The sequence below is a fragment of the Prosthecobacter sp. genome (assembly GCF_020439865.1).
GTDB lineage: Bacteria > Verrucomicrobiota > Verrucomicrobiia > Verrucomicrobiales > Verrucomicrobiaceae > Prosthecobacter.
Map to the genome: position 1 here is coordinate 1 of NZ_JAGRPF010000113.1, position 56,285 is coordinate 56,285.

Genomic DNA, 56,285 nt, shown 5'->3' on the forward strand with positions numbered 1-56,285 from the left:
ATTCGCATGCAATGAACCTCCGCACTGAACTTCAGGCCGAATACGCCCGCTACCGCACCCGCCGCTGGTTTTTCAAAGACTGCGGCGTGGGCCTGGCGAGCATTGCGGCGATGGATCTGATGCGTGGCAACGCCGCCGCGGCACCGGCCCGTCCGCTGGCGGTCAAGAAGCCGCATTACGGCGCGAAGGCGAAGCGTGTCATCTACCTCTTCATGGGCGGTGCGCCGAGCCATCTGGAGCTGTTCGACAACAAGCCGGAGCTCTCGAAATGGGACGGCAAGCTGCCGCCGCCCAACCTGCTCGAAGGCTATCGTGCCGCGTTCATCAATCCGAACAGCAAGCTGCTCGGACCGAAGTTCAAATTCGCACGGCATGGTCAGAGCGGCGCGGAATTGAGCGAACTGCTGCCGCACCTCTCGAAGATCGCCGACGATCTCACGATCGTGCGCTCGATGAAGACGGACGCGTTTAATCATGCGCCCGGTCAAATTTTGATGAGCACCGGTTCGCAGATCTTCGGTCGTCCAAGCTTCGGCGCGTGGACGCTCTATGGCCTCGGCACGGAGAACGAAGACCTGCCCGGCTACGTCGTGATGCAAAGCGGGCAGAAAGGTCCGAGCGGCGGCTTGAGCAACTTCGGCTGCGGTTTCCTGCCCACCGTGTATCAAGGCGTACCTTTCCGCAGCAGCGGCGAGCCTGTGCTGTTCCTCAACAATCCCGAAGGCGTCGACGACGCGACGCAGCGTGACACGCTCGACGTGCTGAAGCAGCTCAACGAGGAGCGGCTCAACGTCGTGGGCGATCCGGAGATCGCCAGCCGCATCAACAGCTTCGAGCTGGCCTATCGCATGCAGCAGACCGCGCCGGAGCTGATGGACATCTCGAAGGAGCCGAAGCACATCCTCGACATGTATGGCGCGAAACCCGGCGAGGCGTCCTTCGCGAACAACTGCCTGCTCGCGCGTCGTCTCATCGAAAGCGGCGTGCGTTTCGTGCAGCTCTTCCACGAGGCGTGGGATCATCACGGTGGCTTGGTGAAGGGTTTGAAGGATCAATGCGGTCTCACCGACCAGCCATGCGCCGCGCTGGTGCTCGACTTGAAGCAACGCGGACTGCTCGACGACACGCTCGTCATCTGGGGCGGTGAATTCGGTCGCACCCCGATGGTGCAGGGCGGCAACGACGGTCGCGATCATCATCCGAACTGCTTCAGCATGTGGTTCGCCGGCGGCGGCATGAAGCCGGGCCTCACGCTCGGCCAGAGCGACGAGTTCGGCTTCAATACGACCGAAGATCCCGTGCACGTGCACGATCTGCATGCCACACTGCTGCATCTGCTCGGTTTCGAACACACGAAGCTCAGCCAGCGCTTCCAGGGCCTCGACATGAGGCTCACGGGCGTCGCGGGCGAGCTGGTGACGAAGCTGTTGGCGTGATGATGCGGGTGCCTGGAGTCAGTCCACTCGCGTCATCCTCCTGAAAAAGCGCCGCAGCCAGGATGCGCGTTCAGTTTCGATCGCAAGCCCCTCATAATCCGCAGCAGCAATGACCGCCTGTAATCTGGTGGCGAAACACCAAGGTCGAAAACGCATGACTCGTCCTTTTGACAACTGTGTTCGCTCGATCATTCTTGGATCATCAAGATCGCACAAGATGTAATCGGGTTGTTCGCTGACTGCCGAGAACTTGATTAGCTGCCCTGCGGGGAGGGTTCCCATTTCTGAGTCGTAATAATCGTCAAGGATAGCAGTCGTGTCGTAGGCCCATACATAAGTGACTGAAAGGTTGGCAAGGACTCGTCTCCAATGAGACGGTGTTTCGGAATCGCTTATGGCAAGGTCTTGCATGCTTGATGAGCACGGCTGAAATCTGCTTCAGATGCCGTATCCCGCGCGATAGGCCTTGTGGATGATCGCATCCGCCTCGGGCGTGTTTGGCGACTTGAGCGCGTTCGTGTCCCACTCAACGCGTTTGCCAAAGCGAACAGCGAGAAGACCGACGAGCAGTGTTTCGGTGAAGGGCGCGGAATACCAGAAGCCGCTCTTCGCGTCCTGCGGGTTGCCGGTTTTACAGGCTTCGAGGAATTCGGCGCGGTGGCCGTTTTTGCAGCGTGGGATCGTCTTCGCGGGAATGACGAACTGCTGCATCTTGGATTCCGGAACGATGCGCGGCGTGCCGCTCCAACCGCCGGCGAGGATGCAGCCTTTGTCACCGACGAAATAGATGCCGTTGTCGCCGAGGTTGCGCGTTTCTTCGAGGCCTTCGGGACGGGGCGGAAGCTTGCCACCGTCATACCAGACCATCTTCACCGGTCCGCGATCGCCTTTGGCGGGGAAGTGGTAGGTAATGATGCTCCACACGGGATACGATTCGTTGTTGTTCGGGCCGTTCTCGGCCTCCACCCAGTTGGGCGCGTCGAGATCGAGCGCATAGAAGGCGGGATCGGCGTTGTGCACGGCCATGTCTCCCAGAGCACCGCAGCCGAAGTCCCACCAGCCGCGCCATTTGCGCGGACAGAAGTCAGGATGATACGGACGTTCCTTCGCAGGGCCGAGCCACAGGTTCCAATCGAGGTTCTTCGGCACGGGCGGTGTGTCGGTGGGATAGGCCTTGCCCTGCGTGTCCCAGAATTTGCCCGGACGATCCGACCACACATGCACCTCCGTCACCTTTCCGATGGCCCCGGCTTGAATCCACTCACGCGTGAGGCGGATGCCTTCGTCGGCATGGCCTTGGTTGCCCATCTGCGTGACGCGGTTCGTCTCCTTCGCGACATCTCGCATCGCGCGAGCCTCGGCGATGGTGTGAGCGAGCGGTTTCTCGACATAGACATGACGCCCGGCGCGCATGGCCATGATGCTCGCAGGCGCATGCACATGATCGGGCGTGGCGACGAGCACGGCGTCGATGTCCTTCTGTTTGTCCAACAGCTCGCGGTAGTCGCGGTAGAGCTTCGCATTCGGATATTTCTTGATCGATCCTGCGGCGCGATCGAGATCGACATCGCACAGCGCGACGAAATTGGCGATGCCCGAGGCGTCGAGATCGCGGATGTCACCACCGCCTTGTCCACCAATGCCGATACAGCCGAGATTCACCTTCTCACTCGGCGGCGTGAAGCCCGGGCCGCCAATCACATGGCGCTCAACGATTTGAAATCCGAAAGCCGTGGCAGCAGCGGTTTTGACGAACTGACGGCGGGAGGTGGCTGGGGTGCTCATGCGTTGAGCAAACGGGTTGCCTTCCGCGGGTCTTGCGCCTTGGTTCGTCCCTGTCACCCCTCTTTCACCATGAAACGTCCTTGGAAAGATGTGTCCGTGCCGATACGCGACGGCATGGTGCACTGGCCCGGCGATCCCGAGTGCCACATCAAGCGCGTGAACCGCATGGAAGACGGTGCGGTGTGCAATCTCACCCACATCTCCATGAGCGCCCACACGGGCACGCACATGGATGCGCCGCGGCATTTCATCGCCGATGGCATGACGATGGAACAAATGCCGCTGGAGGCCGTGATCGGCCGATGTCGCGTGTTTGAACTCGACTGCGAAGATCAAATCACCGCCGATGACCTGAAAAAACTCAAGCTCATGCCCGGCCAGCGCGTGCTCTTCAAAACGCGCAACTCAGCGCGAAGCTGGAACTCGGACGAGTTCGACAAGGACTTCGTCTCCATCCGTCAGGACGCGGCGCAATATCTCGTCGAGCAGGAGGTCATGACCGTCGGCGTCGATTATTTGAGCATCGGCGGCTTCAACAAGGACGGCGTCGAGACGCATCAGATCATGCTCGGCGCCGGCATCTGGGTGATCGAGGGCCTCAACCTCTCCGAAATCAAAGATGGCTACTACGAGCTGATCTGCCTGCCGCTGAAGATCGTGGGCGCGGACGGTGCGCCGTGCCGCGTGGTGTTGCGCTAGCCTGTCTCAAAGTGGCCCCAGCCTTGAAGGTGCACGATGCGCCTCGTGGTGAACTCGGATTCGAGTGCCCACGCGGCAAAGTTCCCAGCACTTCTTTTGTGGTTCCTCAGGGCAACGGATGCAGCCATGACTGGTGCATTGACCACGCTCAAAGCCGCCCACATGCATGCCCACGCCGTGATCGGTCAATCGCAGCCAGAACGGCATGGCAATGCCGAGATACTCGGTGCCTGCGGGCTTCGGCCCCTCGTGTTCCCAGGTGCGTGCGACCACGACTTCGCCGGTCTTTGGCTTCACATACTGGCCGTATAGGTTCGAGCGCTTGAGCGGAAGTTTTTCCCGCACGTTGAACTCGCCCGCCGGCGTCTCGTGTCCGGGCAGCCCAGGAGACACATCCATCTCCACAAGAACATTGCCGCCTTCGTCGAGCAACTGAGCCGTCTGGCTCGCCAGCGAGACATCCACATTCACTTTTCCAGGCTTCGCTGCAGCGCAACGTTCCTCATCGATATGCCAACGCGGATAGGCGAAAGACTGCGTGGGAGGTTGTTTCCGCCATCCCTGACACGAGATGAGACAAAGTGCGATCAGCAGGCAGAAGAGCTGTTGGAGTGACATCAGAGCGAAAGATCAATGTTTGGCAGATGAACGCCTGTCTCGTTCAAAGGATTCTGTCTCCTCCTTGGTCATGCCAAAGAGACGGAGCCTTTCGATGCCGTGCCAGCCTTTCGGTTCGACCCAGCGAACGGCCCAGCCTGCGAGATCCAGCGAGTTGCGCGAGGTGGTGACAAACAAGTCATCGCCTTTGATGAACTCGAAGTCCTCCCAGTGGTAGCGTTCATTGCGGCACATGCCGTTGCCCAGCATGCGCTGGGAGAAAATCTGCTTGTTGAGATAGTCCAGGATGATGAGCTGGGCATGGCGGCCAGGAAGTGTGCGCTCGATCCACGCCACCGTGCTGGTTTTTTCTGAGGCAAACTCTGGCATCATGGGGCTGAAGCCGCCTGCTCTGTTGATGAGTTCTGACAGCGGCTCACGCAAAGTTCGCGATACCCGATATTTGCCTCCATTCTTCACGTGACCCGTGATGTGGATCTCGACCTCGGGTGATTTTCCAGCACCGCCTTGTGGGTATGCCACCTTACGACCGGGCAGGATGGAACAACTGGCGATGAAAAGCAGACTGACGATGGTGGGAAAATGGTGGTGCATAAAGTGTCAACCCGCGCGCCTCTTCATCTCATCGCTGGCCTTGTCGAGAATGCGGCGTTCGTCGGCGGTGAGGCTCTGCATGCCATGATGGCTGATCTTGTCGAGGATGTCATCGACGCTGGGTGTTTTGCTGGCCGCAGGCTTGGTCGGTCGTGTTTTTGAGCTCGTAGTGAAGACAACTTTGGGCAGCCTGGGTAGCTTCAGCTCGCCTTTCTCAAAGCGGATGAAGGCGTAGGCGGTGCCGACGTTGGCGGCGAGGAGGAACAAAGAGGCCCAGTCGCGGCCGGCGAGGCTGCCAAGGGCGTTCACGCCGACGAGAATCGCAGCGAGCACCCAGGCATCCAGCGTCAGGATGATGATGCAGATTTTCGCGCGCGGGTAGAGCGTGGCGAACGCGATGAAGACGCCGAATTCAAGCTGCGTGATTCCGGCACAGGCAAAACCGTGAATGCCGACGAGTCCAAACAGTGTGATGAGCAGCGGCGACACCAGCAACAGCAGCAGGAGCAGCCGCACAAAAGCACGGCGGCCCAGATGACGTTCGACCGCTTCGCCGAAGTTCCAGAGCAGGTAGCAGCCAAGGAGAATCCAGAGACTCGGTGGATTGACGAGCACGTAGGTCAGCGGCGTCCAGAGATGCCATTGACGGAAGGCGCTGTCGAAAGTGAAAACGAAATGTCCCATTACCTCGTAGCCGAGCAGGGCGGTGACGATCATGCTCGCCGCGCCGGCGAGCGCGATGATCGCGGCGAGATAGATGGGCTGCTGCTTCCACCATGTCAGCGGCAGATGGTCTTTGGATTCGGGGAGCCAGGAGTTGAGCATGGGCGAAGGTGGTTCATTTCCGCAATCGGTCCACCAACACGGCGCCGAGAATGACGAGACCGAGGACGATTTTTTGCGTATTGCTTTCGACGTTGGTGAGGTTCATGCCGTTTTGAATCACGGCAATGATGAAGGCGCCGATCAAGGTGCCGGACATGGTGCCTTTGCCACCGCTGAGACTCGTGCCGCCGACCACGACCGCGGCGATGACATACAGCTCATACATCTGGCCGTAGGTGGGCGAGCCGCTTTTCAACAATGAAGCCGTCACCACACCTCCGAGCCCGGCGAGCAGACCGCAGAGGATGTAGGCAATGAGGATGACACGTTTGACAGGCACCCCGGAGACAAACGCGGCCTCGGTGTTGCCCCCGACGGCGTAGAGATGCCGACCGAAACTTGTCTGGGTCATCACGATGTGTGCAACAGCATAAAGCAGCAGCATGAGCACGACGGCGTTGGGAAGGCCGAACAAGTCGGATCCACGTCCGAGCCAGACGAACGAATCGGGCACCTGATAGACGGACTGGTTTTCCGACAGCCGCCCGGCAAGACCACTGCACACCAGCATCATCGCCAGCGTGACAATGAACGGCGGCATGCGCAATCGTGTGACAAATGCGCCGGAGATCAAACCACAAGCACCGCACAGAACGATGCCGCCGATTCCTGCGGCGAGCATTCCAACCGTTCCGGCACTCGTTCCGCCGCAGAAATCGCGCACGATCATTGCCGTGACGACGGCGGAGAGAGCGATGAGGCTGCCAACGCTCAAGTCGATGCCACCTGTGATGATGACGATCGTCATACCAATGGCGAGAATGGCGATGACCGCGATCTGGTTGGCGATGTTAAGCAGATTGTCGGCCTTGAGAAAAACCGGCCAGGACTGCGAACGCGGTTTGAGCACGCGCGTGTTTTTGAGCGCAGGGAAGTCGGTGGCGAGATCGCTGAAGACTAGCCACGACGCGGTAATTTGATTGCAGGCGATGACATCGAGGCCTCCGGAGTCTGCCGCGCGCAAGAGGGCGGCGCGGGCGTCTTTGGGTTCACCGCGAACGATTTCGGCACGGGAGCCGAGTGCGGTGTTCAACGCTTCGGCGAAAGCGATGTCTTCCGCCTGCGGACGCACGACGATGAGCACTTTCTCATCTGGTTTGATGCGCGAGGCCAGTTCCTGAGCCGTCGCTGTGTCCTGCGGCTGCTGCTCGGTCCAGGTGACGATGCTGAAGAAGGCGCAGAGCAGCGCCAGTGCGGCGAACATGCCTGAGCCGGCGAGGTGATGGCGGATGAAGGCAGGAAGGCGGCTCATGCGGAAGCAATGATCATGCGGGGCAGACACGGGCAGTTCAAGGCCGGAGACGTTCGCGATTGACCACCGGGGAGGTGGTCGGTTACCGTCCGGACATCATGAAAACGCTCGCCCGCTCGGTTGTTGCCCTTCTTTTTGCCGCCACGCTTGCCAGGGCCGACTGGGTGCTCGTTCAAAAGTCCGTCACGGACGGCAAGGAAAAGGAGGTGACGACCAAAATCAAAGGAGAGCAGGCGCGCGTGGACATGGGAACGCAGATGAGCGTGATCGTGGGAGAGCAGGGCATGGTGATGCTCATGCATGCTCAGAAGGTGATGATGAAGATGGATCTGGCGACGATGAAGACCGCGATGGAGATGGCGGGCAAGGCCTCCGCCGTGCTCGACAAGCAGCCCGCCGCCAAACCAGTGGCGACCGGAGAGAAGGATAAGGTCGGCCAATGGGATACGGAGATTTTCACGTGGGAAGGACAGATGGGGAAAGGCCGCTTCTGGGTGGCGAAAGATTTTCCGAAGCATGCCGAAATCAGCGCCATCAGTGACAAGCTTGGCCAGGTGGTGGGCAAGTCGATGGCGGGACTGGCACCGCAGGCGTCTGATTTCGACGGCATGGTGGTGAAGTCCGAAGTGACGATGATGGGCAAGAAAGTCTCGTCGAGCCTGGTCTCTGCGAAGGAGGAGGATGTGGATCCGAAGGAGTTCGCCCCGCCAGACGGCTACAACGAGATGAAGATGCCCATGCTGCAGGGTGCAGGGAAGCCGTGATTCACGGCGTCAGCACGCATGCGTAGGCGGCGGTGTTGGTTCCGGGCATGGAGATGACCACAGGCTGCTGTGTTTCGCGCGCAGCAAGCGTTCCGAGCACGAGCTGCAGGGCGGATGCGGCTCCCATGCTCTCGCCCAAAACTTTTTTGGGGCTGAGCACGGCATTCCAAGACACTCCGGACCATGCGGCGGTTTCTGCGCGATCGAGTCGCACGATGCCACTGCGGTCGTCGATGAGCGTGGCGTTGCCGTTGAATTTCACGCGAGTTTCTGCCGCGAGTTCGGCGAGCAACGTGCCGCGTTCACTCCATGAGAGGTAGGACATCGGGCCGAGGATCTCGCTCATAAGCATTCCGTCACCAGTGGCGGATAGCAGGAGGGCTCCGGCGCCTTCTGACGCGATATGTTTGGGATGGTAGTAGGTAAGCGCTTCGGCGCTGAGCCAGTCACATTCTTCGGCGGCGATGACGAGGCATTCTTCTACAACGCCGCTGCTAATCCAGAATGCGGCGGTGTCGAGGGCCTCCATGATCGAGTTCGGACTGCCCACCAGTGTGCTGACAGCACCGTCGATTCCGAGAAACGAGGCAATGTGCGAGGCCGGCGCATTAAAGACGGTCTCGGGGAAGATGAGCGGGCTGGCCTGGGCGGGGTTTTGCAGCACTTCGTGATAAAAACGGCCCGTGTAGTTCACGCAGCCGTTCATCATGACAAAGAGAATGCCCAGTCCTCGCGGCGGGGCCGCCGGATTGTGTCCGGCATCGGCCAGTGCTTCCAAAGCTGCGGACACGGAGTAGCGGGTGATCGCACTGGAGCGGCGCAGACGTGGATGGCGGGTGATTTTTTCGGGCGGCACGGCGGGGACAAGGCGCGTTTCGCAGGGCCAGGTGCGGTCGTCGCCAGGACGCGTACATTTCGCGGAGGGCAGCGGTTTTCCAGCACGCACTGCCTGTTGCATGGCTGCAGCGCTCCATCCGGCGGCGCTCACGGCGCCGACGCCGCGGATGCGGATGTTCTGCGCGTTCATGCGGCCCTCCTTTCCATCACGAGCGTGGCGTTCGTGCCGCCAAAGCCGAATGAGTTGGTCAGCGCATATTGGAGACTGGCGCGTCGAAACTGCCGCACGAGATCAAAGTGCACGGCGGGATCCACCTCGCGCACGTTAAGGCTCGCCGGCAGCCACTGACCCTGCAGAGCCATCAGGCAGATCACGGCTTCGACGGCGCCCGCACCGCCGAGCAGGTGACCCATGGCAGACTTGGTGGAGCTGACCGGGATGTGTTTCACGGCATCTCCCGCCCATGCGGCTATGGCGGCGGCTTCGGCCACATCATTGAAAGGCGTGCCAGTACCGTGGGAGTTGATATAGCCGATTTGGTCCGGTGAAACTCCCGCCTGGGCACAGGCGGCGGTCATGGTGCGAATGGCGGCCTTTCCTTCGGGATCGGGCTGCGTGAGATGATGGAGGTCGGTGGCGGTCGAGTAACCGGCCACGTCTCCCAGCGCATCGCTTCGACGCACGTCTTCCGCCTCGAGAAGCATGACGGCAGCTCCTTCACCGAGCGCCAGTCCGTCGCGCTGCGCGTCAAAGGGACGCGGGATGCCGCTGGGGGCGAGGGCATGCAGACTGTCGAACCCGGCGAACACGAGACGTGCGAGCGCATCGTAACCGCCGGCGAGCACGCGTTTGGCGCGTCCCGAACGGATCATGTCAGCCGCCCAGCCGATGGCGTTGGCACCGGAGGCGCAGGCGTTTGAAACGATGACCACCGGTCCACGCCAGTCGAACTCGGTGGCGATGCTGGTCATCTGCCGCTGCTGCTGATAGTACTCCGCCCGCGAAAGCTGCGACGGTATGCGGCTCGTGCCGTGGCGTGCCTTTTCAAAGTAGGCTTCGCCCAGAGGCATCGCTCCGGCCGAGGTGCCGATGACCATGGCATCGATCCCCTGCATGTCATGACGACCCGCCTGGGCCAAAGCCTCACGGATCGCGATGAGGAGCATCTGTGTGCCGCGGTCGATGAAAGGCTGCTTGTGCGCAGGGACACGAAGAAATGGAGTTTCCTCCGGGAGATCGACCACGCCGGCGGTCTTGGCAATGAGGGCGCTCGTGTCAAACAGATCGACCGGCCTGAATGCGATGCGGTCCGCCGCCAGCGACTGCTCGTTCGCCTGCCAGCCGATGCCCAGCGGCGAGACGATCCCGGCTCCGGTGATGGCGATGCGCTGGCGAGAAGGGGAAGGCACTGGGGAAACAGGATGAGATTCGTCGTGTGTAGGGTTGAACTGCCAACTCAAACGTTCATTCTACGACACGGCGCGGCGCATGGTTTACGCTTCGTCGCCAGGACTGCAAATGTTTGGTGAACGCTGGGATCGTATTGTGGCTGAGCGCGGCGCGCAGGCCGCCCTGTATCTGGCTGACGGCAGCGCCACGACCTTCCGCGAACTTGACGCCGAGGCGCGTGCGGCGAAGCCTGTGGGCGATCACGTTTTGGTTCAAGGTGATGCGCCGGCGATCATGCGTTCGCTGCTGGCCGGACTGCTTCACGGTGTGCCGGTGCAGCTGGTGGAAAAGGACCGTCAACGCCGGGTTCCCGTCATTCCTCCGCCTGCAGGCACAGCTTTGATCAAGCAAACCGTCGGCGGTTCAGGACTGCGCCGCTGCCAGTTTTTCACCCTCGATCAAGTCGCCGCCGATGTGGACCGCCTGCATGCAGCACTGGATCTCGGCACACTTGGTGTGGGCGTGGCGGCGATTTCATGCGCGCATTCATTTGGTCTGACGATGACCGTGCTGCAGACGCTGTTCAACGGCGTGCCGACCTGCTTTGCGCCGCAGCCATTCGCTCAGCCGCTGATGGAGGCGATGAGACATCACACACGCGTTTTTCTGCCCGGAGTTCCGGCTTTGTGGAAAGCCTGGCTTATGGGCGAGGTGCAGTTTGGGAACGTCAGCCTCGCGATCTCGGCGGGATCTCCGCTCACGCTCAAACTGGAGCAAATGGCGATGGAGAAACACGGCCTGAAGATTCACAACCTGTATGGGACGAGCGAGTGCGGGGCCGTTTCGTGGGATGCCTCGGATTCGCTGCGCACCGACGCGCGCGATTTGGGCGCACTGCTGCCGGGGGTGGAGACACAGATCGATGGCTCCGGACGTCTCATCGTCTCCAGCAGTTCGGTCGGGCTCGGCTACGACGAGATGATTCCGGGGGAACGCTATGGAGAGGGTGTGTTCGTCACGAGTGATCAGATCGACTCGAGCGGAGAACGTTTGATGTTCGAGCAGTGCATCGGAGGTGGCATCAATGTGGCCGGTCGCAAGTTGAGCCCGGCTGAGATTGGTGAAAAGATTCGACGTGCCGCAGGACTGACGGCAGTGACGATTCGCGGTGCGACGAGCCGCGATCCCGAGCGTTGCCAGGACATCGTGGCGGAGCTGGAGATGCCCAGGGCGGAAATTGACGCGGCTTTTAAAGTCAGGGCCTGTTCTCTGCTGGCGCCATGGGAAGTGCCGCGTAGATGGACGGGCAAGCCATGACTATGCCGTTGTCCGCAGCCATTCTGAAGCGCATCGCCTTTCTCTGTCCGAAGCGCTGGGATCGCTGTTACACGCTGATGAAGCTGGCGACGGACCCGGTCTATGCGGCCGTGGGGAAAGAACTCGGTGGATCAACGCTGCCGGTGCTCGACGTCGGCTGCGGGATCGGTCTGCTGGCGTTTTACCTGCGTGAATCAGGATTCACGCAGGACATTTCAGGCTTCGACTATGACGAAAAAAAAATCTCCAGCGCGCGAGCGATGGCTGTGTCAGGCGGTTATGAAGGCCTGAGTTTTATGGCGGGTGACGCGCGCAGCGGGCTGCCGGAATTCAGCGGTCATGTGGTGATCCTCGACATCCTGCAGTTTTTCAAACGCGAGGAGCAGGCGGCGTTGCTGAAAGCGGCGGCGGCCCGGGTGGCGGAAGGGGGGCGGCTCATCATTCGCACCGGCTTGCAGGATGATTCGACACGTTTCCACGTCACCGTGATCGGAGACTGGGTCGCCAGGCTGACGCTTTGGATGAAGGAGGCGCCGGTCTGCTATCCTGATGGCGAATTGTTCAGGTCCGTGCTCGGGAACGCCGGCCTGAAGGTTTGCGTGAAGCCGTTATGGGGCGGCACGCCGTTCAACAACCATCTCGTCGTCGCTGAACGATAGATCAGCAGGCGGGGTGGAGCACTCGAGGCCGCTTTCGGCCATCATGGTGGCCACGGACCGGGCCACTTCGACGGCAACGGGAGTGCCTTCGTGGATCAGGACGATGGAATCCGCCTTTAACCGGCGGCGGATACGACGCGTGATCAAATCCACGTTTTGAGCTACGCCGTCGAAGCCCCGTGCACTCCAAATCAGCATCCGCAGGCCCAAAGCCTGCACGATGAGGGAGGTGAACATGTTGTGATGACCTGCCGGCGGACGGAAAAACCGCGGCGGATGTTCCGGGCAGATCGACATCAGCGTTTCCTGACAGCCTGAAATCTCGCGCCATAACTGCGGTGCCTGGAGCGACCAGAACATCGCGGCCGGATGCGTCTGCGTGTGATTGCCGATCTCATGACCACGGGCTACGATTTCACGCACGAGGTATGGGTGCTTTGCCGCGCGCTCGCCGACGAGAAAAAACACGGCTTTGAGACGATGCTCGTCAAGGATGTCCAAAATGGCCGGAGTGTGCTGCGGATGAGGGCCGTCATCGATGGTCAGCAGCGTGCAGTTTCCACCGGACCGCAGTTGTTTGATCATCGGACCAAACAGCGCACAACGTGGCACCAGCGTGCCGATCATGACCGTGGCCATGACGCTGATGAACAGCGCACCCGCCGCCACAAACTGCCCGAACCAGACCAGCAAGCCGACGATCAACAAGGGAAGCAGCGAGAGGGCACGGCGAGCACGCGAGCGCCGCATACAGCGTGAGCGTACTTCCGCATTCATGCCGGATCGCGGGTGACGAGCGGTTCAAACACAAACCATTGATCCCAGTGCCGCAGCAGAAAACGATGCATCACCGGCAGCCACGCGGCGCCGATCTCTTCAGCCTTGGGCTTGCGTCCGCCCGGATGAAACGGTTTGCCGATTTCGATGCGGTAGGAGAGTCGTCCTCTGCGGCTCAGAAACACGGGATAGCATGGCACTCCCGTCACTTCGGCCAGCACGAGCGGTCCGCGCGGGATCTGATAGGTCAAGCCGTCGATGCTGGCCTGGGTAGGGGCCACTTCTCCCATCACGCGGTCGCCCTGAACGCAGACCACCTCACCCGCGAGCAGTTTTCGGCAGAGTTCGATGCCGAGGTGACTGTCGGGTTTGTTGTAGTGGATGTGCAGGTTCGGCTCGCGGCTTTCCTCTCCGCGCAGCTCCTTCTCACGCAGCTCTTGCAGCGACGCCGAGGACTCGGGCATGCGCACGGTGTGGATCGGGCGGCCAAACTTGCGTGCGAAGAGGCCGGCGCCGATGTCGTAGTTGCCCGAATGAAGGGTGAAGATCAGCGCGCCGATGGGTTCGTTCTGCAGCGCTTCGAACTCACCCTTGCCGATGATTTCCCAGTCCACTTCGCGGTCGAAATGCAGGCACCACAACCGGTCGAGATAGGTCAGGGCGAACTGGAGGAACACCTGGAAGCCGGCGATGCAACTCGACCCTTTGCCGGGAATGAGAGCACTGAGATTGGCGCGCACCGCCTCACGCTGAGGCACCGCCAGCAGGTAGATCACCGCCGTCACCGGATAGGCGAGCAGAGTGAACACGGGAGCCGGAAGCCAGCGCATCCCTGACAGGAGCATCCGGGTCCAGAACGCATCATGCAGATCCATGCGGGCAGCAGGAGTTTCAGGCTGCGGCTGGTGGGTTGCAGTTTCGGCGGATGGCATTATTTAGAGATGAGCGAATAGGGGCGGGAGACGATCTGTTTCGACCGTCACGACCCCTCCGACAACTGACTTTTTCACCGCACGCCCTCATGATTTCTTCCACCGCTGAATATGACGTGGTCATCATGGGCGGCGCGTTTTCCGGTGCGGCCGCCGGGATGATGCTCAAGCGTGAGCACCCCGACATGCGCATTCTCATCGTGGAGCGCACGGTGCAATTTGACCGCAAGGTGGGGGAGAGCACCTCCGAGGTGGCGGGCTGCTTCCTGACCCGCGTGCTGCATCAGGGCGCGCACCTATGCGCACATCACTATCAGAAGCACGGGCTGCGTCTCTGGTTCTGCAAAACCCCGCAGGATTCCGTGGACGACCTTACCGAGATCGGTCCGCGCTATCAGTCACGTCTGCCGACTTTCCAGCTCGACCGTGCCCTGCTGGACGAGCATCTGCTCAAGGAAGCCTGTGATTTCGGCTGCGAGCTGATGCGTCCGGCCACGGTCAAAACGATCGCGCTTTCAGAAGACGCTGCGCCGCACACGCTCGAAATCACACCGAAGGAGGGGCCGATGCGCACGGTGACCGCACGCTGGCTCATCGACGCCTCCGGCAAGGCCGCCGTGCTCGCGAAAAAGCTCGGCCTGCAGAGCACCATCGACGACGAGCATCCCACCTCGTCCATCTGGTGCCGCTTCCGCAACGTCAACGGGCTCGACAGCTTCAAGAGCCGCAGCATGCACCCTAAGCTCATGGAGAATGTGCGAGGCCTTCGCACTTCATCCACCAACCACCTCATGGGCCGCGGTTGGTGGTGCTGGATCATTCCGCTGTCCGATGGCAGCTACAGCGTTGGCGTCACGTGGGACCGCCGCTTTTTCTCGCTGCCGGAGGGACCTTCGCTCCTCGCGCGTCTGCAGGCACATTTGATGACACATCCTGTCGGCAGGCTGATGTTTGAAAACGCGGTGCCGGTCGAGAACGACACCTTCTACTACAAGAACCTCGCCTATCGCGCCGAGCGGGTTGCAGGTAACCGCTGGATCATCGTCGGGGATGCGGCTGGTTTCATGGACCCGATGTACAGCCACGGTCTCGACTTCTGCGGTCACACGGTTTACGCCGCATGCGAGCTGGTGAAGAAGAACCTGGCAGGCGAGGACACACAGGCGATCACGGATTATCTGAACATGGCCTATCCGCGCAGCTGGCGCATCTGGTTCGAAGCGCTCTACAAGGACAAGTATGCCTACATGGGCGATGCGGAGCTGATGAACGCTGCGTTCCTTCTGGACCTCGCCACGTACTTCATCGGTCCGGTGCGGCTGGTTTACGCACATCCGGACTACGAATGGACGCGCATGCCCTACGACGGGCCAGCGGGCACGCTCTTCGGCAATTTCATGGCATTCTACAACCGCCGGCTCGCCTCACTCGCACAAGAGCGGATGCGCAAAGGCATCTACGGCCGCTGCAACAACGGCCACGTCTGGCTGCCACGGCAGAGTTTCTCACCGGACACCAGCGCGGTCCGTCTCCTGTGGGATGGTCTCAAAGTCTGGCTCAAGGCGGAGATCACCACCTGGCTCGCGCCGACGCCCGCCACCTCACCGGCGATGATGGTGGAAAAACCGGCGGAGGCCTGACCCTCATTCGGCCACGAAAAACATGGCCGCGAAGGTGTTCGGCGTGAGCACGGCATCAGGTTTCGGATCCACCAGCATGCTGGAAATGTCGCCATCGAGGTAGAGCGCATCCTGGCAGCCGAGATGGAGAAAGAACCTGGTGAGCTGATGAGACGTCACACGTCCTTTCACCGAATCGTCGCGGTCGCTCATGGCAAAGATGATTTGTCCGTCCTTTTTGCGCACGCCAACCGCGTTGCGCAGGCGCCTGTTGGGTGAGTTCACGTTGAAGGCCGGGTGAATGACTCCGTTGCGGACCATGAGCGGTCCAGACTGGGTGGCGAGCCGCGGTTTGAGGCCGCTTTTCTCAAATTCCTCCGCCTCCATGACGCCGGGGCCGGTTTGGTCGTCGAGATAGAAGACACCGTTGGGCTTGAGATAAAAATTGCCCTCCCCGTCACGCAGGCTCAACGGCACCAGCTCGCGACCGGCGCAGATCGTCAGCCCGCAGGGCTTCGGGCCTCGCTCGAAGATGCCGGCGTTGGTGGCAAAGACGATCTGCTTTTTGCGGGAGTTGAGCTGTGTGCGCAGGCCGTTGAGATCACCCAGCGGTTTGTCGTTTTCATCCAGCCAGGCCAGCTGCAGCCGAGGCCAGTCGGCCCGGTCCACACGATAGAGGTGATAGCGGGCGCCTTCGTAGTCCACCGTCTCCGCGCCGTGAAGGTGCGAGGTGATCGAGGCGCAGCCAAAGGCCGCCAGCAACCAGTGTGGAAATCTCATGCCACAGGATGAATCATTGAGCGGATCGAGCACGAGATATTTGCAGCACGTTCCTCCCCGGGCCATGATGCGCCCTCATGTCCAGCAGTCTCGGCACACTTTTCCGCATCAGCACCTGGGGCGAATCCCATGGCCCCGGCGTAGGCGTCGTCATCGACGGTTGCCCGCCGCGCATTCCGCTCACGGTGGAAGACATTCAGGCCGAACTCGACCGCCGCCGTCCCGGCCAGAGCAAGATCGTGACACCACGTAAGGAAGAAGACAAGGCGGAGATCCTCTCCGGAGTGCTCGACGGCCTCACGCTCGGCACGCCGATCGGCATTTTCGTTCGGAACACAGACCAGCGCCCTTCGGCCTACACGGAAATGCAGCAGGCGTACCGTCCCAGCCACGCCGATTACACCTACGATGCCAAATACGGCATCCGCGCCGTCTCTGGAGGCGGGCGGTCGAGCGCAAGGGAAACGATCGGCCGAGTTGCCGCTGGTGCGATTGCCCGCAAAATGCTGCAGCAGTCGCTCGGCGGTTACGAGTGCCTCGCCTACGTTAAAACGGTGCAGCATATCCACGCTGAGGTGCCAGCAGGCGCAGCGCTGAATTCCTCCGTCATCGAGTCGAACATCGTCCGCACCTGCGACCCTGTGGCGGCGGAGAAGATGATCGAACTCATCGAAAAAATTCGCAGCGAAGGCAACAGCGTCGGCGGCGTGATCGAATGTGTCGTGCGCGGCGTCCCGGCCGGGCTCGGTGAACCTGCGTTTGACCGCCTCGAGGCGGATCTAGCCAAGGCGATGCTCAGCCTGCCTGCAACGAAGGGGTTTGAGATCGGCAGCGGTTTCGGCGGCACCACGATGACCGGCCTGGAGCACAACGACGAGTTTTACATGGACGGCGACAAGGTCCGCACCCGAACCAACCGCAGCGGTGGTGTCCAGGGGGGCATCAGCAATGGTGAGGAGATCGTTTTCCGAGTGGCCTTCAAACCCACGGCGACGGTGCTGCGCGAACAGAAGACCGTCACGAACACGGGTGAAGACACGACTTTGTCGGCCCGTGGTCGTCATGACCCCTGCGTGCTCCCGCGCGCTGTTCCGATGGTGGAGGCGATGGTGCATCTCGTCCTTGCCGATCACTTCCTGCGTCAGCGCGCGATGAGGGGGTGAGCATGCGCTGGCCGGTTCTGCTGCTGCTCTTGATGACGGCTGCGTTGGGAGCCGGCTCCGAGATCGTGGAGATTCCATGCACGACGTGGTTTGAGGGGGGCATCACGACGACTGATGTCATCGTGATTGCCGAAGTCGTGCAGACCGAGTCTGAAGTGGTTCCTCTGAATGGCCAGATGTTGTTGAAGGAGGCATGCCTTGTTCGCATCGACAAGGTCATTGGGAACTGCCCGAAGCTTCAGCGTGCCAAAGCGGTGCTGCTGAAGAGGGAGTATCCGCACGATCCTTACGAGCAGATAGACCCGGACTGGGGACGCTATCGTCACCTCCGGCCCGGCTGGAAGACGGTCTTGTTGGTGCACTACTATGAGAACGATCTGGCTGTCGGCAGTGATGCCGTGATCGGCTTGACCAATGACACCCAGTCGCTGCCCGAGATTCTGAGGCGCGCAGGTTTGAATTTCTCACTCTACACGGATGAGGATCTCGTCGTGTGGAAGGCTGCCAGTCCGAGGATGTATCCCGATCTCGTCGCACGTGTGGCCTATGAGCGCGAGTTGCTCGAAAAGGCGCGAAGCATGACCGGACTTTCTTGGGGCGAGCGGCTGCTGCTCGGGTGTGTCGTGCCAGGACTGATCTTCGTCGTTTCGCGGCTTTTGATTCGGATCAAACGGAGCTGATGAAACGCTTCCACCTTCGAGCGGTCATCCTCAGAACCCAACGACGTAGAACCGCTGCTGAGAGATTTGTTCCGCTTCAGGAAGCGTTATCCAGCGTTCCTTGAAGTTCTCACCCCAGCTGTCGCTGAAGGCGATCTCGTTGGTGTCCTTGTTGTAGCCGATGATGAGAACGACGTGGGATGTTTCCTTGTCCTTCTCCATGAGATTGGAAGCCCCCTCGGCCGTGACCTTCGTCTTCCAGGCGGCCCAGTCGGTGACGTCTTTGCGTTCTTTGGTGCGTTTGTTCGCCGTGTTGTTGAACTCCTTGGTGCTGTATAGACACCACATCAACGGCACACCTTTGTCGATGTATTTGGCGATTTCCTTGAGCTTGAGTTCGCCCCTCCAGGAATCAAACGAGCGGCGTTTGCTGCGGATCTGACCTGCCATGCCTTCCAGCAGAAGGTCCACACTGGTGCCACCACCAAAGCCGGTCTGTCCGGCGTTGGCGAGAATGTACATGTCTGCCGGGATGCCGAGATAACGCATGGCGCGCTCGGCGGTGGCGGGGGCGCAGTAGCCTTTGGGCCCCTGATCCACCATCGGGATGTCACCCACGATGACATCGCCATTGGGACGCTTTTCGAGATTGGCCAGAGCCCTTGCTTTGATCACCGAGTCCACGGTGTCCGCCACCGAACCGCCGGCGTCGGCAAAGGCTGAGGTGACGATCTGAACTCCCACATATTCCCCTTCGGCTTCGGCCAAGAGGATGGCATGGCCACGCCAGTCCCAGCGCTGCATGTTCATGCGTCCGGCTCGTTCGCCGAAGCGCTCTTTTTTGGGCGCCCCGAGCTTTTGGGTGAGTGTCTCTGCAATGGTGGCGACGTCCTTGTCCATGGCCGTCTTTACGATCTCCGCGGCCTTGGCTGGCGGCGTGTCCTTGTCGAAATGCAGTTCGCCGCCACCTTTGGAGCTAAAGAGATCACCCTTGTTGGCGAAGACGAGGGAGAAGTTGGTGATCTTGTCGTTTTCAGCATACATCGCCACGGAGTACGGATGCGCTCCGAACATCAAGTAATCGTCCTTCGTGTACGCCCGGTAGCTGCTGGCCGTCTTGGTCTTCGACTCTTGAGGAATCTTCAGCTTCTCTGCGATCTCAGTGGCAGACGAGGTCCAAAGCGGCGCTTCGTCAAACAGGGGCTGTCCGACGACTTCATTGACCACCGCAGGATCAAGTTTGTCATTCGGGCCGGGCTTGAAGGTGAATTTGGCGGCAGCGGGTGCGGCTGGAGCAGTGGCGGGAGCCGACTGGAGGTACTGCTGGTCGGCGGCGGAGAGCGAGGCGATTGGAAGCGTGAATTGCTGACCGTTTGCCATCTCAATGGTCACATTCGGCCCACTGACCCCGACAAGTTTCGCCTGGATCGCCTTGCCTTGGGCATTGGTGAACGTGCGAAGCTCAGACGACTGGGCAAAAGCCGCGCCGACAATCAAAAAGACAAGGCATGCGTTTTTCATGGTGGTAGTTCGAAACGCGACGGAGGCCCGAAAATTAGACCTGGGTCATCAAATCCACGTGCCGGACGGGATGACGGCGTCTTTTGGAACGCAGATGATGCCGTCACGGATGTAGAAGTTTTCGCCGTCCATGTTGTCGGGCTTTCCTTCCGGGGTGATGACCACGTTGTCACCGATGTGAACGTTTTTGTCGATGATGGCGCGCTCGATCCGGCAGTTGCGGCCGATCCCGGGCGGCGGACGGTCGGGGTCGGTGCCAACCGCGCCGGCATAGTAATCGGCGCCCATGATGATGCAGTCACGAATGGTGGTGCCGGGCTCGATCTTGGCACGCAGGCCGATGACGGCCGTTTCGATGTGCGCGTCAGTGAGCACGCTTCCGTCTGCGATCAAAGCACCGCGGATGGTGGCACCGTTGATCTTGGTCGCGGGCAGGAAGCGGGCGTGAGTGAAGATCGGAGCGGCGCTTTCGAAGAAGTCGAACTGCGGCACGAGACGGCAGAGGTCGAGGTTGGCGTCGAAGAAGTTGCGGATCGTGCCGATGTCTTCCCAATAGCCCTGGAAGTTGAAGTTGTGGACACGCTTGTTCTCGATCGCAGCGGGAATGATGTGTTTGCCGAAATCGTTAAGGGTGTTGTCGAGGCATTCGACGAGCACGTCGCGGTTGAACAAATAGATGCCCATGGAGGCCTGGAAACGCGCCTCCTTGGGATCGATCCCCAGCGTCTTCAAAGTAGATGGCGGGATGCGCAGCTTGTCGAGCACCTTGGGGTCCTTGGGCTTCTCGACAAACTCATAGATCTGCCCGTTTTCGTTGGAGTGCATGATGCCAAAGGCCGTGGCGGCCTGCGCATCGACCGGGATGGTGGCGATGGTGATGTCCGCGTTGGTGGCGACGTGCTGGCGCATGATGGTGCGGTAGTCCATGCGGTAGAGCTGGTCACCGCTGAGGATGAGATAGTAATCGTAATCGCCCTCGAGGAAGTAGCGCAGGTTCTGCCGTACAGCGTCGGCAGTGCCCTGATACCAGCGCTCACCCTCAGGTGTCTGCTGGGCGGCGAGCACTTCCACGAAGCCGCGCGTGAACTGATCAAACCGATAGGTGCGGGCGAGGTGACGGTTCAACGAAGCACTGTTGTATTGGGTGAGGACGTAAACCTGACGCAGGCCAGAGTTGATGCAGTTGCTGATCGGAATGTCGACGATGCGGTATTTGCCCGCGAGAGGAACGGCCGGCTTCGCGCGGTTTTCAGTCAGCGGAAAGAGACGCGTGCCGGCGCCACCTCCCATGACGATGGCCAGGGTGTTGCGGCGAAGAAGGGTGTCAGCCTCGATCCGGACATTGGATGGTGTGCTCATGGTTCAGGAGTCCTGTTGTACGCTATTTCTCTGAAACAAGGCGGACACGCAAGCGTTATCCCTGCCCCAATTCTGACGGGCAGACGCGCCCCGTAGTCGTTAGCTCTATCACCTTATCCCACCTCATGTCCACCTCTGCGTATCGTTTCCCGTTTTTTGTCATTGCCTGCCTGGCCGCGTCCTCGGTTCATGCGGCGGTCAATTTCGAAAAGGAACTGCTCCCGGTCATCACTAAAAAGTGCGTGGACTGCCACAAGGCCCCCGCCGTGGTCAACGGCCAGAAAAAAGAACCCAAGGCAGGTCTGCGCCTCGATGCATCCTGGGCCATCCTGAAAGGCAGTGAAAACGGCCCTGTGCTCACGCCAGGCGCTCCGGACAAGAGCGGCATCTATGAATCCGTCATCTTGCCGAAGGATGATGACGGCCACATGCCCTCCAAAGGCGAAGATTTGACGAAGGAAGAGATCGCCCTCCTGAAAAAGTGGATCGAGGAAGGTGCGGAATTCGGCGGCTGGATCGGCAGCAAGGAAGGCATGCCTGCCGGTGCCCAGCTCGAAACGACCAAGCCTTACAAGCCCCGTCCCCATGACCTCTTCTACGCCGCTCTCGAAAAAGAGGTGAAACCGCTTTCAGACGCCGTGCTCGAAGCGGCCAAGCAAGCGGGAGCACAGGTGTCGCCCGTGAAGGTCGAAAGCCCGCTGCTGCGCGTTGATTTCCTCACCGGTGTCTCCAAGTGCGATGACGCCAAGGTCGCCGCCATTCTGCCGCTCAAGGAAAACATCGTTCAACTCGATCTCGGTCGCACCGTGATCACCGACGGCGCTCTGAAAACCGCTGCGCAGCTTCCGCGATTGGTCTCGCTCGACCTGCGTCAGACCAAGATCACCGATGCCGGCCTCGAGTCGCTCGTCGGCCTCAAAAAGCTCGAGTCGCTCAACCTCTATGGCACCGAGATCACTGACGCAGGGCTGAAGCACCTCGCCAAGATCAAAAGCCTCAAACACGTCTATCTTTGGCAGTCCAAGGCGACCAAGGCCGGCGTAAAACAACTCGCCTCCGCCGTCCCCGGCATCAATGTCAGCATCGAATAGTCTTCACCCCTCGTATCCCATGAAAACGCGCCTCCTCATGCTCACCGCCATCTTCAACGCCTTGTTTGGCACCGCCATCGCCGGTCAGGGCGAGAAAGTCAGTTACGACGCTCCGGCCGTCTCCGGCGTCAATCAGGACGGAGCCACCGTGAACTTTGCCGACGTGTACAAGAAGGGCCCCACGGTCGTCTTCTTCTATCCGAAGGCCGACACCCCGGGCTGCACGAAGCAGGCCTGCTCGCTGCGCGACGCCTTTGCGGATCTCTCCAAACAGGGAGTGCAGGTGCTCGGTGTGTCTTTCGACAAGCCCGACTCGCAGAAAGCTTTCAAAGACAAATTCACTCTGCCCTACGACCTCATCGCCGATCCTGAAGGCAAGATCGTCGCCGCCTTCAAGGTGGAGAAAATGGCCAAAGGGCTGCTCTCCCTCGCCAAGCGCAGCTGCTTCCTCATCAAAGACGGCAAGGTGGTGTGGCAGGACTATCAAGCCGCCACCGACCAGCAGGCCGAGGACATCAAGCGAGTGCTTGGCGAACTGAAGTAGCCGCTTCGAGACAAATCCATGAAAGGCCGCGCCGGGACACTGGCGTGGCCTTTTTCGTGTAAATGCTTTGCGATTGTGATGAAGTCACGGCACCAACGGGTGTCCTGCTTCCAGAAACGTTTGATGCAATTGTCTCACGGCGTCATCCAAGGTGGACTGATGGAGGAGCCAGGTGATGCGAAAGGAAGATGTGGAGATGCCGACCACGTGATGGGCGGCCAGCGCTGAGGAACCGGCACGCAGGTTCTTGTAGCTGGTGTTGATCCCCGTGCCGATGACACTTGCCGCGCCGATGCGATCCATCAATCGCACTTGGTCTCCAAACTTTTCCGCCATCAGGCTCCGCACGCGGTCTTCGTCGTGCAGGTTTTCGCGTGACAGTACCATCGAGAGTCCGTCCGACGGACCATCCGCGGCGGCGAGGTGCAATTGTTTGCCGCACACCTGATGACTGTCGAGAAATGCGAGCAGCGCATCCAAATCAGCCGTGGACTGGAGGACGAACAGGTCTTTTTCGCTCGCGACGCCGACAACGGCGCCGGGCATGCGAGGTCCAAATTTTCGCACCACTGTGCCATCGGACAATGAGTCGCCTTCGGGTGGTGGCTTTGCCGTGGCGCGGGCATAGATGGAGATACCGCGCTCCTTCGCAAACTCGACCGCCTGCGCATTGAGCACCTTGGCGCCCGCCTCGGCCATCTCCTGCATTTCTTCATATGACATCGCGGCGATGCGCTGAGCCTGTGGAACCACGCGGGGATCGGCGGAATAGACTCCGTCGACGTCGGAACAGATCTCACACCATTCCGCATCGAGCGCGGCGGCCATGGCCACGGCGGTGGTGTCGCTGCCGCCGCGGCCGAGCGTCGTCACCTCTTTGCGATACGAAACTCCCTGGTATCCGGCAATGATCACGATCTTTCCGAGGGCCAGCTCATCCTGAACGCGGAAGGGCCGCACCTCGACGATACGGGCGTCCACGTGTCGGTCGTTGGTGATGATGCCGGCCTGGCTCCCGGTGAAACTGATGGCGTCGCCGCCGAGATCCCGGATCGCCATCGAAAGCAGTGACATGGAGATGCGCTCACCGACCGACAGCAGCATGTCCAGTTCACGGCGTTCAGGATTGGGGGAGACCTTTTTTGCTGTTTGCAGCAGATCATCGGTCGTGTCCCCCATCGCTGATACAACGACGACCACCTGATGTCCGAGATCGCGGGTGCGGATGACCCGGCGGGCCACGGCACGAATCTTATCGGCATCAGCCACGCTGCTGCCGCCATACTTCTGAACGACGATCGCCATGCGCCATCAGTTGCACAGGTTGCCCGCTGAAACGAGCCAGGAATATCTTTCTTCAGCCGAAGATCACAGCGGGACGGGAATGCCTCCGATCGCATTCAGTGAAATCTCCGGCTGCGCCTTCTTGATATCCGCAGTTCTGACGGGATCGAGTGTTGGCACGCTCGGAACGACCAGCACGGGGTGGGTTGCACGTTTGATGACGCCTTCCGTGATGCTTCCGACGATCAAATGGTACAGTGCACCGTGGCCATGTGATCCCATGATGACGGCATCCGGATCGATTCCGTCGATCTGAGTCAGGATCGTCTCCAGCAGGGGGCCGCCAAAGACTTGAGCTGTGGCGTTGACGCCTCGTGCTGCCAAGGAATCACGCATGGCGGACAAATCCTTCTGTCTTTCTTCAAACAGTTCGGGAGGAACGGCGGGAGGCGCGAAATCCACCACCAGCGGCTCCGGCGGCACCACATGGATGAGAACGATGTCGCTTCCAAAAGCCTCGGCAAACGCAAGGGCGTGCTCCAGGATTTTTGAGCTGACATCTGAGAAGTCGATAAGTGCCAGAATGGTTTTCATAAGGCGGAAAAGGAGAGGGGGTTCGACCAGTCGAAATGCTTCCTGTTAAGATACGTTTCCCATCCCTTCTCAGGTGGGTAAAATGGGGTTTTTGGGTCAACATTTTGCCATCAAATACTGTCCATCTCCGGCGCCGTATGCCACGACTCGAACTTGCCCGTGCACATCTTCTTCATCGCCTGCCTCTAAAAGGCGTCGTGGCATTTTCGTGGCTGGGGCTTGGCTGTTTCGTTCACGCCACCTGGCAGGATGACATCGGGTACACCCAGCTCGCCAGCGAACTGGGCGCGTCGATGCCGACAGGCGCGGGCATCATCCTGCTGCAGACGGAGGCGGACAGCGGTGCATCGCCTCCCGATTATCTGCCGCAGGCCGGAGGGCCCGGCTCATTCAGCGGCACGAGCATCAATACCGGCAAGACATTCTATCCCGAATCCGGACTGGGGGAGTATCGCAGCCATGCATTCACTGTCTCATCGTACCTCTATGCCAACGACATGGGGGTGGCTCGCGGGGTCACGGAAGTTCATTTTTACACGGCAAATGACTTTTTGAGCCGAGTATACAATGGGGTCACTCCAACGATCTTCCCCGGCCGGGTGCAAAACCATAGCTGGGTAGGCACCACGAACGATGCCACCACTGATGCGCTTTTGCTTCGCCGTTTCGATTATATGCTTAATCGCGACGGTTGCATCGCGGCGGTTCCGTTGAACAACAACAGTGGCGCGATGCCTGCTCTGATGGGCAACAACTACCACGCGCTTACCGCCGGCGTGCTCTCAGGTGTCCACAGCCAGGGCGGCACCAACACTGACGGCAGCGGCCGCATGAAGCCGGATCTAGTCGTGAATGAAGGGGAGACCAGCTACGCGTCACCGATCATCGCGGGCTGTGCGGCGGTGCTGCTGCAGACCGCCACTGCTTCCGGCAATGCCAGCGCCCAGAAGCCGCAGGTCATCAAGGCGCAGCTTCTCGCCGGGGCTTCGAAGAAAAATCTGCCCCAATGGCGGCGCACCGCTGACGCGAAGCCCTACGACGACGTTTTCGGCGCGGGCGAGTTGAACCTGCGCAACGCCCATTACATCCAGCAAGGCGGCCAGTTCACCTTTTCCACCAGTGTGGAGCGTCCCTCGCGTGGCTGGGATTTCGCCAGCACTACCACCGGTGTGAGCGGGCGGCGCTATTTCTTCAGCATCCCGGTGGGACGCTACGCCCGCACGTTTTCCACCGCACTGACCTGGCACCGTTCTTTTTCCCTTCCTAGCTATTCTCCCACGCTCGCCAACCTCACCCTGCGCCTATATGCTGCAGCAGGTTTCGCCACGGTCGGCGGCGCGATCAGCACCTCTGGCAGCAGTGTGGACAATGTGGAGCACCTCTTCCTCTACAATCTGCCATCGGGCCAGTATGTGATCGAAGTGACCTCGGACACCAGCAACATTTCCTACGGTCTTGCCTGGGATGCTCAGCTTGGTGACGGCCCTTTGCTTGCACCGAGTTTCTCCGGTGAGCAGATTCAATTGGATGCCGTCAATCTTGATCCTCAGGCCACTTACACGATCGAAAGCTCACCGGATCTGGCCGACCCGTGGACGACCGAGCATACCTTCCGCACGGCGGACGGAACGCCTGCCTTTATGCACAGTTGGCAGCCTTCCTCCCAACCCGCAGCACCGCACTTCTTTCGTATGCGCTGGACTCCGGTGCGTTGATCCTGTTTTCTAACAGCATGCCGCTTTGGAAACGCCTGCTGCGTCTTGCTGCAATTCTGATTCTCACGCCCGTGATTTTTCTGCTCGGCTGCCAGTCAAAGCTCATCTACCACCCGAGTTCCTACCGGGCGGAAGATGAAACGATGCTGGGCAAAGCGCGGGGTGAACGTGTTCGTTTCACGACCTCCCAAGGCGCGCAGTCGGCCTTTTATGTTCCGCCAAGGTCTGACGCAGCGGGGCTGCCGCAGACGGTCTGGCTGTGCTTCGGCGGCAACGCTTCGCTGGCGCTCGACTGGCTGCGTTTCACCAATGATTGGGACGGTCGGTTTGCGTACCTGCTGCTCGATTATCCGGGTTATGGCGAGTGTTCCGGCAATCCGACACCGGCCACGATTCGCGAGAGCAGCAAGGCCGCTCTCGAGGCCTTGGCGAAGCATCTGAACACGACCCGGGCCGACCTGCAGCCACGTCTCGCACTTCTGGGCCACTCACTCGGGTGTGCTGCGGCTTTGATGGCGGCGGAGGATCTTGACGTGCGGCGTGCGGTGCTGCTTTCTCCGTTTACCTCGATGACAGACATGGGGCGCATCGTCCTCGGCTGGCCGTTGTGCCATCTGAATCTCCATCGGTTCGACAACCGCAAGGCGTTGTCCCGTGTCGCTTCGCACGAAGGCGTGCGCATCGTGATTTTTCACGGGACGGACGATGAAGTGATTCCTGCGCGCATGGGGCGCGCGCTGGCGGAGGCGCATCCGCGTGAGGTCACCTTTTACGAGGTTCCAGGAGGGCATCACAACGACCTTTTGAGTCGTGTTTCGGACCGCGTTGGGGATGCCATGAGGGAGCTTGCGCATTCAGGGGTTCGGTGAGGCACACGGCGGTTGCTTTCAGGTGATGCTGTGCTCTGATGCGCGCTCAATCCCCATCCCAAAAGCCCATGTCCGCGCCCTCTTCTTCGGAAAAATCCTCCATCTGGTCTCTTCTCAACGTCATCATCGGATCTGCCATCGGCGGTGTCGTGCTTCTTTGGGTGCTGGCCTTCGTCGTTGACGGTCTGGGCTCCCTACGTCCGAAAGCGAAGGCGGAGGCTCCTGCCGCCACAGCAGCAGCACCGGCGGCGGTAGCCGCTGCGCCTGCTGAAACTCCCGCTGCCGCCGCTGCAACCACGGCTGCTCCTGCTGCCGACCTCCCGGTGCTCGAAGTCCTTATCAAGCCCGATGCCGCTAACCCGCTGGCCTATGACACCAAGACCATCAGCGCCAAGGTGGGCCAGAAGGTGAAAGTGACCTTCAACAACACCCATCCCACCCTGCCGCAGCCGCACAATTTCGTGCTCGGCAAGCTCGGCACCAAGGACAAGATGATGGCCATCGCCATGAGCGGCATGACGCTGGTGGACAAAGGCTACATCCCGGACTCGCCGGACATCCTTGCCAACACCAAGCTCCTTCAGCCTGGTCAGAGCGAAACCATCGAGTTCACCCTGCCTGCCGCCGGTGAGTATCCCTACTTCTGCACCTTCCCCGGCCACGTCGCGATCATGAACGGTGTTCTCACTGTGCAGTAACCCCGTCCGCTCACCATCATGGCCGTCTCCATCAGCGTCGATTATGAAGGCGGCCTGCGCTGTCGGGCCACGCACGGTCCTTCGCAGAATCAGATGGTCACCGACGCGCCGGTGGACAACCACGGCAAAGGCGAGTCATTCAGCCCCACCGATCTCGTCGCCACGGCGCTAGCCACGTGCATGGCGACAGTCATCGGCATCAAGGCGCAGCAGAAAGGCTATGACATAGCCGGCATGAAGGTGAGCGTGGAGAAGCACATGAGCGCCGACAGTCCGCGCCGTATCGTGCGCCTGCCGATCACCATCGAAATTCCGTTACCTGCGGATCATCCCGATCGTCCGGTGCTGGAAGCCACCGCTCTTGGCTGCCCGGTGCATCACAGCGTTCATCCGGACATCGAAAAGCCGGTGACGTTTGTGTGGAGCGGCAAGTAGGCAGGCCTCTTTTACGCCAAGCGTCGTTGTATCAGCGGTTCACCCAGCGTGAACCGGGCGAGAGTCCCACATGCCAGTCGCGCAGATGCATGTCTGAGTAATCCGTCTTGCCCTGTGCGCCCACCATGAAAGTGCCGGTCGCACGTTTCCAGGCCTTGCTGAAGCTCTCCGCCGTGTGGCAGCCCCAGCTCTGGCAGTAGGCCTTTGAAGTGAACGCCCAGCGGCTGAGCTTGCGCAGGTCGTGTTCATGCAGCCAGGCAGTGGAGGTTGCATAAACCTCGGAGCTGTAGTCAAACATGAAGCTGTACTTGTTGGAGTGGCCGAAGTACTCGAAACCAGAAATCTTCATGCCGCCGCGGCCCGAGGCTCCGTGGTTGATGTAGTGGATGAGTTCGTCCGTGCTGCGGAACCATACCAGTTTGACGAAAGGATAGGCCTTTGGCACTGACTCCACGTTCTGCGTCAGCGGCTGGTGCTCGGAGGCACCACGACGTACATACGCATCTCGATACACCAGCCAGGTGATGTGCGTGCCGGGAGCCGCCGTGCGCTGGATCTCCTGCATGCGCACGCGGGCGGTGCGGATGAAATTGCCCCACCAGCGGTCGTGCTGCTCTCCGGGCCGGCGCAGATCCTCAAACTGCCGCACCGCCGGCCCGCCACTGACAATCAGGTATTCGGTGTCCGCGACGGACTTCGAAGCGAAGCCGCAGGTGAAGAGAAAAAGGGCGGAGAAGAGCAGTCGTGTCATGACGGCGGCAACAAAGCACGGCTACTTCGTCTCGACGAGCTTGAAGTTTTTGAACTGCACCACCATCGGCGGGCCTTGATGAATCTGCAGGGCCAGCAGGCCTTCCTTTGGTGCATTGGCGGTGTCGTCATCGGTCACATCGACGGTCTGCATGTTGTTGATGAAATGCTGCACGTGATTGCCTTTGGCGACGATGCGGTACTCGTTCCAGTCTTCTTCCTTGATGGCGGCCTGAATCGCGGCGCTGTCTCCCACGCTGCCGGTCACTTCGACAACGGGCTTTTTGCCGTCCGGGCCGGGCTTGATGACGGTCTTCTCCCCGCGTTTGGCGAGGATGCCGCGTCCCTTTTCTTCATAAAGAATGCCGCTGTAGGTTTTTCCTGCTTCAAAGTCCGCCTGATAGCCGCTGATGATGGGGCCGAATGGTCCGGGAGCCAGTTCCTTGCTCCGATACTGCACGCCTGAATTGCCCTTCTCGATCCGGTATTGGAAAGTCAGCTCGAAATCACCCACGGTGCCGCCCTTCCAGACGAGGAAGGTGTTGTGCTTGATGATACCCTTCTTGGGATCAGCCGGGTCGGGCGGAGTGATGCCGGTGATCGCGCCGTCCTTCACGCTCCAGAGGTCTTTGTTGCCCTCCCAGCCGGTGAGGTCTTTGCCATTGAAGATTTCTGTTTCTCCGGCGCTGGCGAGGGAGAGGACGGCGAAGAAGGAGGCGAGGGCGAGGTGAAGTTTCATGGTTGAGCAGGATTGGACGGGCGAGGGTTAACGCGCAGGCCTGCGCTTGTCTATCGCTTTGCGGGCGGCGGAACTCGCGATGGAAGACGCGTCCGAAAAGGTGGGGCGCATCGTGTCGTCGGACACCGTGTGTGAAATCGATGTGAACTGGGCAATCCGCGGTTGCGGTTCATCACGCAGATGGTAGTCCCCGCCTTCATGAAACCGCCGCGCTTTTTGATGATTCCGCTGTTCTGGCGTCTGTTGGCCGTGGTCTGGGTTTTGGTGCTTTGGTGGCTGTCCTCACAAAGCAGCCTGCCCTCGCCCGCGAAGTTTGAAGGCGTGGACAAGCTCGAGCACGCGATCTATTTCGCCACGGGCGGTGTGTGCTTTCTCCTCGGCCTGCGTCTTGCCGGTTTCGCTCGCCAACCTGTCACTGCGATCGTTTTGACGGTGCTGTTCTGCGCGCTCGTGGGTGGTATCGACGAGTGGCATCAAACCTACACGCCAGGCCGCAGCGGCGGCGATGTGTGGGACTGGACCGCCGATACGCTGGGCGGCTTTGTCGGAGCACTTCTCGCCTTGGCGGGCGAAAGGTTTCTCACTTCAGCGGAAACCACCACATCAGCAGCGCGGTGAGGAATACGTTCGCGAGTGCGAGCTCGAAGAACACCTTCCAGCCCAAGGCCATGAGCTGATCGAAGCGGAAGCGTGGCAGCGTCCAGCGGATGACGATGAAGAACACGATGAAGCAGAACACCTTCGCGAAGAAGGTCGCGATGTGCAGCAGCGCGGTGTAAAGCGGTGTGTCACCCGGGGTGAAGTGAAGCTTCAGCGGAATAATTTGCTCCAGCAGCGGCCAGCAGGGAATGCTCCAGCCGCCAAGGAACAGCGTTACTGCGAGTCCGGAGCCGATGATCATCGCCGCGTATTCGCCGAGGAAGAACAGCGCGAACTTCATCGAGCTGTACTCGGTGTGGTAGCCGGCCACCAGTTCCGTTTCGCACTCGGCAAGGTCGAAGGGCAGGCGGTTTGTCTCGGCAAACATCGAGACGGTGAAAATGATGAACGAAATGAAGATCGGAATGAGCAGCACCCAGCGTGCGAGGCTCAGGCCTTCGCCCCACAGCGGCAGAAGGAGCCAGCCGTTCGCATCTTGGAAGGCGGACATTTTGGTGAGATTCAGTTCACCGAAGATCATGAACACGGGAACCACCGAAAGGCCCAGCGACATTTCATACGAGATCATCTGCGCGCTGGCGCGCACGCCGCCGAGGAAGGGATACTTGGAGTTCGATGACCAGCCTGCCAGCACGATGCCGTAAACACCGAGCGATGCGATGGCGAAGGTGAACAACGGTCCGACACTGAGATCGGCGATGACCAGTTTGATTGGCTCTGCGAGTCCGAGGAAGGAAAGGTCCAGTTCGCTGCCGAACGGAATCACCACGCAGGTCAGCAGGGCCGGAACCATCGTGAGGCAGGGGGCCAGCCAGTAATAGAAGGTACGGACGTGCTTCGGCACGAAGTCTTCTTTCAAGATGAACTTCAGACCATCCGCTACGGCCTGGGCCAGACCGCCGATGCCGAAAGGCTGCCAGTCGTTCTTGAAACCCAGCAGGGTGAGCGGTACGCCCACTCGATTCGGGCCCACCCGGTCCTGAATCACCGCCGAGATGCGTCGTTCGAAATAGACGGAGATCGAAACCAGCGGGAGGATGACCAGAAAGGTCAGGAAAACGATCTTCCCCACCGAGGCGGCGAGCGCAATGAGATCGAAGTTGGCGAGCAGGGGTGTGAACATCGGCATGTCGATTATCAGGGTGCAGCGAAGAGCGGCAACCCGATTTTGTGAAAAATTTCACAAAGTCCCCGGGATGGGGCAATCAGGGCACGGGATCCGTGAGCGAGCCGGACTTCTGCGTCGACTTGGCTGCCGGCTCATCTGACATCGGGGCGATGTGGTCGGCGATGCGGAAGATCGCGAGAATCAATTCCACCGTCACCCGCGCGACGATCAACATCAGCAGGAAAACCATTGGGGCGGTAATGAATCCCCACAGTCCGTCCCACATCCATTTCCAGGCGAAATACACTGCCGCCAGCAGGCTCAAGACATAAAGCATGCGCACCAGACGCGGAGTGACGAAGCGTTTGAAGGAGAGGTCCAGCACCAGGTCGAGCACCGCGCGGATCTGCTGCCACAGGCTGGAAAGCACGGAACTGGAGGGTGGTTCAGCATTCATGGGTGCGGAGATTAGACTGTCCGCAAACTGGCGCAACCCGCCAGATCAAGCATGGAGAGGACGTTGGAAAGGGCTTGGAATACTGGTTGCACGCTCTGACAACCACAGCCAGAATCCGCGCCTCTTTTTCCGCCCTGTGGCCAGGTGCGTTAACAGAGATGCTCATCGATCAAACCAACACTGCCAAAGCCATGCCTGCGAAATCCAAGAAACCCGCAGTTAAAAAGCCTGCCGCCAAGCCCGTGAAAAAAGCTCCTGCCAAAGCAGCGAAGCCTGCGGCGAAGTCGAAGAGCAAGCCTGTGACGAAGAAAGCCCCCGCCAAAGCTGCCAAACCGGCTTCGAAGGCGAAGAGCAAGCCCATTTTGAAGAAGGCGGCGCCTAAAAAGCCCGCTCCGAAAAAATCCTCCCCCAAACCTGTGAAGAAAACCGTCCTGAAGAAAGCCCCTGCCAAGAAGTCTGCTCCCGCCAAGAAACCTGCCGCCAAGGCCGCGCCTGCCAAGAAGACTGCCGCAAAAGCCGCCGCGCCTGCCAAGAAGCCTGCTGCCAAAGCTGCCGCTCCTGCCAAGAAACCCGCAGCCAAGCCCGCCGCCAAAGAAGCCCCGGTGAAAGCCGTGGCTCCAGTCAAGGCTCCCAAAGCGTCCACGAAGGCCGCTCCGGCCCCGCTGGTCCCGAAAGGACGCACCTCGGTCTCGACCACTGGCACGCCACGCGCACGCGCAGGGCGTGAGGAAGAGGGCATCACCATTGAGATTGCCAAGGGGCCGGTGAAGATGACGCCTTTCCTCAAGAAGCAAAAGCAGCGCCTCGTCGAACTCCGCGACGCCTATCTGAACTCCATTGAAGGCGTCGCCAGCGAGACCATTCGCAATGAAAACGGCGACTCCTCCGCCTTCGGCATGCATCAGGCGGATGCCGGCAGCGACGCCTACGACCGCGATTTCGCCCTCAGCCTCCTCGGCAAGGAACAGGACGCCCTCTATGAGATTAATGAGGCCCTCAAGCGCATCGAAACCGGCACCTACGGCGTTTGTGAAGGCACCGGCACCAAGATTCCCGAGGAGCGCCTTGAGGCCATGCCCTTCGCCCGCTTCTCCGTCGCTTACCAGGAAAAGATCGAGCGCAGCCAGATGAGCGGCCGCTGGAGCCGCCCTGTCCATTCCCTCTTCGGCCTCGACAACGCGGACGATGCGGCTGACGACGACAAGGACGAGGATGATGCCGCTCCGGCCTCCAACAACAACAACTCAGGCGAATCGCTTGACTTCTCCAAGGAGTGACCTAGCCTCCGCGCCCCAAATTTATGCCGCGAGAAATCATCACCCTTGAATGCACGGAAGCGAAGGCCGCAGGAATGCCGACCTCCCGCTACGTGACCACGCGCAACAAAAAGAGCGTTCGCACCCCGAACCGTCTTGAGAAGGTTAAGTTCAACCCTTTCATGAAGAAGCGCACCCTCCACCGCGAAATCCGCTAATTTTTACCCAAGACCGCCATGCAACCGAAGACCAAAGAACGCATGTCCAACTTCCGCCGCGCGAATCGCAAGATGCCGCGCCGCCGTGTGGACATCCCGGTGGAAAAGATCTGCTACACCAATCCTGAGCTGCTTTCCCGTTTCACCACAGAATCCGGCAAGCTCATTCCCCGCCGCATCACCGGTTTGCCCGCCTGGTTGCACCGCAAGGTTGTGCGTGAGATCAAGCGCTCCCGCGCTGTGAACCTCATGGCCTGATCGGTTCGTTCCGCCCGTGATGGGTTTCTTTTGATCCGCTTCCCACTGTTGCTTCTCGCGGCAGTGGGAAGTTTCATTTCCAGCCATGTCCACCCTCACCGACACGCAAAATGAACGCGACGACCGTCGCCTGCCGATCGACCGTGTCGGCGTGCGCAGCCTGCGCTTTCCCCTGAGCATTCGTGATCGCGATGCCGCTGTGCAGCACACCGTCGCCACCGTCTCGCTCGCGGTCGACCTGCCGCATCACTTCAAGGGCACGCACATGAGCCGTTTCGTCGAGGTGTTGCACTCTCACGGCACCGAACTCACCGTCTCCAACATCGTCGCGATGCCGCGTGAGCTGATGAAAAGGCTTCATGCCGACAAGGCGCACGTTGAAATGCGTTTCCCCTACTTCCGTGCCAAGAAGGCCCCCGTGTCCGGTGCGGAAGGGCTTCTCGACTACGGCGTCGTGTTTGAAGTGAACGCCGACAAATCCAAGACGGATTTCGTACTGACCGTCGAAGTGCCCGTCACCACGCTCTGCCCGTGCTCGAAGGCCATCAGCGCTCGTGGTGCCCACAACCAGCGCGGCACCGTCACGCTCTCCGTCCGCTTCTCCGAGCCAGTCTGGATCGAAGATCTTCTCGAACTCGTCGAATCCAGCGCCAGCAGCGAGCTGTTCAGCATCCTCAAGCGCCCCGATGAAAAGCACGTCACCGAAGCAGCCTACGACAATCCTGTGTTCGTCGAGGACCTTGTGCGCAACATTGCGGTCAAAGCCAAGGCGCATCCGCGCATCACCTGGTTCCGCGTCGAAGCCGAAAACTACGAATCCATCCACAATCACAACGCATGGGCGGTGATTGAGAGCCTCACGTCGCCATCATGAGTTACGTCACCGCCGTCCTGCCCACCGACCAGCCACCGCTCATGCATCAGGCGGTCGAGGAGGCCGTCCGGTTGCTTCGCGAAGGCGAAGTCGTCGCGCTGCCGACGGAAACGGTGTACGGCCTCGCCGCCAACGCGCTTGATGCGACCGCCGTCGCGAAAATCTTCGAGGCCAAGGAGCGGCCCACCTTTGATCCGCTCATCGTTCATCTGCCACACAAGGATCAGCTTGATCTCGTCGCGGACGTGCCACCGGAGATCTCGCTGACGCTAAAAAAATTGACGGAGCGTTTCTGGCCAGGTCCGCTCACGATCCTTCTGCCGAAGAAATCCGTCGTTCCTGATATCGTCACCGCCGGCCTGCCAACCGTCGCCGTACGCGTCAGTTCGAATCCCATTTTCCGCCGCGTCATCAGCGCGTTCGACAAACCGCTCGCGGCGCCCAGTGCGAACCGTTTTGGTTCCATCAGCCCCACCTCGGCCAGCGCCGTGCTCGCGGAGCTCGACAGCCGCATTCATCTCATTGTCGATGGGGGTGCCTGCATGTTCGGCCTGGAGTCCACCATCATCAAAATCGAGCCCGGCAGCCCGAAGATGTTCATCACCGTCGTGCGCCCGGGCCCGATCACCGTGGAGGACTTGAAGGCCTATGGCAAAGTCCGCCTTCAAACCCGAACGGTCGTCGATGAAGCCACCGAGGCCCCCGGACAGCTGGCCTCGCATTACGCGCCGAAGACTCCGCTGCGCCTGCTCGAACGTCCTTCGGATTTCATTCCCGAAGAAGGCAAACGCTACGCCCTCATGAGCTATCGTGGCGAGGAGAAGGACGGCTACCTCAACCTCACCGACTGGGAGGAGGTCATGATGCTCAGCCCCGGCAACGGCAAGCTGCCTGAAGCCGCCGTGCGTTTCTTTTACGTCCTGCGGGCTCTCGACAAGCTTGGCGTCGACGAAATCATTGCAGAACCGTTGCATGAACACGGCATGGGAATCGCCATGATGGACAAACTGCGGCGTGCCAGCGTCCGCTTTGCATCATGAGCGACGAAAAGAAAGACCCCTCCTCTCAAGCACGATCCACCGGGGTCGTTTCCATCGCCATCCTTTGCAGCCGTGTCCTCGGGCTCGTGCGCGACCAGATGCTGAACGGCTTCTTCGGCTCCGCCTTCACCGGCATCTTCACCGCCGCATTTCGCACGCCGAACATGCTGCGCGATCTCTTTGCCGAAGGCGCGCTCTCCACCGCCTTCGTCACCACCTTCTCGAAGAAAATGAAGACCGAGGGCGACGAGGCCGCATGGGTGCTCGGTCGCAAGATGATTTCACTTTCGATGTGGTTCATGACCATCGTGGCCGTCGCCGGTGTGGCCCTTGCTCCGATTCTGTTTCGCATTCTCACGCCGGGGCTGAGCGAGGAGGCCAAGGTTCTCGGCACGTGGCTCGCGCAGATCATGTATCCCTTCATCGCGCTGGTATCCGTCACCGCGCTGGTCATGGGCATGCTGAATTCGAAGAAGGTCTTTTTCATTCCGGCCGTCGCCTCGGCGTTTTTCAATCTGGGTTGCATCGTGGGTGGCGTGGTGCTCGCCTGGATCATCGATCCGGGTTTCCGCGACGGGCATGTCAGCGAAAAGGGCCTCACCGGCTTCGCCATCGGCACCTTGATCGGCGGAGTGCTCCAACTTGCCGTGCAGCTTCCTTCACTGCGTCGCGTCGGTTTCCGTTTTCGTTTCGACTTCGGCTGCAAAGACCCTGCGGTGAAGGAAGTTCTGCACCTCATGTGGCCCTCGATGCTCGCCGCCAGCGGCACGCAGGTCGCGGTGCTGCTCAATTCCATTTTCGCCTCCTTCACGGACGGCCATGAACGATCGCTCGCCTGGCTCGCGAACGCCCAGCGCCTCCAGCAGCTTCCGCTGGGCCTGTTTGGAGTCGCCGTCGCGACCGTGACGCTGCCTATGCTCTCGAGGCTGGCGACGGAAGGCATGACACCCGCCTTTCGCAGTGCGCTCGCCAAAGGCCTGCGTCTGGTGCTGTTCCTTACACTTCCCTGCGCAGTCGGTCTCTCGCTGCTTTCGAAGGAGATCATCTCCATCATTTTCGAGCACGGTAAATTCACGGCTCACGATGTGCAGATGACAGCCGCACCTCTGCAGGCCTATGCCTTTGGCCTCATTTTCTACGCCGCCATCAAGGTGCTCCAGCCCGCGTTCTACACCATCAACCGCCGCTTTATCCCGATGATGGTGAGTCTCGGCGTCATCGTGTTTACCGCTTCGGTGAACTCAATCACCGTCTTTGTGTTGAAGTGGGACCACACCGCGCTCGCCTGGGCCACGGCCGTCGGTCTTTCGCTCAATTTCCTGACGCTCTACCTTTGCATGCGCAAGTTTGCTTCGGGCCTCGAAACCCGTTCTCTAACGCGGGCGCTCATCAAGCTCATCATTGGCATCGCCATCATGTCCGCCGTCTGCCTCGCGGCGCAATACACCGTCATGGCCGACTGGGAGCACCTGCGCTTCATTCCGCGTTGCGCAGTGCTGGGAGTGACCATCAGCGTCGCAGCAGCAGCCTACTTTGCCGTCACAAAGAAGCTCAAGGTCGAAGAGTCCGGCGAATTTCTCTCGTTGCTAGGACGTCGCTTTGGCAAAAAATAGCCCCATGCCGGTCCAACGTCTCTGGCTTCAAGTTGCCGCCTTCCTGGCCCTCGTCTGGGGCGCGGTGACCGTCGTCATGTGGGTCACCGAGGACTCGGTATTCTCACCGGAGAAGACGCTCTCGCTGATGGAGAACGCTCCTTGGTTCGCCGACGAGAGCCTCGGTGAAAAACAACGCCAGGAGCATCTCGACAAGGTGATCAACTCCGTCATCAAGCTCGACTTCAATCAGCGCGGCTCGATGCGCGAGGATGGTTTGGAGACCATGGACCGCTTCTTCAAATCGCTAACCGATGAAGAAAAAGGGGAGTATGTGACCCGAACAGTGGAGGAGAACTTTAAGGCCGTGATGAAGGGGCTCGAAAAACTGCCGCCCGATGACCGCCGGCGCATCATTGGAGGCATTCAGCGTGAGATGAAGAAACGGGCCACGAAGAATCCTGAAATGCAGATGCTGTTGGATCAGGATGCCGCCAGTTTCGAAAAGTCATTCACCAAGGACATGGGACTCTTTTTCAAGGAGGCCCCGCTCTCCATGAAGCTCGAAATGGCGCCGATGCTCGAAGGCATGCAGGGACGCATGCAAGGCATGCGGATGCGTTGATCTACTTCTTCCAGCCCATCGGCTGCGTCCAAGCCATCTCGGTCTGTCCTTCAAACGAAGGGTTCGCGTATGGCTTGGAGGACGTGATCACCGCCCGGAAATACAACTCCTTGCCCGACGGTTTCCAAACCACCTCCTCGCCCTCAATCGTGGCGAGCGTCTTGCCCACATCGTCGGAGTAGAGCGGGCGCGGTGGATGCAGATCGCCTTTAACCACCGGTGCTTCGCGCGTCGTCGCGTCATAGCCCTGCAGCGTGCCGCGAATCTGCGTGGAATACTTCACACCGGGTTCAGCGTGGATCTTGATGCGCAATGTGCCGTCTTTAAAACTCACGTCGTCGAGCGTGACGCCCGAGGAAGCGTAGAAGTCGCCTGCCTTCATCGCTTTCACGAGTTCGTCTGCGTCCAGCTTTGCAGCGCGCACCATCACCCAGCCGCGGCCGGGGCCGTTGTCTTCGCCGTGGTAGCGGTGGGAGTCATCCGTGCCCATTCCGTAAAGCGGTGGCGCCTTGAACTCGGCAATGCGCAGCGTGTTGGCGATGTCCCACATCTTCTCATGGCCGATGCGCGTTCCGTCGCCCTGCCAGTTGATGCCCGGGTGGCCGTTGTAAATCTCCCAAAAGTTTTCTTCAAGCACCGCGGCCAGATCCTCGGCGGATAGCGCCCAGCGGAAGTTGGGATGATTGATATGCGTGAGCATCGGCACGCCGAGGCGCTTCGACTGCTCTTTCACCAGCCGCAGATTCGCACGCATCACCTCCTGGATGCTGGTGAGATCCTTGATCGGCTTGATCTCCTCCTGCAAATTCACCGCGTTCATGTGGATCGGCACGTTGCCGATTCCTGCGCTGATTTCCTCCGCCTGCACGAGCAGGAATTTGCCGGGTTCTTCGAATTTGGGCCGGTATTCCTCCAGCTTCTTCAACCGCACCTCGGTCACTCCGTCCTTCTCCCGCGTGGTCACCCAATCGTCGCCGAAACGGGCGCGATATTTCTCCATCGTCGTTTTACCGAGCGCCTTGCGTCGTTTCTCGATCGCGGGCACGCTCATCCAGACCTCCTTCGCCTGCAGCACGTTGTGATCGGAGATGGCGAGGAAATCGTAGCCGTGCTGCTTGTACCAGTCCGTGATCATCTCCGGAAAGTCATTCCCGTCGCTCCACAGCGAATGCGTGTGAGTGTTGCCCTTGAACCATTTCAGTTCATCAGCGGCGGCGGTGTGAATGATTCCAGGAATGAGAAGGCAGAGGAAGGCGATGCGCATCCTCTCCGAACGCGCTCATTCGAGCACATCTCACTCAGAATCTCTAGGGACGACGGCGATGACGTTACGGACGTCCCAGCCCGGCTTCTCAAATTGCGTTCGGCCATCGGCGCTGCGACACCACAGGCCGGTTGAAGGTCCGCCGTCGAGATTCAGCGCGCGTGTCACCTTCAATTCACTGATGATGCCGGGAGTGATGAGGATGTGAGCGAGTTCAAGCAGACCGGTACGTTTGCAGGTGCCGATTGCCCAGCGGCCTTCCGTGTCAGTGATGATGAATGTGCGATGATTGCGCTGTTCAGGTTCCTTGGATGGGGGCGCAGGCCAGACCCGGCCTTCGCTGATCAACCACGGGCTGCATTGGAGAAATTCGGTGATGTCGGGCGAGTCGCGGAATTCGTTTTCCCAGACCAAGGATGCGTTGTCTTGCTTCACCATCAATCCGCCAACCCAAGGGCCTGCAGTGAACTTGTCTTGGCGCACGCCGCCCGCGATCTCCAGTCCGGCAGGGCCAAAGTCACCACCGGCATGAAAGTATCCTCCGTTGCAGACCGCCAGCGCATTCTCTGCAAGTCCGAGCTCATCAAGAGACAGGGCGGTTTTGCGATCTGAATTCACCACCACCCGCAGACGGCATTGCTTTTCATCGAAGACGACAAGCCTGATCTCCGCCTTGGCGGGTCCGCTGATCTGTTTGACGACATAAACCGCGCCGTGGCCGACGGACGCAGCCTTCGATGATGACTCAAGCCGCCACTGTCCCTGCGCGTGGCAAGTCAGCATCAGCAGGCAGAGCAACCATTTCATCGCCCATCATTGCTCCACTTTGAACAAATGCATCGACACGCCGTTCGGGTTGAGCGCGACGTAGTTGTCTGCGCCGCGCCACTCGTAGCTTTGGTTGTGCATGAGGTCGGTCACTTTGAACGGACGGCTGCTGTCGATGCCGAGAGACGCGAGGTCGAGATGTACCATGCCTATGGCTCCCTGATGCGGATCATGGCTGATCACGCAGAGGATGCGGTTGCTGAAGTCGGGCGTGACCTTGCTGTAGCACAACATCTGCGGGTGGTCGGCGCCGTGGAAGCTCAGGTTGTCGTAGAGGTGCATCGCCGGATTTTCGCGGCGGATGAGATTCAGGGTGCGGATGAACGCGGTGATGTTGCCCAGCTGGTTGTAGTCGCGCTGCTTGAGCTCATACTTCTCGCTGTTGTCGTATTCTTCTTTGCCGGGATAAGGATCGTTTTCGCACAGCTCGTAGCCCGTGTACATGCCCCAGCTTGAGGACAACGTGGCGGCGAGCGCGGCGCGGATTCGGAACATCTGCGCACCCGCGTTTTGTAGATGACCGGGCAGGATGTCGGGCGTGTTGGGCCAGAAGTTCGCGCGGTAGTACCAGCGCATGTCACTGCGTGTGAGCTCGATGGCGTACTCCGCGAGCGCCTGACAGTCCTCACGCCAGGTGAAGTAGGTGTAGCTCTGGGTGAAGCCGACCTTGCCGAGCACCTGCATCATCTTCGGTTTGGTGAACGCTTCGGCGAGGAAGAGCACGTCCGGATCCTTGCGCTGGATGGTGGCGATGAGCTCCTCCCAGAAGGCGACGGGCTTGGTGTGCGGATTATCGACGCGGAAGATCTTCACGCCGCGGTCCACCCAGTATTGCACCACGTCGATGAGCTCCTTCCAGAGGTTGCGCCAGTCGTCGCAGTGGAAATTCAGCGGGTAGATGTCCTGATACTTCTTCGGCGGGTTTTCAGCGTAGCGAATGCTGCCGTCCGGACGCTGGTAGAACCACTCGGGATGTTCTTTGACGTAGGGGTGATCGGGGGAGCAGTTGAGGGCAAAGTCGAGCGCGATCTCGAGGCCGCGTTTCTTCGCCTCCTTCACCAGCCAGACGAAATCTTTCTCCGTGCCGAGCGCTGGTTCGATGGCGCGATGTCCGCCTGCCGGTCCGCCGATGGCCCACGGGCTGCCGACGTCGCCGGGCTGTGCCGTGAGCGTGTTGTTTTTGCCTTTGCGCGCCGTGATGCCGATCGGGTGAATCGGTGGAAAGTAAATCACATCGAAGCCCATGTTCGCTGCGTGATCGAGACGCCCCAGGCAGTCCCGGAAGGTGGAATGCTTGTCGCTGCGGCCTTCGGCGCCACGCGGGAAGAATTCATACCAGGCGGAGAACCGTGCCCGTTCGCGTTCGACGATGGCGCGCATGGTGTCGGACGTGGTGGACTGCGAGCGGTCGGGATACTGGTCCATCAGGCTCTGCAATTCCTCAGATTGGAGCACATCCATGATGTCCGAAGGCGCGACGGTGGTCAGCAAATCCGCGCAGTCTTCAAGCTGCGTGGCGGCTGCAGGCACTCCTGCGGCTCGCGCACGCTTGCCAGCATCACGCAGCAGACGTGCGCCTTCCTGGGCTTCGATCGGTGCATCAGGATCCTTCGCCTGAACACGCACGGCGAAGGTCTTTTTCCAGGAGCGGAAAGTGTCACCCCAGGCCTCGACGACATACTCCCAGCGTCCGGCCTTCGAAAACTTGCACTGGCCCTGCCAGCGATCGTTTTCCATCGGCTTCATGGGCGATTCAAACCAGCGCCGCGTGCCCGCCAGCCGCCAGCGCAGCACGGCGCTCATCACATCGTGGCCGTCTTTGAAGATGTCGCACCAGACGTCGAGCGGCTCATCGATCACCCGTTTGATCGGGTGCCGGCCGCCTTCAAGGCAGGGGTAGAAATTCTCGATGACAACGGTGGGGGCATGGGAGGCGGACATGGGGGAAGCTCGGTTGTGATGAGGTTCGGGAGCAGCTTTGCGCCCAGAATCTCGTTCAACAACTGCAAACCACGGCAATCCGGTGCCATCAACCGCAAACTCAGGCCAGCAACGGCCGCAGCATGTCGCAGATCTTCGGCACTTCGACGAAGGGATCGTCCTTCTTCTCGAACTCGAGCGTGAACCAGCCTTGGTAGTTCGCATCGCGGAGGATTTGCAGGACCCGCTTCACATCGCTGGGCTCGCCCTCGCCCTTTTTCGAGCCTTTGCGGCTGATCTCCATCTTGAGCTGCACGTTCACAGCGTAGGGCGCGATCTTCTCGAGGTCGGCGTAGGGATCTTCGGTGTGGAAGTTGCCGCTGTCGAAGTTGATGCCGGCCCACGGGCTCTTCGCCGCCTTCACCATCTTGATGAGGTTTTCGGGCTCGGCGACGATGCCGCCGTGGTTTTCGAGGCCGAGGAACACGCCCTTCTTGGCTGCGTAGTCGAGGCACTCCTGATACGATTCGAGGCAGTTCGCCACCGCCTGTTCCTCGGTGAGGTCTTTCGGCTGCGGACCGGCAAACACGCGGATATGCGGAGCACCCATGATCGCGGAGTAGTCGATCCACTTCTTCGTGTAGGCGATCTGCTCGTCGAGTTTTTCTCCTTTGGGCAGGGCGAAGTTATTGCCCACCGCGGTTCCGGCAATCTGCACGCCGCGGAGGTAGGCGCGACGCTTCAGTTCCAGAAGGAACGCCTCATCAACGTCCGGCGGGAAGAAGTAGCTCGTTACCTCGGCGCCGGGCACGTTGTTGTCGCCGCACCAGTCCACGAAATCGAGGATGCTCCAAGGCTTGCGGTCGGTCTTCATTGTCTGCTCCTTGTCACGCATCCACTGGAAGTACTCGCGGAACGAATAAGCCGCGACACCGAGCTGCATGCGGCTTTTGCCGGGACGCTTGATGGGTTCGATCGCTGGCAGGGTGGAGACGCTGAGAGCACCGAGGCTCGTGGAGAGAAAATGACGGCGGGAGATCATGGCGGGTGAAAGAACGGGTTGGAATGGCAGGATTAACAGAACTCCCAACCCATGAACAAGCTTTCTCTTTTCACCGCCGCCCTCTTTTTAGCCACCCTCGCGCACGCCGAGCCCGCCAAGGTTCGTCTCTGGCCGGACGGCGCTCCGGGTGCGAAGGGAAACGAGGACAAGGACCAGCCGTTTGTCTATGTCTGGCCTGCGGCGAAGGAGAAGGCAAACGGCGCCGCCTTTGTCGTGTGTCCCGGCGGCGGTTACGGCGGCCTTGCCGCCGACCACGAAGGCACGCAGGTGGCGAAGTGGTTCAACGGCCTCGGCGTGTCCGCGTTTGTACTGCACTACCGTCTCGGCAGCCAGGGTTATCATTTTCCGACGCAGCTCATCGATGTGCAGCGTGCGATCCGGCACGTGCGCGCGAATGCAAAGCATTATGGCATCAATCCGAACCGCATCGGCATCATCGGCTTCTCTGCAGGCGGCCATCTCACCTCGATGGCGGCGACCATGTTTGATGAAAAGCCGGAAGGCATGACGAACGATGCGGTCGATCAGGTCAGCGCCCGTCCCGATGTGGCTGCGCCGACGTATCCGGTGATCTCGATGATCGAGGACTTCGGCCACAAAGGCTCGCGCAAGAACCTCCTCGGTCCGAATGACAACGACGAGCTTGCGAAGCATGTCAGCACCGAGCGGCGCGTGACGGCGAACACGCCCCCGATCTTCATCTTCCAGACCGATGAAGACACCGTGGTGCCCGCGGAGAACGCTGTGAGCTTCTATCTGGCCTGCCGCCAAAACAAGGTGCCAGCCGAACTGCACATCTATCGACCCGGCCCGCACGGCGTCGGGCTGTTCCTCGGTGATCCCGTGCTCGGCACGTGGAGCGGCCATCTGCGCGACTGGCTGCGCAATCAAGGCTTCCTCAAGCCAATGAAACGCACGGCCATCAACGGAAAAGTCACGATCAACGGCGCACCTGTGAGCTGGGGCAGCGTCATCTTCACACCGGAAGATCCCTCCGCAGCCGTCGCCTGTGCACGCGTCATGCGCGGGAACTTCAAACTCGACGAAAAGACCGGTCCTGTGCTCGGCAAAGTGAAACTCACCGTCAGCTACAGCGCCGCCGACGTGCCCGGCCTTGAGACCGCTGACGGCACCGCGACGACACACGAGCAGAAGCCCGGTGCGGGAGACTGGAGCCTCGAGGTTGTCGAAGGCGCGAAGAACGTCGAGTTGATGGTTACGCGGTGATGTTGATCACCGCGCGTTCGATCAGCCTTCGAACTTCTTGATCAGCAGCGCGGCGTTGTGGCCGCCGAAACCGAAGGAGTTGCTCAGTGCGGCGTTCACTTTCGCCGGACGGGCGGTGTTTGGCACGATGTCCACGTCCACTTCCGGGTCGAGGTTTTCGACGTTGATGGTGGGCGGGATGACCTGTTCTTGGATCGCGTAAATGGAGGCAACGAGTTCGACGCCGCCAGCGGCGCCGAGAAGGTGACCGGTCATCGATTTCGTCCCGGAGACGAGCAGACCGTTGGTCGCATACTCACCGAAGGTGCGCTTGATGGCGCGCAGTTCGCACAGGTCACCGACTGGGGTCGAGGTGGCATGAGCGTTGATGTATTGGATGTCGGTTGTGTTGAGCTTGGCGTGGCGCAGGGCCATCTCCATGCACTTGCCGGCGCCGAGGCCTTCCGGATGCGGCGAGGTGAGGTGATAGGCGTCAGCCGTGGCGCCGTAACCGGCGAGTTCGGCGTAAATCGTCGCGCCGCGCTTCTTGGCGTGTTCGAGTTCTTCGATCACGACGACACCGGCACCTTCGCCCATGACGAAACCGTCGCGATCCTTGTCCCACGGGCGGGACGCCTTTTCAGGATCGTCGTTGCGAAGGCTGAGGGCCTTCATGTTGGCAAAGCCGGCCAGACCGCAAGGACGGATCGACGCTTCCGCACCACCTGCGATCATCACGTCGGCGTCACCGAATTTGATCATGCGCCAGGCTTCACCGATGTTGTTGTTGGAGGTCGCGCAGGCGGTCACGATGACCATGTTTGGTCCCATGAAGCCGTATTCCGCCGCGATCATGCCGCTGGCGATGTTCGTGATCATCATTGGGATCAGGAACGGCGAGACACGGCCCGGGCCCTTGTTCAGAAGGATCTCATACTGGGTCTCGAGCGTGCCGAGACCGCCGATACCGCTGCCGACCATGACGCCGACGCGATGCGGGTCGAGGCTGTCAGGATTCAAGCCGGAGTCCTTGGCGGCCATTTTCGAGGCGGCCATCGCGAACTGGAAGTAGCGGTCAGCGCGGCGGGCGTCCTTGTGATTGTTGAAATACTGCGTGGGATCGAAGTCCACCACCTCGCCGGCGATTTTGCAGTCGTACTTTTCCGTGTCCATCGACTGGATGCGACGGATGCCGCTCTTGCCGGCCAGAAGGTTCTTCCAAAAATCGTCCTTGTTGTTGCCGTTTGGGGAAACGACTCCCATGCCGGTGATGACGACGCGACGCTCGCTCATGTGTGTGTGTTTGGGGGGTTGAATTGGGGGGTGAGAGAACACGGTTTGCAGGGTGGGGCAAGGGAAAACATGGCCGCGAAGGGCTTGAGACAGGGGCGATTCTGGTGTCTGGCTGGAAGCGTGATTCGTCTGCCAACCGTTCCCGCCATCATGCTCTGTCTGACGCTGTCCGTTCAGGCGGCACCGGACGTTTCCTCCATTCCTCCTGTGTTTCGCGACTGGATGGTTGCTCAGAGAGACATCGGCAACATCAAGGTGGCTTTCGAACAGACGCGCACCACGCCGGCGCTCAAAGACCCCGTCCATGCCCGCGGCAGATTCTGGCGCATGGCCGACGGCCGATTTCGTCTGGAACTGGGGTCGCCCGCCACGATGATCCTTGTCTTCGACAAGGAAACGGTGCGTCTCAAGGAAAGCGCGGACGCCCCCTGGCAGACCCTGAAGCCAGACGACAGCCGGGTGCGCATGTGGATGAAGTTTCTCAGCGGGCGGGAGATGGACCCCGAATCGCTCACCCAAAACTTCGCCCTCAGGGTCACCCAGCAGGAGAAGACTTTCGTCACGGTGGCCATGATTCCGCGTCCGCTGCTGATCAAAAAGTATCTCAGGCAGCTCGACATGCAGATCGAACCAGGCGGCAGGCGCCTCTTGGGATTCCGGGTGGTGCAGGGGGATGGATCGACACTGCTGCTGAATTTTGGTCCCCCGGAGAAAGTCACGGGGGATCCCTCCTCGCTGTTCCAGCCCCAGTAGGTCGGGCCGAAATCAGCACAAGAAACGGCCGCACTGGCCGTTATGCCGTCACAACCAGCCATGGAACCTGCCGCCGACACTCCTGCCACATCGGACGCCTCTTCGGCCGTCCCCGTCGTGGTCTCCCATCTGGAAATCCAGCCACCCAGGCAGCCCAACCGTTTTGTGCGCATGTGGCGCTCGATTGGCGGCGGATCGTTGACGTTGAGCATCCTGATTCACGCGGGATTGCTCGTGCTGGCGGGTTTTGTGGTGTTCGCCTCCCAAGTTTTCGAAAAGCAGGTCGATTTCCTTCCCGGTGGGGGAACGCAGCAGGGCGCGGAGGCCTCTGCGGATCTCGCGCAAAAGGTGCAGATGAAGCGACAGCAGGTGATCAAGAAGACACCGCCCATGCAGCGGCTCGTCTCCGCCAGTATCAACGCCTCCCTCGTGCTGCCAGAAGCTCCGCCCGACATGCTGAACATGCCTGATGTCTCGTCGCTCGCGGGTGGTGGCAAGCTCGGCAGCGGCGGTTTTGGCACCGGTGGCGCGGGCGGCGGCTTCGGCAACGGCCTTGGGATGGGCGGCATGTCCGGCATGACCTTCAAACCGCTCATGATGTTCGGCAAAGAACTCAAGGACACGCGCAAGATCGCCGTGGTGATGGATGTCTCGCGCTCGATGACCAAATTCCTGCCGATCGTCACCAAGGAGTTGGACAAAGTCGCCTTCGGCAGCCCGCTCGTCCTCTATTTCGGCTGTGGTCTGGTCAAACCCAAGGGCAAGATCGACGACGACATCAATCCGACCAGCAGCGACAAATTCCGCACCTACTGGCAGGTCTGGGAGGGCAAAACGCCGCTCAACACCCCCGCAGACGAACGCAAAAAATTCAAATACAATCCCGCGCAGCCCATGCCTCTGGAGGCCATCTTTGACATGATGGAGAAGCGCCGGAACACCTACTTCGTCGAATTCAACGGCATCACCTACGCATCGACCGCGCTGATGTCGAAGGAGGTCATGGAGGCGGACACGATCTACTGGTTCGCCGATTTCATGGACAAAGTGGACGAGGAGCAGATGGCGACCGTTCTCAAAACACTCAAGAAGCGCAAACAGAAGCTCTATATCCACGCCTCCCAGCAGGGCCGTTCCTTCGCCCAGGTGCGTGATGAACTCGTCATCCCCTCCGGCGGCGAAGTCATCGAGACGAAGTCCGAAGAGATGCCTCCGAAAAAGAAAAAGGCGAAGTAGCTGTGGCTCAATAGTCCCGGTTCAGCAGGTAGTCCGAAAGCTGGCGCAGCCGCGCGGACGCGTCGCCGAAAATGTCCAGCGCACGATGGGAGACCTCGGTGAGACGACGTGCCTCCTCCCGCGAGGCCTCAAGGCCCATCAGTGCCGGATACGTGCTCTTCTCGGATGCGACGTCCTTTCCGGCGCTCTTGCCGAGTTTTTCGCTCGTCTGGGTCACATCGAGGATGTCGTCGATGATTTGAAAGGCCAGGCCTGTGGCCATGCCGAAATCGTGCAGCGCCTGCAACTGCTCCATGCTGGCATTCGCGCTCATGGCACCCAGTTTGACGCTCGTCGTGAGCAGGGCGGCGGTTTTCCCTTCGTGAATGAAGCGCAGGTCCTCCAGCGGCAGCTTTTTGCCCTCGCCCTCCAGATCCGCCACCTGTCCGCCGACGAGGTGCAGGCTGCCCGCCGTGCGCGCGAGTTCGAGCACCATCACCGCCGCGGGATGATTGGTGGTCATCGGGGTCTTGGTGACCAGTTCAAACGCCAGAGCCTGGAGCGCGTCACCTGCCAGCAGCGCCATCGCCTCGCCATAGACTTTGTGGCAGGTCGGCACGCCACGGCGCATGTCGTCGTCGTCCATGCAGGGCAGGTCATCGTGAATGAGCGAGTAGGTGTGCAGGCATTCGACCGCGCAGGCGTTGGGGATCGCGTCGTTCACTGCTCCGCCGCAGGCTTCGGCGGCCGTGAGGCAGAGGATGGGCCGCAGGCGCTTGCCGCCGGCGAACACGCTGTGCCGCATGGCCTGATGCAGGTTGGTGGGCCGTGTCGCCGCGTCAGGAATGAAACGGTTCAGTGCCGCGTCCACCAACTGGCAGCGTTCGGCGAGGTGTTCTTTGAGGTCGGACATGGAGCGTGACACTTGGAGCCGACTTGGCCCTGTTCAACCTCATTTCGTGACCGGGAGGCGCCTGTCCCGGCCGTGGAACAAGGTGAACTCCCCCTTGCCAAGCCGGGAAGTGCCCCCATATTCGCGCCCCTTTTATGGATATCTTCATTGGAATTCTCACCGCAGTCGAAGTCATCGTCTGCCTTCTGCTCATCCTCGTCGTGCTCATGCAGCGTCCGCGCCAGGAAGGCCTCGGCGCCTCCTTTGGTGACGCCGCCGCCAGCCAGGTCTGGGGTGCCCAGACGACGAACGTGCTGCAGAAGTTCACGGTCTATCTGGCCATCATTCTATTCGCCCTCACCCTGCTTTTGGCGGTGCTTGTGAGCCGTCATCAGACCGGCAGCAAGAGTCCCAAGATCTTCGGCGACGCCAAGCCTGCTGCAGCAGCTCCTGCCGCTCACTCGGCGGAAGACGACGCCAAAGCCAAGATCATGGAAAAGATTCAAGACGCCGTGAAGGCTGAGACCGCGAAATCGGGTGAGCCTGCCAAGGCGACTCCCTCCGAGGCCTCCAAAGCTGCGGTTTCGGCCAAGTCGGAACCCGTCAAGGCCGCCGAACCAGCCAAGGCTCCGGCCCCTGCGGCTCCCGCGCCCGCTCCGGCTGGTCAGCCGAAGTAACCGCCCACGTCGCGAGCAACAATCTATCACAAAAAACGTGCAGGCTGAGTCCGCGCACGTTTTTTTGTGCCGTGGCGCCTCGGCGGCTTCATGTGCATTTCCGATAGTGCACCGTGCGAAAACGGACTTCACAGCTTGCGTTGGTTCTGCCTACCATTGCGCCAACCATGAAACGCCTCATCCTCGCTTCGCTCTGTCTCCTTGCCCTTAGCTCTTTGCCCTCTGCGTTTTCGGCGGAGCCTTTGCGCGTTTTCATCCGTGCCGGCGCGAAATCCCACGGCCCCGGCGCGCATGATTTCCCGCAGTTTCTGAAGGACTGGGTGCCGATGCTCAATGAACGTGGCGCCAAGGCCGACGGCGCGCTCGAATTTCCGACCAAGGAGCAGCTCGACAAGACGGACGTGCTCATCCTGCACGCGCAGGAGGCGGGGAACATCAAGATCGGCGAGGAGCGCAAGAACCTGATGGAGTTCCTCAAGCGTGGCGGCGGCCTGGTGGTCATCCATGCGGCGGCGGTTTCGCGCGATCACGACTGGTTCAAGACGATCATCGGCGGCTCGTGGCATTTCGGACAAACGAAGTGGCTGGAGGCGCCCATGAGCCTCTACTTCACCGATCACGAAAACCCCATTACGAAGGACATCTCGAACTTCGACATCGACGACGAGATCTACTACGATATGGACCTGCTGCCCGAGGCCAAGATCCTAGCCGCGGCCTACACGCCGAACACACCGCAGGTCAAAGGCGGCAACAAGGAGGCGCAGGCCCGTGCCGCCGAAGCCGTCGCGAAAAAGAAGGGCGTGAACATCTACGACATCCAGCCGCAGATGTGGACCTACGAGAAGGACAAGTATCGCGCCTTCACCTGCATCCCCGGCCACTGGTACAAGAACTTCGCGCACAACGGCGTCCGCACCGCCATCCTGCGCGGCATCGCATGGGCCGGAAAGCGCGAGAACGTGGACGAGTTCTGCAAACCGAACGAACTCGGCGACGCGCTGCGCTACGTCGAAGGCGGCTGCCCCAGCCCGAAGGAACTGCCAAAGGCGCTCGAAGTGCATCCTGAGTTCAATCTCTCGCTTGTCGCCGCCGAGCCGCTCATCAACAACCCGATGAACATCGACTGGGATGAAAAAGGCCGCCTGTGGGTCGTCGAGACACCCGAGTATCCCAATGGTCTGCGTCAGGCGAATGTCGAGGCCTGGAAGGACAGCGGTTCGGTCGAACCCGGCAAATACAACCGTGATCCGATGGACCGCGTCTCCATTCTCACCGACACCGACGGCGACGGCGTCATGGACAAGAAGCAGGTCTTTGCCGACAAGATCGAGCTCGCCACCAGCAGTGTGTTTTACAAAAACGGCGTCATCGTCTGCGCCGCGCCGGACATCTGGTACTTCGAAGACACCAACGGCGACGACAAGGCCGACAAGCGCACCAAGCTCTACACGAACCTCGGCACGCGCGACACGCACGCCGTCATCAACAACATGCGCTGGGGCCTCGACGGCTGGGTGTATGCCACGCACGGTTACTCCAGCACCGATGACGTGAAGTCCGGTGACGGCAGCAAGGGCTTCGGCCCCATCGGCGCCGGTGTGGTGCGCTTCAAGCCGGACGGCAGCGCCTTCGAGCAATACGCCTCGCGCGGTGGTAACACCTGGGGCCTCGACATCACCACCGACGGCCAGGTTTTCTATACGCAGCCCACGAGCGGCAATCACTTCATCCATGTCGTCCTGCCGGAGTATGTGCTCGCGAAAGGCAAACTGCCCGGTGTCATGGGCACGAACGGCATGCTGCCAAAAGAGCCGACCTATCCGGCCATGCACTGGGAGCAGCAGGCCTACGTGCAGATCGACCAGGTCGGCAGTTTCACCGCCGGCGCCGGCTGCGCCATCTACGAAGGCGGCGCCTGGCCCAAGAAGTGGAACTACGGCTACTTCGTCACCGAGCCCACGCTGAACATCGTCAGCCACTTCATGGTCGAGCCCGACGGCGTTACTTATAAAGCGCATCGCGAACCCGGCCGCGAGCAGACCGAGTTCATCCGCAGCAAGAACCTCTGGTTCCGTCCCATCGAAGTCCGTGTCGGTCCCGATGGCGCGCTGTATGTCGTCGATTTCTGCAATCAGGCCGTCATCCACAACGACACCCGCGGTCCCACGCACGGTCCCGCCAATGCCGCCGTTCGTCCCGACCGCGACCACTACTACGGCCGCATCTGGAAGGTGCAGCACAAGGAGGCGAAGCAAGTTTCGGCTCGCAACACTGCCGACACCAAAGGCACACAAGGCAGCGCCGCGTTGAAAACTTACGAAACCGCCAAGCAAGCCGTGCAAACCGATGCTGGTCGTCAGCAGGTGCTGAAAGATTTTGCCGCAGCCCAGGATGACTGGACGCGCAGCGCGCTCATCGCTGCTTGTGCTGAGCAGCCTGTCGCGTGCATTGAGTCTGCGCTTGCTACTGGTTCCGCAGAAGTTCTGGTCACCGCTCTGTTACCCTCCGCACTTCCCGCCAACGCGGACAAATTGGTCATCTCGTGCGCCAACGCCGATTCGAAGTCGGATGCGATCAAAGTCGTTATCCTGCGTGGAATTGCCCAACAGGTGAATGAAGCTCCTGTGCTCACTCCTGTGCTGACCAAGGCGTTGAAGAAGCTGCTGGCTGAGCCTGATCTTGCTTCCATCGCTTTCCCCATCGTAGCGCAGTGGGCGAAAACCGGCGAGCTTGCTGACGAGGTTCGTACACGCATCGTTGAGTGGAAGAAGATCGCCAGCGATCCCAGCCTTTCAGGTCCTCATGGAACGAGGGCTTCTGCCATCCTGCAGCTTCTACGCGTCAAGGCGTTGACCGCCGAACTCTATCCTAATGCTGCTTCTAGCTTGGTGGAGCCTGAAGTCGATGAAGCCGTGAAAAACGCCATCATTGCCGAACTGGCACAGCAGGGTGGTGAAGCTCATGCTCAAATCCTTAGCAAGGCTTATGGAGGGCTGATGCCTGAATCACGCAGCTGGGTATTTGACGAGATCCTCAAGCGCCCCGAAGCCACGAACGCCCTTCTGAATGCCGTAAAGTCCGGAGCCATTGATCCAAAGGGATTTGCCCCCGGCGATGTCGCGCGGCTGCGCTCGCATCCGAACAAGCAGATCGCCAAACGCGCGAACGATCTCTTCAAGATCAACAACGCCGCCAAGGACGCCATCATCGCCAAGCTCACGCCGGAAGTCGAGAAGCCGGGCAACGCGGCGAACGGCAAGATGCTCTTCACCGCCGCCTGCGCGGTCTGCCACAAGCTGGGCGACATCGGCGTGCTCGTCGGCCCGCCGCTCGATGGCATGGGCGCGCACGGCCCGGCCGAACTGCTGGTTCACATCGTCGATCCGAACCGCGAGGTCGATCCGAGCTTCTGGGCCTTCAACATCACCACGAAGAAGGGCGAGACGCTTGCCGGCGTCGTCACCAGTGAAAACACCGCCACCGTCACGCTCGCAACGCAGGTCGGCGTGCGCGAGATCGCGAAGAGCGACATCGACAAGCGCGAGAACACCCGTCGCAGCCTGATGCCGGAAGGACTCGACGCGCTCGGTCCCGAGGCCTTGCGAGACATCCTCACCTTCATCTGCGGCGATGCGATGAAGCAGTTCCGCATCATCCACCTCGCCGATGCCTACACCGCCGACAGCCGTGGTGGCGTCTTCGCCGGTCCTGCGGCGAACCAAGGTCAGCTGCGTCTCGCCAAATTCGGTAATGTGCAAGTCGAAGGCGTGCCGTTCTTCATCCAGGACGCTGCGAAAGCCTCCAACGGCGCCAATTTGATCGTGCTCAAAGGCGGCCCGCCGAACAGCATGAGCGCCACCTTCCCCGCGAAAGTCGAAGTGGCCGTCAACGTGGCTGCGAAACGCATCCAGATGCTCAGCGGCATCTCCGGCTGGGGCTGGCCCGCCGTTCGCGATGAAGTGCCTGTTCTGAAAGCAACTGTCGTTTATGAAAACGGTGAGAAGGACGAGTTCACCTTCATCAACGGTGTTCACTTCTCCGATTACATTCGCCCCGTCGAGGTGCCCGGCTCCAAATACGTCGAGGGCATCACCGACGGCCAGCAGATGCGCTTGCTCACGCTCGAACTCACTAAGAAGAGCGCCGCCAAAACGCTCATCCTCGAAAGTCCCGAAGGAAACGGCACCGCGCCAGTCATCGCGGCGATCACTGCCGACATCGAAGGCCGCGGACCCGCCGCAGGAAGTGCCGATGTCTCCAAGCGTCCCGCTCCGCCTGCGCGTGGTAAGGGCAAGGGTAATGTAGTCCCGCCTTCAGGCGGTCCGGGAGATCCGGCTAAAGCCGGTACTACAGAACAAGGTCCCAAAGAAGGCGGCAAAGGCGATGGTCCGCTCGTTCCCGCCGCGCCCGTCGTGTGGGAAGCTGGCAAAACCAAGGTCCTCGTCATCGGCGGTGGTTCCTCGCACAACTTCGCCGAGTTCTTTGGCAAAACCGATGTCGCCACGCTCAAGGCCGCCGGATTCAGCGTGAACTACACGGAAGATCGCGATCAGGCCGCCACGGAACTGAAGAACGCCGACGTCGCCATCATCAGCGTGAACCGGAAGTTCTTCGACACCGCCGCGTATCGTAAAGCGCTCTTCGATTTCGCCGCTGCTGGCAAAGGCATCATCATGCTGCATCCCGGCACCTGGTATGGCTTCGCCAACTGGCCCGAACTCAACGCGCAGATCGTTGGTGGCGGCGCTCGTGGTCACGACAAGATCCATCCCTTCGATGTGAAAGCCGTGAAGGCCGATCATCCGATCATGGCCGGCGTGCCCGCCAGCTTCACCGTCGAGGACGAACTCTATTACGTGAACGCCGAGCCCGACAAAATCCCCGCAGGCACCGCCAAGATCACCGTTCTCGCCGAAACGAGCCCCAGTGACAAATACAAGGCCTCGCATCCGAGCGTGTGGATCACCGAGCATCCGAAGGCAAAAGTCGTCGGCATTGCTCTCGGTCATGATCAGCGCGTCCACGATCTGAAGCCTTATCAGCAGATTCTCACCAACGCGGTGAAGTGGGCGTCAGGAAAATAGTCGGGCCATTCCACGTGGCAGCTTCTGCGCTGGCGACGACACACACGTGTGGGTGCCGGCGTATGCAGTTCATGTCTCGTGTGCTCTTAACCGCGTTGTTCGTCGGCGTTCTTCATGCCGAAACCGTCCAGCTTGCACAAAATGGCCGCGCTTTGATGCCGGTGGTGATTCAATCGGAGGAACTCAAGCCAGTCGCGGACGAGCTCGCTTCGATGCTGGCGCGCATCACGGGTTCGAAGTTTGAGATTCAGGTGTCGGCAGAGCAGCGGGGCCTGTTTCTCGGTCTCACAAGCGGGGAGGTGCCACCGACGGAACGCGAGGATTACACGATGCGTTCGGACAAGGAGCGTCTCGTAATCATCGGACGCACGCCACAGGCAGTAGAACATGCGGTGTGGGGTTGGCTGCACCGCTGCGGGTTCCGGCAGTTTTTTCCGGGCAAGACCTGGGAGATCGTGCCGCACTCGCCATCGCTGAGCATCGAAGTCGACGTGAAGGAGTCGCCGGACTATCACGCGCGGCGCATCTGGCCGGGATTTGGCTGGATGAAGGAGCGGCAGGAGGTTTGTGAGGAATGGAACCGGCGGAATCGCGCTACTTCGGGCATTCAACTGAGGTCGGGGCATTCGTATGACGGTGTGATGATCCGTCACGCGGCAGAGTTTGCCGCGCATCCGGAGTATCTGGCGTTGGTGAACGGCGAACGACGGAAACCGAAGTTCTGCATCGCGAACGCGGGGCTGCGGAAGCTGTTTGTGGCGGATGCCCTGGCGCAGTTTGAGGAGGATCCGGCGCTCGATTCGGTCTCGTGCGATCCGAGCGACGGCGGCGGTTGGTGTGAATGCGCGGAGTGCGCAAAGATCGGCAGTGTGACGGACCGTGCGTTGTTGCTGGCGAACGAAGTGGCGGAGGCGGTCAACAGGGCGCATCCGGGCCGCATCGTCGGCATGTATGCCTACAACGAGCATTCGCCGCCACCATCCATCGAGGCACATCCGCAGGTGGTGATCAGCGTGGCGACGGGATTCATTCGCGGCGGTTACACGATCGACCAGTTGCTGGCGGGATGGAGCGCCAAGGTGCGCACGCTGGGCATCCGCGAATACTACAGCGTGAACACGTGGGACCGCGATCTGCCCGGAGCTGCACGCGGCGGTAACTCGGAATATCTGCGCACGACGATTCCGCATTTCCATGCCGAGGGCGCACGATTCATGTCCGCGGAGGCGAGTGATAACTTCGGACCGAACGGGCTCGGTTACTATTTGGCGTCGCGCATGCTGTGGGATGTGAACGAGGCGAAGAACATCGACGCGCTGGTCACGGACTTTCTCGACAAGAGCTTTGGTTCTTCGCGTGAGCCGATGCGGAAGTTCTATGCGTTGCTCGATGGCACGAAGAAATCGGCGCTGAGCGATGATCTCGTCGGTCGCATGTGGCGGCTGCTCGCGGAAGCACGCTGTTTGACGAACGATGAGGCAATTCTCGCGCGGCTCGACGATCTGGTGCTCTACACGCACTACTGCGGGCTTTACCTCGACTACAGCAGCACGGCCGGGAAGGAACGGCAGGCGGCGTTTGAAGCGCTGTTCCGTTTCATCTGGCGCATTCGTGACACGGGCATGCTGCACACGAAGGCGTTGTGGCGCGACATTCCCAACCGCGACAAGACGGTGCAGCTCCCGCCCCTTGGCAAATACAGCGATCCCGACGCCACGAACCCATGGAAAAGCGACGAGCGCTTCACGCGCGATCAAATCGCCGCGATGGTGCGGGATGGCGTCGAAAAGCGGAAGCTGCTCGATTTCGAACCGGTGTCCTTCAGCATGAATCTTGTGCCGGCGACGAAGTTGATGCTGCCACAAGTGCCGCGTGGCAATGCGGGCATCTACCTGCGTGCGGTGCGCGACTTTTGGACGTGGATCGACAAGGAACCCGCCACGCTCACGCTCGGCGGAACGGCGGGCATCATTTATCAGAGCCGTGGCACGGCGAAGTTGGAGCTTTATCCGATCGCCGAGGCGGAATCGAAGTCCGTGGCGCACGGCGAGATTGAACCCGACAAGCAACCGCACGAGTTGAAGCTCGAAACGAAGTTTCCCGGCCTGCATCGCCTCGAGGTGAGTGATTCCGGCCAAGGAACGCTCATCACGTGGCCGGACGGCATGCCGATGACGGTCGTGAGCAGCATGGAGCAGCCTGCGAAGCTCTATGGGCGCTGGCATCTGTATTTC

53 protein-coding genes (1 of these 53 running past the window's edge) are annotated in these 56,285 nt (G+C 60.4%); 28 read left to right on the forward strand and 25 right to left on the reverse strand.

Features of this window, described 5'->3' with window-relative positions; genetic code table 11:
* Positions 1-11 precede the first annotated feature (11 nt).
* Positions 12-1,436, forward strand: coding sequence for a DUF1501 domain-containing protein (locus tag KDL09_RS12845; RefSeq protein ID WP_294386078.1), 1,425 nt, complete (start codon positions 12-14; stop codon positions 1,434-1,436).
* Positions 1,437-1,454: 18 nt separating this feature from the next.
* Here KDL09_RS12845 and KDL09_RS12850 read toward each other — a convergent pair whose 3' ends face one another.
* Together KDL09_RS12850 and KDL09_RS12855 are read right to left on the reverse strand one after the other, a co-directional pair.
* Entirely contained in the window at positions 1,455-1,847 is a 393-nt protein-coding gene (locus KDL09_RS12850; RefSeq protein WP_294385598.1) for a hypothetical protein, read from the reverse strand.
* A 27-nt stretch (positions 1,848-1,874) separates the two neighbouring features.
* On the reverse strand, positions 1,875-3,221 hold the full coding sequence (locus KDL09_RS12855) for a Gfo/Idh/MocA family oxidoreductase (protein WP_294385601.1): 1,347 nt from the start codon (positions 3,219-3,221) through the stop codon (positions 1,875-1,877).
* A 69-nt stretch (positions 3,222-3,290) separates the two neighbouring features.
* Here KDL09_RS12855 and KDL09_RS12860 point away from each other — a divergent pair, with 69 nt between their 5' ends.
* Positions 3,291-3,920: a cyclase family protein gene (locus KDL09_RS12860; protein ID WP_294385603.1), complete on the forward strand. Its 630-nt coding sequence runs from the start codon at positions 3,291-3,293 to the stop codon at positions 3,918-3,920.
* A gap of 6 nt (positions 3,921-3,926) precedes the next feature.
* On the opposite strand, the gene KDL09_RS12865 is transcribed toward KDL09_RS12860, so the two are convergent.
* Genes KDL09_RS12865 through KDL09_RS12880 form a run of 4 tightly spaced genes read right to left on the reverse strand, consistent with a single transcriptional unit; the run spans position 3,927 to position 7,269 of the window.
* Complete coding sequence (locus tag KDL09_RS12865) at positions 3,927-4,538, reverse strand: L,D-transpeptidase (protein WP_294385605.1); 612 nt, start codon at positions 4,536-4,538, stop codon at positions 3,927-3,929.
* Between the two features lie 12 nt (positions 4,539-4,550).
* A complete protein-coding gene (locus KDL09_RS12870; protein ID WP_294385607.1) occupies positions 4,551-5,132 on the reverse strand; it encodes a hypothetical protein in 582 nt (193 codons plus the stop codon).
* Positions 5,133-5,138: 6 nt separating this feature from the next.
* Complete coding sequence (locus KDL09_RS12875) at positions 5,139-5,957, reverse strand: rhomboid family intramembrane serine protease (RefSeq protein ID WP_294385608.1); 819 nt, start codon at positions 5,955-5,957, stop codon at positions 5,139-5,141.
* A gap of 13 nt (positions 5,958-5,970) precedes the next feature.
* Positions 5,971-7,269: an ABC transporter permease gene (locus KDL09_RS12880; RefSeq protein WP_294385611.1), complete on the reverse strand. Its 1,299-nt coding sequence runs from the start codon at positions 7,267-7,269 to the stop codon at positions 5,971-5,973.
* Positions 7,270-7,367: 98 nt separating this feature from the next.
* Between KDL09_RS12880 and KDL09_RS12885 the strand changes: the two genes are divergently transcribed.
* A complete protein-coding gene (locus tag KDL09_RS12885; RefSeq protein WP_294385613.1) occupies positions 7,368-8,033 on the forward strand; it encodes a DUF4412 domain-containing protein in 666 nt (221 codons plus the stop codon).
* A gap of 1 nt (position 8,034) precedes the next feature.
* On the opposite strand, the gene KDL09_RS12890 is transcribed toward KDL09_RS12885, so the two are convergent.
* Positions 8,035-9,060, reverse strand: a complete 1,026-nt coding sequence (locus tag KDL09_RS12890) for a beta-ketoacyl synthase N-terminal-like domain-containing protein (protein WP_294385616.1) — start codon at positions 9,058-9,060, stop codon at positions 8,035-8,037.
* The gene (locus KDL09_RS12895; protein ID WP_294385618.1) at positions 9,057-10,280 is read right to left on the reverse strand and encodes a beta-ketoacyl-[acyl-carrier-protein] synthase family protein; all 1,224 of its coding nucleotides are present in this window, start codon (positions 10,278-10,280) and stop codon (positions 9,057-9,059) included. Before KDL09_RS12895 ends, KDL09_RS12890 begins: the two co-directional genes overlap by 4 nt.
* A 79-nt stretch (positions 10,281-10,359) precedes the next feature.
* On the opposite strand from KDL09_RS12895, the gene KDL09_RS12900 reads away from it, so the two are divergent.
* Together KDL09_RS12900 and KDL09_RS12905 are read left to right on the forward strand one after the other, a co-directional pair.
* Entirely contained in the window at positions 10,360-11,577 is a 1,218-nt protein-coding gene (locus KDL09_RS12900; protein ID WP_294385620.1) for an AMP-binding protein, read from the forward strand.
* Positions 11,574-12,236: a class I SAM-dependent methyltransferase gene (locus KDL09_RS12905; protein ID WP_294385622.1), complete on the forward strand. Its 663-nt coding sequence runs from the start codon at positions 11,574-11,576 to the stop codon at positions 12,234-12,236. The genes KDL09_RS12900 and KDL09_RS12905 overlap by 4 nt, the downstream gene beginning before the upstream one ends.
* On the opposite strand, the gene KDL09_RS12910 is transcribed toward KDL09_RS12905, so the two are convergent.
* A complete protein-coding gene (locus KDL09_RS12910; RefSeq protein ID WP_294385624.1) occupies positions 12,186-13,013 on the reverse strand; it encodes a polysaccharide deacetylase family protein in 828 nt (275 codons plus the stop codon). The genes KDL09_RS12905 and KDL09_RS12910 overlap by 51 nt on opposite strands.
* The gene (locus KDL09_RS12915) at positions 13,010-13,945 is read right to left on the reverse strand and encodes a hypothetical protein (protein WP_294385626.1); all 936 of its coding nucleotides are present in this window, start codon (positions 13,943-13,945) and stop codon (positions 13,010-13,012) included. Before KDL09_RS12915 ends, KDL09_RS12910 begins: the two co-directional genes overlap by 4 nt.
* 89 nt (positions 13,946-14,034) lie before the next feature.
* Here KDL09_RS12915 and KDL09_RS12920 point away from each other — a divergent pair, with 89 nt between their 5' ends.
* Positions 14,035-15,585: a tryptophan 7-halogenase gene (locus KDL09_RS12920; RefSeq protein WP_294385629.1), complete on the forward strand. Its 1,551-nt coding sequence runs from the start codon at positions 14,035-14,037 to the stop codon at positions 15,583-15,585.
* Positions 15,586-15,588: 3 nt separating this feature from the next.
* Here the strand turns inward: KDL09_RS12920 and KDL09_RS12925 are convergent, their stop codons facing one another.
* Positions 15,589-16,344: a phosphodiester glycosidase family protein gene (locus KDL09_RS12925; protein ID WP_294385632.1), complete on the reverse strand. Its 756-nt coding sequence runs from the start codon at positions 16,342-16,344 to the stop codon at positions 15,589-15,591.
* A gap of 77 nt (positions 16,345-16,421) precedes the next feature.
* Here KDL09_RS12925 and aroC point away from each other — a divergent pair, with 77 nt between their 5' ends.
* Together aroC and KDL09_RS12935 are read left to right on the forward strand one after the other, a co-directional pair.
* On the forward strand, positions 16,422-17,507 hold the full coding sequence (gene aroC / locus KDL09_RS12930) for a chorismate synthase (RefSeq protein ID WP_294385633.1): 1,086 nt from the start codon (positions 16,422-16,424) through the stop codon (positions 17,505-17,507).
* A gap of 2 nt (positions 17,508-17,509) precedes the next feature.
* The gene (locus KDL09_RS12935; protein WP_294385634.1) at positions 17,510-18,187 is read left to right on the forward strand and encodes a hypothetical protein; all 678 of its coding nucleotides are present in this window, start codon (positions 17,510-17,512) and stop codon (positions 18,185-18,187) included.
* Between the two features lie 30 nt (positions 18,188-18,217).
* Here the strand turns inward: KDL09_RS12935 and KDL09_RS12940 are convergent, their stop codons facing one another.
* Positions 18,218-19,687, reverse strand: coding sequence for a C39 family peptidase (locus tag KDL09_RS12940; RefSeq protein ID WP_294385636.1), 1,470 nt, complete (start codon positions 19,685-19,687; stop codon positions 18,218-18,220).
* 48 nt (positions 19,688-19,735) lie between these two features.
* Positions 19,736-21,046 carry a glucose-1-phosphate adenylyltransferase gene (locus tag KDL09_RS12945; RefSeq protein ID WP_294385640.1) on the reverse strand — a complete coding sequence of 437 codons (1,311 nt, stop codon included), beginning with the start codon at positions 21,044-21,046 and terminating at the stop codon, positions 19,736-19,738.
* A gap of 125 nt (positions 21,047-21,171) precedes the next feature.
* On the opposite strand from KDL09_RS12945, the gene KDL09_RS12950 reads away from it, so the two are divergent.
* Positions 21,172-22,137 carry a c-type cytochrome domain-containing protein gene (locus KDL09_RS12950; RefSeq protein WP_294385641.1) on the forward strand — a complete coding sequence of 322 codons (966 nt, stop codon included), beginning with the start codon at positions 21,172-21,174 and terminating at the stop codon, positions 22,135-22,137.
* Positions 22,138-22,156: 19 nt separating this feature from the next.
* Positions 22,157-22,681 (forward strand): peroxiredoxin, encoded by a 525-nt coding sequence (locus KDL09_RS12955; RefSeq protein ID WP_294385643.1) that lies wholly within the window; start codon positions 22,157-22,159, stop codon positions 22,679-22,681.
* 84 nt (positions 22,682-22,765) lie between these two features.
* On the opposite strand, the gene KDL09_RS12960 is transcribed toward KDL09_RS12955, so the two are convergent.
* The gene (locus KDL09_RS12960; protein WP_294385646.1) at positions 22,766-23,986 is read right to left on the reverse strand and encodes an aspartate kinase; all 1,221 of its coding nucleotides are present in this window, start codon (positions 23,984-23,986) and stop codon (positions 22,766-22,768) included.
* Positions 23,987-24,049: 63 nt separating this feature from the next.
* Positions 24,050-24,559, reverse strand: a complete 510-nt coding sequence (locus KDL09_RS12965; RefSeq protein ID WP_294385648.1) for a universal stress protein — start codon at positions 24,557-24,559, stop codon at positions 24,050-24,052.
* Positions 24,560-24,696: 137 nt separating this feature from the next.
* Here KDL09_RS12965 and KDL09_RS12970 point away from each other — a divergent pair, with 137 nt between their 5' ends.
* The 4 genes from KDL09_RS12970 to KDL09_RS12985 all read left to right on the forward strand — a co-directional run bounded on the left by KDL09_RS12970 (position 24,697) and on the right by KDL09_RS12985 (position 28,276).
* Complete coding sequence (locus KDL09_RS12970; protein ID WP_294385651.1) at positions 24,697-26,274, forward strand: hypothetical protein; 1,578 nt, start codon at positions 24,697-24,699, stop codon at positions 26,272-26,274.
* A gap of 17 nt (positions 26,275-26,291) precedes the next feature.
* Complete coding sequence (locus KDL09_RS12975) at positions 26,292-27,143, forward strand: alpha/beta fold hydrolase (RefSeq protein WP_294385654.1); 852 nt, start codon at positions 26,292-26,294, stop codon at positions 27,141-27,143.
* Positions 27,144-27,211: 68 nt separating this feature from the next.
* On the forward strand, positions 27,212-27,841 hold the full coding sequence (locus KDL09_RS12980; RefSeq protein ID WP_294385657.1) for a plastocyanin/azurin family copper-binding protein: 630 nt from the start codon (positions 27,212-27,214) through the stop codon (positions 27,839-27,841).
* An 18-nt stretch (positions 27,842-27,859) separates the two neighbouring features.
* The gene (locus KDL09_RS12985) at positions 27,860-28,276 is read left to right on the forward strand and encodes an OsmC family protein (RefSeq protein ID WP_294385660.1); all 417 of its coding nucleotides are present in this window, start codon (positions 27,860-27,862) and stop codon (positions 28,274-28,276) included.
* A gap of 31 nt (positions 28,277-28,307) precedes the next feature.
* Here KDL09_RS12985 and KDL09_RS12990 read toward each other — a convergent pair whose 3' ends face one another.
* Positions 28,308-29,027: a hypothetical protein gene (locus KDL09_RS12990; protein ID WP_294385662.1), complete on the reverse strand. Its 720-nt coding sequence runs from the start codon at positions 29,025-29,027 to the stop codon at positions 28,308-28,310.
* A gap of 21 nt (positions 29,028-29,048) precedes the next feature.
* Positions 29,049-29,765, reverse strand: a complete 717-nt coding sequence (locus KDL09_RS12995; RefSeq protein WP_294385666.1) for a DUF1080 domain-containing protein — start codon at positions 29,763-29,765, stop codon at positions 29,049-29,051.
* A gap of 198 nt (positions 29,766-29,963) precedes the next feature.
* On the opposite strand from KDL09_RS12995, the gene KDL09_RS13000 reads away from it, so the two are divergent.
* A complete protein-coding gene (locus tag KDL09_RS13000) occupies positions 29,964-30,383 on the forward strand; it encodes a VanZ family protein (RefSeq protein ID WP_294385668.1) in 420 nt (139 codons plus the stop codon).
* On the opposite strand, the gene KDL09_RS13005 is transcribed toward KDL09_RS13000, so the two are convergent.
* Both KDL09_RS13005 and KDL09_RS13010 read right to left on the reverse strand, forming a co-directional pair.
* Positions 30,346-31,548, reverse strand: a complete 1,203-nt coding sequence (locus KDL09_RS13005) for a complex I subunit 1 family protein (RefSeq protein WP_294385671.1) — start codon at positions 31,546-31,548, stop codon at positions 30,346-30,348. The genes KDL09_RS13000 and KDL09_RS13005 overlap by 38 nt on opposite strands.
* An 82-nt stretch (positions 31,549-31,630) precedes the next feature.
* Positions 31,631-31,963 carry a DUF4282 domain-containing protein gene (locus KDL09_RS13010; RefSeq protein WP_294385673.1) on the reverse strand — a complete coding sequence of 111 codons (333 nt, stop codon included), beginning with the start codon at positions 31,961-31,963 and terminating at the stop codon, positions 31,631-31,633.
* A gap of 218 nt (positions 31,964-32,181) precedes the next feature.
* Here KDL09_RS13010 and KDL09_RS13015 point away from each other — a divergent pair, with 218 nt between their 5' ends.
* The 7 genes from KDL09_RS13015 (at position 32,182) to KDL09_RS13045 (ending at position 37,853) form a co-directional block, all read left to right on the forward strand.
* Positions 32,182-33,267 carry a TraR/DksA C4-type zinc finger protein gene (locus tag KDL09_RS13015; RefSeq protein WP_294385675.1) on the forward strand — a complete coding sequence of 362 codons (1,086 nt, stop codon included), beginning with the start codon at positions 32,182-32,184 and terminating at the stop codon, positions 33,265-33,267.
* Between the two features lie 23 nt (positions 33,268-33,290).
* A complete protein-coding gene (rpmG, locus tag KDL09_RS13020) occupies positions 33,291-33,464 on the forward strand; it encodes a 50S ribosomal protein L33 (protein ID WP_294385677.1) in 174 nt (57 codons plus the stop codon).
* Between the two features lie 18 nt (positions 33,465-33,482).
* Positions 33,483-33,722 carry a 30S ribosomal protein S18 gene (rpsR, locus tag KDL09_RS13025; RefSeq protein WP_294385680.1) on the forward strand — a complete coding sequence of 80 codons (240 nt, stop codon included), beginning with the start codon at positions 33,483-33,485 and terminating at the stop codon, positions 33,720-33,722.
* An 85-nt stretch (positions 33,723-33,807) separates the two neighbouring features.
* The gene (gene folE2 / locus KDL09_RS13030; protein WP_294385684.1) at positions 33,808-34,596 is read left to right on the forward strand and encodes a GTP cyclohydrolase FolE2; all 789 of its coding nucleotides are present in this window, start codon (positions 33,808-33,810) and stop codon (positions 34,594-34,596) included.
* Complete coding sequence (locus KDL09_RS13035) at positions 34,593-35,636, forward strand: L-threonylcarbamoyladenylate synthase (RefSeq protein WP_294385686.1); 1,044 nt, start codon at positions 34,593-34,595, stop codon at positions 35,634-35,636. The genes folE2 and KDL09_RS13035 overlap by 4 nt, the downstream gene beginning before the upstream one ends.
* Positions 35,633-37,249, forward strand: coding sequence for a murein biosynthesis integral membrane protein MurJ (murJ, locus tag KDL09_RS13040; RefSeq protein WP_294385688.1), 1,617 nt, complete (start codon positions 35,633-35,635; stop codon positions 37,247-37,249). Before KDL09_RS13035 ends, murJ begins: the two co-directional genes overlap by 4 nt.
* Before the next feature lie 4 nt (positions 37,250-37,253).
* Positions 37,254-37,853, forward strand: a complete 600-nt coding sequence (locus tag KDL09_RS13045; protein WP_294385690.1) for a hypothetical protein — start codon at positions 37,254-37,256, stop codon at positions 37,851-37,853.
* Between the two features lies 1 nt (position 37,854).
* Here the strand turns inward: KDL09_RS13045 and KDL09_RS13050 are convergent, their stop codons facing one another.
* The 4 genes from KDL09_RS13050 to KDL09_RS13065 form a co-directional block, all read right to left on the reverse strand.
* Positions 37,855-39,117 (reverse strand): hypothetical protein, encoded by a 1,263-nt coding sequence (locus tag KDL09_RS13050; RefSeq protein ID WP_294385691.1) that lies wholly within the window; start codon positions 39,115-39,117, stop codon positions 37,855-37,857.
* A 30-nt stretch (positions 39,118-39,147) separates the two neighbouring features.
* Entirely contained in the window at positions 39,148-39,924 is a 777-nt protein-coding gene (locus KDL09_RS13055; RefSeq protein WP_294385694.1) for a phosphodiester glycosidase family protein, read from the reverse strand.
* 6 nt (positions 39,925-39,930) lie between these two features.
* Positions 39,931-41,886 (reverse strand): alpha-1,4-glucan--maltose-1-phosphate maltosyltransferase, encoded by a 1,956-nt coding sequence (locus KDL09_RS13060; RefSeq protein WP_294385697.1) that lies wholly within the window; start codon positions 41,884-41,886, stop codon positions 39,931-39,933.
* Positions 41,887-41,986: 100 nt separating this feature from the next.
* A complete protein-coding gene (locus KDL09_RS13065) occupies positions 41,987-42,907 on the reverse strand; it encodes a sugar phosphate isomerase/epimerase family protein (protein ID WP_294385699.1) in 921 nt (306 codons plus the stop codon).
* Between the two features lie 51 nt (positions 42,908-42,958).
* On the opposite strand from KDL09_RS13065, the gene KDL09_RS13070 reads away from it, so the two are divergent.
* Entirely contained in the window at positions 42,959-44,155 is a 1,197-nt protein-coding gene (locus tag KDL09_RS13070; RefSeq protein WP_294385702.1) for an alpha/beta hydrolase, read from the forward strand.
* A gap of 21 nt (positions 44,156-44,176) precedes the next feature.
* Here the strand turns inward: KDL09_RS13070 and fabF are convergent, their stop codons facing one another.
* Entirely contained in the window at positions 44,177-45,427 is a 1,251-nt protein-coding gene (fabF, locus tag KDL09_RS13075) for a beta-ketoacyl-ACP synthase II (RefSeq protein WP_294385705.1), read from the reverse strand.
* A gap of 120 nt (positions 45,428-45,547) precedes the next feature.
* On the opposite strand from fabF, the gene KDL09_RS13080 reads away from it, so the two are divergent.
* Together KDL09_RS13080 and KDL09_RS13085 are read left to right on the forward strand one after the other, a co-directional pair.
* Entirely contained in the window at positions 45,548-46,180 is a 633-nt protein-coding gene (locus KDL09_RS13080; protein WP_294385707.1) for an outer membrane lipoprotein carrier protein LolA, read from the forward strand.
* 60 nt (positions 46,181-46,240) lie between these two features.
* Complete coding sequence (locus tag KDL09_RS13085) at positions 46,241-47,416, forward strand: hypothetical protein (protein ID WP_294385710.1); 1,176 nt, start codon at positions 46,241-46,243, stop codon at positions 47,414-47,416.
* A 7-nt stretch (positions 47,417-47,423) separates the two neighbouring features.
* Here KDL09_RS13085 and KDL09_RS13090 read toward each other — a convergent pair whose 3' ends face one another.
* Positions 47,424-48,308, reverse strand: coding sequence for a polyprenyl synthetase family protein (locus tag KDL09_RS13090; RefSeq protein WP_294385713.1), 885 nt, complete (start codon positions 48,306-48,308; stop codon positions 47,424-47,426).
* Positions 48,309-48,442: 134 nt separating this feature from the next.
* Between KDL09_RS13090 and secG the strand changes: the two genes are divergently transcribed.
* The 3 genes from secG to KDL09_RS13105 form a co-directional block, all read left to right on the forward strand.
* Entirely contained in the window at positions 48,443-48,964 is a 522-nt protein-coding gene (secG, locus tag KDL09_RS13095; protein ID WP_294385716.1) for a preprotein translocase subunit SecG, read from the forward strand.
* 167 nt (positions 48,965-49,131) lie between these two features.
* Complete coding sequence (locus tag KDL09_RS13100) at positions 49,132-54,051, forward strand: PVC-type heme-binding CxxCH protein (protein WP_294385724.1); 4,920 nt, start codon at positions 49,132-49,134, stop codon at positions 54,049-54,051.
* Between the two features lie 71 nt (positions 54,052-54,122).
* Positions 54,123-56,285 carry the 5' portion of a DUF4838 domain-containing protein gene (locus tag KDL09_RS13105; RefSeq protein WP_294385726.1) on the forward strand. Its footprint extends 267 nt past the window's final position, so the window shows 2,163 of its 2,430 coding nt (coding positions 1-2,163); it begins with the start codon at positions 54,123-54,125; its stop codon lies beyond the right edge, outside the window.

Excerpts from the sequence above, each read along its gene's own strand:
- rpmG (WP_294385677.1), top strand. The coding sequence starts at position 33,291 with ATGCCGCGAGAAATCATCACCCTTGAATGCACGGAAGCGAAGGCCGCA.
- KDL09_RS12865 (WP_294385605.1), bottom strand. The coding sequence starts at position 4,538 with ATGTCACTCCAACAGCTCTTCTGCCTGCTGATCGCACTTTGTCTCATC.
- folE2 (WP_294385684.1), top strand. The coding sequence starts at position 33,808 with ATGTCCACCCTCACCGACACGCAAAATGAACGCGACGACCGTCGCCTG.
- KDL09_RS13090 (WP_294385713.1), bottom strand. The coding sequence starts at position 48,308 with ATGTCCGACCTCAAAGAACACCTCGCCGAACGCTGCCAGTTGGTGGAC.
- secG (WP_294385716.1), top strand. The coding sequence starts at position 48,443 with ATGGATATCTTCATTGGAATTCTCACCGCAGTCGAAGTCATCGTCTGC.
- KDL09_RS13055 (WP_294385694.1), bottom strand. The coding sequence starts at position 39,924 with ATGAAATGGTTGCTCTGCCTGCTGATGCTGACTTGCCACGCGCAGGGA.
- KDL09_RS12940 (WP_294385636.1), bottom strand. The coding sequence starts at position 19,687 with ATGAAAAACGCATGCCTTGTCTTTTTGATTGTCGGCGCGGCTTTTGCC.
- KDL09_RS12935 (WP_294385634.1), top strand. The coding sequence starts at position 17,510 with ATGCGCTGGCCGGTTCTGCTGCTGCTCTTGATGACGGCTGCGTTGGGA.
- KDL09_RS12995 (WP_294385666.1), bottom strand. The coding sequence starts at position 29,765 with ATGAAACTTCACCTCGCCCTCGCCTCCTTCTTCGCCGTCCTCTCCCTC.
- KDL09_RS12845 (WP_294386078.1), top strand. The coding sequence starts at position 12 with ATGAACCTCCGCACTGAACTTCAGGCCGAATACGCCCGCTACCGCACC.
- KDL09_RS13005 (WP_294385671.1), bottom strand. The coding sequence starts at position 31,548 with ATGTTCACACCCCTGCTCGCCAACTTCGATCTCATTGCGCTCGCCGCC.
- KDL09_RS12855 (WP_294385601.1), bottom strand. The coding sequence starts at position 3,221 with ATGAGCACCCCAGCCACCTCCCGCCGTCAGTTCGTCAAAACCGCTGCT.
- KDL09_RS12875 (WP_294385608.1), bottom strand. The coding sequence starts at position 5,957 with ATGCTCAACTCCTGGCTCCCCGAATCCAAAGACCATCTGCCGCTGACA.
- KDL09_RS12990 (WP_294385662.1), bottom strand. The coding sequence starts at position 29,027 with ATGACACGACTGCTCTTCTCCGCCCTTTTTCTCTTCACCTGCGGCTTC.
- KDL09_RS12890 (WP_294385616.1), bottom strand. The coding sequence starts at position 9,060 with ATGAACGCGCAGAACATCCGCATCCGCGGCGTCGGCGCCGTGAGCGCC.
- KDL09_RS12970 (WP_294385651.1), top strand. The coding sequence starts at position 24,697 with ATGCCACGACTCGAACTTGCCCGTGCACATCTTCTTCATCGCCTGCCT.
- KDL09_RS12910 (WP_294385624.1), bottom strand. The coding sequence starts at position 13,013 with ATGAATGCGGAAGTACGCTCACGCTGTATGCGGCGCTCGCGTGCTCGC.
- KDL09_RS12980 (WP_294385657.1), top strand. The coding sequence starts at position 27,212 with ATGTCCGCGCCCTCTTCTTCGGAAAAATCCTCCATCTGGTCTCTTCTC.
- KDL09_RS13070 (WP_294385702.1), top strand. The coding sequence starts at position 42,959 with ATGAACAAGCTTTCTCTTTTCACCGCCGCCCTCTTTTTAGCCACCCTC.
- KDL09_RS12955 (WP_294385643.1), top strand. The coding sequence starts at position 22,157 with ATGAAAACGCGCCTCCTCATGCTCACCGCCATCTTCAACGCCTTGTTT.
- KDL09_RS12850 (WP_294385598.1), bottom strand. The coding sequence starts at position 1,847 with ATGCAAGACCTTGCCATAAGCGATTCCGAAACACCGTCTCATTGGAGA.
- KDL09_RS12950 (WP_294385641.1), top strand. The coding sequence starts at position 21,172 with ATGTCCACCTCTGCGTATCGTTTCCCGTTTTTTGTCATTGCCTGCCTG.
- KDL09_RS13100 (WP_294385724.1), top strand. The coding sequence starts at position 49,132 with ATGAAACGCCTCATCCTCGCTTCGCTCTGTCTCCTTGCCCTTAGCTCT.
- fabF (WP_294385705.1), bottom strand. The coding sequence starts at position 45,427 with ATGAGCGAGCGTCGCGTCGTCATCACCGGCATGGGAGTCGTTTCCCCA.
- KDL09_RS13045 (WP_294385690.1), top strand. The coding sequence starts at position 37,254 with ATGCCGGTCCAACGTCTCTGGCTTCAAGTTGCCGCCTTCCTGGCCCTC.
- KDL09_RS12905 (WP_294385622.1), top strand. The coding sequence starts at position 11,574 with ATGACTATGCCGTTGTCCGCAGCCATTCTGAAGCGCATCGCCTTTCTC.
- KDL09_RS12960 (WP_294385646.1), bottom strand. The coding sequence starts at position 23,986 with ATGGCGATCGTCGTTCAGAAGTATGGCGGCAGCAGCGTGGCTGATGCC.
- KDL09_RS12985 (WP_294385660.1), top strand. The coding sequence starts at position 27,860 with ATGGCCGTCTCCATCAGCGTCGATTATGAAGGCGGCCTGCGCTGTCGG.
- KDL09_RS12925 (WP_294385632.1), bottom strand. The coding sequence starts at position 16,344 with ATGAGATTTCCACACTGGTTGCTGGCGGCCTTTGGCTGCGCCTCGATC.
- KDL09_RS12945 (WP_294385640.1), bottom strand. The coding sequence starts at position 21,046 with ATGAGCACACCATCCAATGTCCGGATCGAGGCTGACACCCTTCTTCGC.
- KDL09_RS13035 (WP_294385686.1), top strand. The coding sequence starts at position 34,593 with ATGAGTTACGTCACCGCCGTCCTGCCCACCGACCAGCCACCGCTCATG.
- KDL09_RS12965 (WP_294385648.1), bottom strand. The coding sequence starts at position 24,559 with ATGAAAACCATTCTGGCACTTATCGACTTCTCAGATGTCAGCTCAAAA.
- murJ (WP_294385688.1), top strand. The coding sequence starts at position 35,633 with ATGAGCGACGAAAAGAAAGACCCCTCCTCTCAAGCACGATCCACCGGG.
- KDL09_RS13085 (WP_294385710.1), top strand. The coding sequence starts at position 46,241 with ATGGAACCTGCCGCCGACACTCCTGCCACATCGGACGCCTCTTCGGCC.
- KDL09_RS13060 (WP_294385697.1), bottom strand. The coding sequence starts at position 41,886 with ATGTCCGCCTCCCATGCCCCCACCGTTGTCATCGAGAATTTCTACCCC.
- KDL09_RS13050 (WP_294385691.1), bottom strand. The coding sequence starts at position 39,117 with ATGCGCATCGCCTTCCTCTGCCTTCTCATTCCTGGAATCATTCACACC.
- KDL09_RS12885 (WP_294385613.1), top strand. The coding sequence starts at position 7,368 with ATGAAAACGCTCGCCCGCTCGGTTGTTGCCCTTCTTTTTGCCGCCACG.
- KDL09_RS12860 (WP_294385603.1), top strand. The coding sequence starts at position 3,291 with ATGAAACGTCCTTGGAAAGATGTGTCCGTGCCGATACGCGACGGCATG.
- KDL09_RS13000 (WP_294385668.1), top strand. The coding sequence starts at position 29,964 with ATGAAACCGCCGCGCTTTTTGATGATTCCGCTGTTCTGGCGTCTGTTG.
- KDL09_RS12900 (WP_294385620.1), top strand. The coding sequence starts at position 10,360 with ATGGTTTACGCTTCGTCGCCAGGACTGCAAATGTTTGGTGAACGCTGG.
- aroC (WP_294385633.1), top strand. The coding sequence starts at position 16,422 with ATGTCCAGCAGTCTCGGCACACTTTTCCGCATCAGCACCTGGGGCGAA.
- rpsR (WP_294385680.1), top strand. The coding sequence starts at position 33,483 with ATGCAACCGAAGACCAAAGAACGCATGTCCAACTTCCGCCGCGCGAAT.
- KDL09_RS12920 (WP_294385629.1), top strand. The coding sequence starts at position 14,035 with ATGATTTCTTCCACCGCTGAATATGACGTGGTCATCATGGGCGGCGCG.
- KDL09_RS12880 (WP_294385611.1), bottom strand. The coding sequence starts at position 7,269 with ATGAGCCGCCTTCCTGCCTTCATCCGCCATCACCTCGCCGGCTCAGGC.
- KDL09_RS13015 (WP_294385675.1), top strand. The coding sequence starts at position 32,182 with ATGCCTGCGAAATCCAAGAAACCCGCAGTTAAAAAGCCTGCCGCCAAG.
- KDL09_RS12870 (WP_294385607.1), bottom strand. The coding sequence starts at position 5,132 with ATGCACCACCATTTTCCCACCATCGTCAGTCTGCTTTTCATCGCCAGT.
- KDL09_RS13065 (WP_294385699.1), bottom strand. The coding sequence starts at position 42,907 with ATGATCTCCCGCCGTCATTTTCTCTCCACGAGCCTCGGTGCTCTCAGC.
- KDL09_RS12975 (WP_294385654.1), top strand. The coding sequence starts at position 26,292 with ATGCCGCTTTGGAAACGCCTGCTGCGTCTTGCTGCAATTCTGATTCTC.
- KDL09_RS12915 (WP_294385626.1), bottom strand. The coding sequence starts at position 13,945 with ATGCCATCCGCCGAAACTGCAACCCACCAGCCGCAGCCTGAAACTCCT.